At 28.0% G+C, this 57,671-nt stretch carries 54 protein-coding genes (2 of these 54 running past the window's edge); 20 read left to right on the top strand and 34 right to left on the bottom strand.

Annotated elements, in window-relative coordinates; all coding sequences use genetic code 11:
- Together BLS00_RS08325 and BLS00_RS08320 are read right to left on the bottom strand one after the other, a co-directional pair.
- On the bottom strand, nt 1-1,472 hold the 5' end (the start) of the coding sequence (locus tag BLS00_RS08325; RefSeq protein ID WP_091404764.1) for an Eco57I restriction-modification methylase domain-containing protein. Its footprint begins 2,299 nt before the window's first position; the window shows 1,472 of its 3,771 coding nt (coding positions 1-1,472); it begins with the start codon at nt 1,470-1,472; its stop codon lies beyond the left edge, outside the window.
- Nucleotides 1,465-4,761 (bottom strand): helicase-related protein, encoded by a 3,297-nt coding sequence (locus BLS00_RS08320; RefSeq protein ID WP_091404762.1) that lies wholly within the window; start codon nt 4,759-4,761, stop codon nt 1,465-1,467. The genes BLS00_RS08325 and BLS00_RS08320 overlap by 8 nt, the downstream gene beginning before the upstream one ends.
- A gap of 133 nt (nt 4,762-4,894) precedes the next feature.
- On the opposite strand from BLS00_RS08320, the gene BLS00_RS08315 reads away from it, so the two are divergent.
- Complete coding sequence (locus BLS00_RS08315; protein WP_091404759.1) at nt 4,895-5,089, top strand: DUF2281 domain-containing protein; 195 nt, start codon at nt 4,895-4,897, stop codon at nt 5,087-5,089.
- A 403-nt stretch (nt 5,090-5,492) separates the two neighbouring features.
- Here BLS00_RS08315 and BLS00_RS08310 read toward each other — a convergent pair whose 3' ends face one another.
- The 4 genes from BLS00_RS08310 to purH form a co-directional block, all read right to left on the bottom strand.
- A complete protein-coding gene (locus BLS00_RS08310; protein ID WP_091404756.1) occupies nt 5,493-6,092 on the bottom strand; it encodes a nitroreductase family protein in 600 nt (199 codons plus the stop codon).
- A gap of 5 nt (nt 6,093-6,097) precedes the next feature.
- The gene (locus BLS00_RS08305; protein ID WP_091404753.1) at nt 6,098-6,532 is read right to left on the bottom strand and encodes a MarR family winged helix-turn-helix transcriptional regulator; all 435 of its coding nucleotides are present in this window, start codon (nt 6,530-6,532) and stop codon (nt 6,098-6,100) included.
- 184 nt (nt 6,533-6,716) lie between these two features.
- Nucleotides 6,717-7,952, bottom strand: a complete 1,236-nt coding sequence (gene purD / locus BLS00_RS08300; RefSeq protein ID WP_091404750.1) for a phosphoribosylamine--glycine ligase — start codon at nt 7,950-7,952, stop codon at nt 6,717-6,719.
- Between the two features lie 11 nt (nt 7,953-7,963).
- Nucleotides 7,964-9,463: a bifunctional phosphoribosylaminoimidazolecarboxamide formyltransferase/IMP cyclohydrolase gene (gene purH / locus BLS00_RS08295; protein WP_091404746.1), complete on the bottom strand. Its 1,500-nt coding sequence runs from the start codon at nt 9,461-9,463 to the stop codon at nt 7,964-7,966.
- 324 nt (nt 9,464-9,787) lie between these two features.
- On the opposite strand from purH, the gene BLS00_RS08290 reads away from it, so the two are divergent.
- Complete coding sequence (locus BLS00_RS08290; RefSeq protein WP_244885746.1) at nt 9,788-10,819, top strand: DUF362 domain-containing protein; 1,032 nt, start codon at nt 9,788-9,790, stop codon at nt 10,817-10,819.
- A gap of 143 nt (nt 10,820-10,962) precedes the next feature.
- On the opposite strand, the gene BLS00_RS08285 is transcribed toward BLS00_RS08290, so the two are convergent.
- The 7 genes from BLS00_RS08285 to BLS00_RS08255 are packed head-to-tail and all read right to left on the bottom strand — an operon-like array spanning nt 10,963 to nt 16,220.
- Nucleotides 10,963-11,670 carry an adenosylcobinamide-GDP ribazoletransferase gene (locus tag BLS00_RS08285; RefSeq protein ID WP_091404743.1) on the bottom strand — a complete coding sequence of 236 codons (708 nt, stop codon included), beginning with the start codon at nt 11,668-11,670 and terminating at the stop codon, nt 10,963-10,965.
- Complete coding sequence (gene cbiR / locus BLS00_RS08280) at nt 11,667-12,320, bottom strand: cobamide remodeling phosphodiesterase CbiR (RefSeq protein ID WP_091404740.1); 654 nt, start codon at nt 12,318-12,320, stop codon at nt 11,667-11,669. The genes BLS00_RS08285 and cbiR overlap by 4 nt, the downstream gene beginning before the upstream one ends.
- Nucleotides 12,317-12,850: a bifunctional adenosylcobinamide kinase/adenosylcobinamide-phosphate guanylyltransferase gene (gene cobU, locus BLS00_RS08275; protein WP_218119804.1), complete on the bottom strand. Its 534-nt coding sequence runs from the start codon at nt 12,848-12,850 to the stop codon at nt 12,317-12,319. Before cobU ends, cbiR begins: the two co-directional genes overlap by 4 nt.
- Nucleotides 12,851-12,862: 12 nt before the next feature.
- Nucleotides 12,863-13,579, bottom strand: coding sequence for a hypothetical protein (locus BLS00_RS08270; RefSeq protein ID WP_091404738.1), 717 nt, complete (start codon nt 13,577-13,579; stop codon nt 12,863-12,865).
- Complete coding sequence (locus BLS00_RS08265) at nt 13,566-14,039, bottom strand: hypothetical protein (protein ID WP_091404734.1); 474 nt, start codon at nt 14,037-14,039, stop codon at nt 13,566-13,568. The genes BLS00_RS08270 and BLS00_RS08265 overlap by 14 nt, the downstream gene beginning before the upstream one ends.
- A 56-nt stretch (nt 14,040-14,095) precedes the next feature.
- On the bottom strand, nt 14,096-15,625 hold the full coding sequence (locus tag BLS00_RS08260) for a hypothetical protein (RefSeq protein ID WP_091404730.1): 1,530 nt from the start codon (nt 15,623-15,625) through the stop codon (nt 14,096-14,098).
- A gap of 37 nt (nt 15,626-15,662) precedes the next feature.
- Entirely contained in the window at nt 15,663-16,220 is a 558-nt protein-coding gene (locus BLS00_RS08255; RefSeq protein ID WP_091404727.1) for an HD domain-containing protein, read from the bottom strand.
- A 75-nt stretch (nt 16,221-16,295) separates the two neighbouring features.
- On the opposite strand from BLS00_RS08255, the gene BLS00_RS08250 reads away from it, so the two are divergent.
- Together BLS00_RS08250 and ggt are read left to right on the top strand one after the other, a co-directional pair.
- A complete protein-coding gene (locus tag BLS00_RS08250; RefSeq protein WP_091404725.1) occupies nt 16,296-17,135 on the top strand; it encodes an EamA family transporter in 840 nt (279 codons plus the stop codon).
- A 148-nt stretch (nt 17,136-17,283) separates the two neighbouring features.
- On the top strand, nt 17,284-18,894 hold the full coding sequence (ggt, locus tag BLS00_RS08245; protein ID WP_091404724.1) for a gamma-glutamyltransferase: 1,611 nt from the start codon (nt 17,284-17,286) through the stop codon (nt 18,892-18,894).
- 70 nt (nt 18,895-18,964) lie between these two features.
- On the opposite strand, the gene BLS00_RS08240 is transcribed toward ggt, so the two are convergent.
- The gene (locus BLS00_RS08240; protein ID WP_091404722.1) at nt 18,965-19,591 is read right to left on the bottom strand and encodes a phosphatase PAP2 family protein; all 627 of its coding nucleotides are present in this window, start codon (nt 19,589-19,591) and stop codon (nt 18,965-18,967) included.
- 126 nt (nt 19,592-19,717) lie between these two features.
- Between BLS00_RS08240 and BLS00_RS08235 the strand changes: the two genes are divergently transcribed.
- The 3 genes from BLS00_RS08235 (at nt 19,718) to BLS00_RS08225 (ending at nt 25,611) form a co-directional block, all read left to right on the top strand.
- On the top strand, nt 19,718-21,217 hold the full coding sequence (locus BLS00_RS08235) for a bifunctional DedA family/phosphatase PAP2 family protein (protein ID WP_091404718.1): 1,500 nt from the start codon (nt 19,718-19,720) through the stop codon (nt 21,215-21,217).
- Nucleotides 21,218-21,361: 144 nt separating this feature from the next.
- Nucleotides 21,362-22,489, top strand: a complete 1,128-nt coding sequence (locus BLS00_RS08230; protein ID WP_091404717.1) for an exonuclease SbcCD subunit D — start codon at nt 21,362-21,364, stop codon at nt 22,487-22,489.
- A complete protein-coding gene (locus BLS00_RS08225; protein ID WP_176759879.1) occupies nt 22,489-25,611 on the top strand; it encodes an AAA family ATPase in 3,123 nt (1,040 codons plus the stop codon). The genes BLS00_RS08230 and BLS00_RS08225 overlap by 1 nt, the downstream gene beginning before the upstream one ends.
- Nucleotides 25,612-25,628: 17 nt before the next feature.
- On the opposite strand, the gene BLS00_RS10615 is transcribed toward BLS00_RS08225, so the two are convergent.
- The 7 genes from BLS00_RS10615 to BLS00_RS08200 all read right to left on the bottom strand — a co-directional run bounded on the left by BLS00_RS10615 (nt 25,629) and on the right by BLS00_RS08200 (nt 28,940).
- Nucleotides 25,629-25,781 carry a hypothetical protein gene (locus BLS00_RS10615; protein ID WP_176759878.1) on the bottom strand — a complete coding sequence of 51 codons (153 nt, stop codon included), beginning with the start codon at nt 25,779-25,781 and terminating at the stop codon, nt 25,629-25,631.
- Nucleotides 25,782-25,802: 21 nt separating this feature from the next.
- Nucleotides 25,803-26,360 (bottom strand): CPBP family glutamic-type intramembrane protease, encoded by a 558-nt coding sequence (locus BLS00_RS08220; RefSeq protein WP_091404712.1) that lies wholly within the window; start codon nt 26,358-26,360, stop codon nt 25,803-25,805.
- Nucleotides 26,361-26,412: 52 nt separating this feature from the next.
- Nucleotides 26,413-26,766, bottom strand: a complete 354-nt coding sequence (locus BLS00_RS10520) for a CPBP family glutamic-type intramembrane protease (protein WP_143012950.1) — start codon at nt 26,764-26,766, stop codon at nt 26,413-26,415.
- A 63-nt stretch (nt 26,767-26,829) separates the two neighbouring features.
- The gene (locus BLS00_RS08215) at nt 26,830-27,036 is read right to left on the bottom strand and encodes a hypothetical protein (protein ID WP_091404710.1); all 207 of its coding nucleotides are present in this window, start codon (nt 27,034-27,036) and stop codon (nt 26,830-26,832) included.
- 61 nt (nt 27,037-27,097) lie between these two features.
- A complete protein-coding gene (locus tag BLS00_RS08210) occupies nt 27,098-27,787 on the bottom strand; it encodes a CPBP family intramembrane glutamic endopeptidase (protein WP_091404707.1) in 690 nt (229 codons plus the stop codon).
- Nucleotides 27,788-27,800: 13 nt separating this feature from the next.
- On the bottom strand, nt 27,801-28,412 hold the full coding sequence (locus BLS00_RS08205; protein ID WP_176759877.1) for a CPBP family intramembrane glutamic endopeptidase: 612 nt from the start codon (nt 28,410-28,412) through the stop codon (nt 27,801-27,803).
- A gap of 129 nt (nt 28,413-28,541) precedes the next feature.
- Nucleotides 28,542-28,940, bottom strand: coding sequence for a hypothetical protein (locus BLS00_RS08200; RefSeq protein ID WP_091404702.1), 399 nt, complete (start codon nt 28,938-28,940; stop codon nt 28,542-28,544).
- A 413-nt stretch (nt 28,941-29,353) separates the two neighbouring features.
- Here BLS00_RS08200 and BLS00_RS08195 point away from each other — a divergent pair, with 413 nt between their 5' ends.
- The gene (locus BLS00_RS08195) at nt 29,354-30,964 is read left to right on the top strand and encodes a hypothetical protein (protein WP_091404697.1); all 1,611 of its coding nucleotides are present in this window, start codon (nt 29,354-29,356) and stop codon (nt 30,962-30,964) included.
- 203 nt (nt 30,965-31,167) lie between these two features.
- Here the strand turns inward: BLS00_RS08195 and BLS00_RS08190 are convergent, their stop codons facing one another.
- From BLS00_RS08190 to BLS00_RS08160, 8 genes are all read right to left on the bottom strand, one after another.
- Nucleotides 31,168-32,943, bottom strand: coding sequence for an ABC transporter ATP-binding protein (locus tag BLS00_RS08190; protein ID WP_091404693.1), 1,776 nt, complete (start codon nt 32,941-32,943; stop codon nt 31,168-31,170).
- Nucleotides 32,927-34,672 carry an ATP-binding cassette domain-containing protein gene (locus BLS00_RS08185; RefSeq protein ID WP_091404690.1) on the bottom strand — a complete coding sequence of 582 codons (1,746 nt, stop codon included), beginning with the start codon at nt 34,670-34,672 and terminating at the stop codon, nt 32,927-32,929. Before BLS00_RS08185 ends, BLS00_RS08190 begins: the two co-directional genes overlap by 17 nt.
- A gap of 56 nt (nt 34,673-34,728) precedes the next feature.
- Nucleotides 34,729-35,535, bottom strand: coding sequence for an ABC transporter permease (locus tag BLS00_RS08180; protein WP_091404687.1), 807 nt, complete (start codon nt 35,533-35,535; stop codon nt 34,729-34,731).
- Nucleotides 35,529-36,290, bottom strand: a complete 762-nt coding sequence (locus BLS00_RS08175; RefSeq protein ID WP_240724371.1) for an ABC transporter permease — start codon at nt 36,288-36,290, stop codon at nt 35,529-35,531. Before BLS00_RS08175 ends, BLS00_RS08180 begins: the two co-directional genes overlap by 7 nt.
- Nucleotides 36,287-37,009 carry an ABC transporter ATP-binding protein gene (locus BLS00_RS08170; protein ID WP_240724370.1) on the bottom strand — a complete coding sequence of 241 codons (723 nt, stop codon included), beginning with the start codon at nt 37,007-37,009 and terminating at the stop codon, nt 36,287-36,289. Before BLS00_RS08170 ends, BLS00_RS08175 begins: the two co-directional genes overlap by 4 nt.
- A gap of 404 nt (nt 37,010-37,413) precedes the next feature.
- Nucleotides 37,414-38,094, bottom strand: coding sequence for a hypothetical protein (locus BLS00_RS08165; RefSeq protein WP_091404684.1), 681 nt, complete (start codon nt 38,092-38,094; stop codon nt 37,414-37,416).
- A complete protein-coding gene (locus BLS00_RS10610) occupies nt 38,091-38,240 on the bottom strand; it encodes a hypothetical protein (RefSeq protein WP_167849062.1) in 150 nt (49 codons plus the stop codon). Before BLS00_RS10610 ends, BLS00_RS08165 begins: the two co-directional genes overlap by 4 nt.
- A 32-nt stretch (nt 38,241-38,272) precedes the next feature.
- On the bottom strand, nt 38,273-38,569 hold the full coding sequence (locus tag BLS00_RS08160) for a hypothetical protein (protein ID WP_091404681.1): 297 nt from the start codon (nt 38,567-38,569) through the stop codon (nt 38,273-38,275).
- 334 nt (nt 38,570-38,903) lie between these two features.
- Here BLS00_RS08160 and BLS00_RS08155 point away from each other — a divergent pair, with 334 nt between their 5' ends.
- Entirely contained in the window at nt 38,904-39,446 is a 543-nt protein-coding gene (locus BLS00_RS08155; RefSeq protein WP_091404679.1) for a hypothetical protein, read from the top strand.
- A 4-nt stretch (nt 39,447-39,450) separates the two neighbouring features.
- On the opposite strand, the gene BLS00_RS08150 is transcribed toward BLS00_RS08155, so the two are convergent.
- The 5 genes from BLS00_RS08150 to BLS00_RS10835 form a co-directional block, all read right to left on the bottom strand.
- On the bottom strand, nt 39,451-40,674 hold the full coding sequence (locus BLS00_RS08150; protein ID WP_091404677.1) for an MFS transporter: 1,224 nt from the start codon (nt 40,672-40,674) through the stop codon (nt 39,451-39,453).
- A gap of 22 nt (nt 40,675-40,696) precedes the next feature.
- Nucleotides 40,697-41,917 carry an MFS transporter gene (locus BLS00_RS08145; protein WP_091404674.1) on the bottom strand — a complete coding sequence of 407 codons (1,221 nt, stop codon included), beginning with the start codon at nt 41,915-41,917 and terminating at the stop codon, nt 40,697-40,699.
- Nucleotides 41,918-42,243: 326 nt separating this feature from the next.
- Nucleotides 42,244-43,899 (bottom strand): ATP-binding cassette domain-containing protein, encoded by a 1,656-nt coding sequence (locus tag BLS00_RS08140; RefSeq protein WP_091404673.1) that lies wholly within the window; start codon nt 43,897-43,899, stop codon nt 42,244-42,246.
- A gap of 12 nt (nt 43,900-43,911) precedes the next feature.
- Nucleotides 43,912-45,132 carry a radical SAM/SPASM domain-containing protein gene (locus tag BLS00_RS08135; protein ID WP_176759876.1) on the bottom strand — a complete coding sequence of 407 codons (1,221 nt, stop codon included), beginning with the start codon at nt 45,130-45,132 and terminating at the stop codon, nt 43,912-43,914.
- 156 nt (nt 45,133-45,288) lie between these two features.
- Nucleotides 45,289-45,420 carry a hypothetical protein gene (locus BLS00_RS10835; protein ID WP_259699996.1) on the bottom strand — a complete coding sequence of 44 codons (132 nt, stop codon included), beginning with the start codon at nt 45,418-45,420 and terminating at the stop codon, nt 45,289-45,291.
- Between the two features lie 365 nt (nt 45,421-45,785).
- On the opposite strand from BLS00_RS10835, the gene BLS00_RS08130 reads away from it, so the two are divergent.
- The 11 genes from BLS00_RS08130 to BLS00_RS08075 all read left to right on the top strand — a co-directional run.
- A complete protein-coding gene (locus tag BLS00_RS08130) occupies nt 45,786-47,153 on the top strand; it encodes a hypothetical protein (RefSeq protein WP_091404668.1) in 1,368 nt (455 codons plus the stop codon).
- Between the two features lie 387 nt (nt 47,154-47,540).
- Nucleotides 47,541-47,759: a heavy-metal-associated domain-containing protein gene (locus BLS00_RS08125; protein ID WP_010731340.1), complete on the top strand. Its 219-nt coding sequence runs from the start codon at nt 47,541-47,543 to the stop codon at nt 47,757-47,759.
- 203 nt (nt 47,760-47,962) lie between these two features.
- A complete protein-coding gene (locus tag BLS00_RS08120) occupies nt 47,963-48,715 on the top strand; it encodes a helix-turn-helix domain-containing protein (RefSeq protein ID WP_091404665.1) in 753 nt (250 codons plus the stop codon).
- Nucleotides 48,610-49,515, top strand: a complete 906-nt coding sequence (locus tag BLS00_RS08115; RefSeq protein ID WP_109606641.1) for an IS3 family transposase — start codon at nt 48,610-48,612, stop codon at nt 49,513-49,515. The genes BLS00_RS08120 and BLS00_RS08115 overlap by 106 nt, the downstream gene beginning before the upstream one ends.
- 245 nt (nt 49,516-49,760) lie before the next feature.
- Nucleotides 49,761-51,707, top strand: a complete 1,947-nt coding sequence (locus BLS00_RS08110) for a heavy metal translocating P-type ATPase (RefSeq protein WP_091404662.1) — start codon at nt 49,761-49,763, stop codon at nt 51,705-51,707.
- A gap of 125 nt (nt 51,708-51,832) precedes the next feature.
- Entirely contained in the window at nt 51,833-53,233 is a 1,401-nt protein-coding gene (locus BLS00_RS08105; RefSeq protein ID WP_091404659.1) for an ISLre2 family transposase, read from the top strand.
- A gap of 170 nt (nt 53,234-53,403) precedes the next feature.
- A complete protein-coding gene (locus BLS00_RS08100) occupies nt 53,404-53,982 on the top strand; it encodes a TetR/AcrR family transcriptional regulator (protein WP_032490934.1) in 579 nt (192 codons plus the stop codon).
- Nucleotides 53,983-54,013: 31 nt separating this feature from the next.
- Nucleotides 54,014-54,457 carry a small multi-drug export protein gene (locus BLS00_RS08095; RefSeq protein WP_032490933.1) on the top strand — a complete coding sequence of 148 codons (444 nt, stop codon included), beginning with the start codon at nt 54,014-54,016 and terminating at the stop codon, nt 54,455-54,457.
- Between the two features lie 152 nt (nt 54,458-54,609).
- On the top strand, nt 54,610-55,929 hold the full coding sequence (locus BLS00_RS08090) for an IS1380 family transposase (protein ID WP_070466885.1): 1,320 nt from the start codon (nt 54,610-54,612) through the stop codon (nt 55,927-55,929).
- 276 nt (nt 55,930-56,205) lie between these two features.
- On the top strand, nt 56,206-56,550 hold the full coding sequence (locus BLS00_RS08085) for an ArsR/SmtB family transcription factor (RefSeq protein ID WP_070466883.1): 345 nt from the start codon (nt 56,206-56,208) through the stop codon (nt 56,548-56,550).
- 414 nt (nt 56,551-56,964) lie between these two features.
- Nucleotides 56,965-57,671 carry the 5' portion of an ISL3 family transposase gene (locus BLS00_RS08075; protein ID WP_009384779.1) on the top strand. It continues 616 nt past the right edge of the window, so the window shows 707 of its 1,323 coding nt (coding positions 1-707); its start codon is at nt 56,965-56,967; the stop codon falls past the right edge of the window.

The following is a 57,671-nucleotide window of genomic DNA, read 5'->3' as shown; positions in this document are numbered from 1 at the left end:
TAGTGGACTATTTCTCTTGGTGTGTAATAACTACCAGTTAATTTTCTCGCTGTGTCTCTTGTTTCTGGGTTATAACTTGCAAGAAGGTTTTCGAATATTCTTCCAAGTAATTCTGGGTCTAAAGCTACATCTTCTTCCACTGGTGTGTTTTCTTCAAGAGTAAATTTATATTTGTTGAGTATGTTAAAAAGACCTGTTATACTGTCTTTTTCTTTTTTGTTTTTATTAGAGAAAAGTAATTCATCTGGAAATATCAATTTGCTTTCATTTTTCGGATTATCTGAAAACATATCAATTCTTTTTTCATGATGCCTATTGTTGCCTACTTCATCTAAACATTCGAAAAGTCCTCCATTTAAAAAAGGAATTTCGTCAAAAAGATCAATTATGAGATCAGGATTTTTATCTTTCACAAACCTTAAATATCTGTATTTGTTATGAACTCCGTAATAGCTACTTTTATTTTGAAATGAGCTAATAAAATTTCTATTATTAGGTTTGTCCCTGTTCATCTCTGTATTTAAGGTTGCAAAGAATAAATTCTGTAGTATTGCTTTATAGTAAGTGCTGTTATTTACTTCAACATCTTTTACTAAAATATTGTCATAAATATACTTATCATCGAAAATCTTCTTATCTATAAGTCCTTTTTCTTTTAAAAACCAAACAAAAATAATTCTTGTTAAAAATCTTATTAAACTTTGAGTGTTATTTTCTCTAACTTTTTCTGGATTAGCAGTTATTTTATCTGCATTTTTTGTATCATCAGGAGAAGGGAATTTTACTTTATCTATAGAACTAAAAAACCAATTAGATAGTTCTTTGTAAAACTCTTTATTAAGTTCTCTTACACTTAATTTTGCTTTCCATTTTTTGTGAAAATCTTTAAAGTTCCTTGCATTCGCATCTAAATCTCTAAAATTTATGTCTTCAAGTATTCTTATATGCGCTGCATGCGTGTCTTTTAAGGCAATATCTTTTATTAAAGTTGTTTTTTCTATAACATCTTTTTCATGATATCTTTTGTTAATTCTTCTATCTGTTATTGTCAAAGTAATTTTTTCATCATAATTGAATATAATAAATGCTGGTGAATTCAAAAGTCTATTTATCTTTTTAGATATGCTTACTATTTTTGTTTTTGAATATTCTTGATCTTTGAGTTTTATAGATAAAAATATATAACCGGCAATAATTTCTTTTTCCGATTCGTATTTTACAAAATTATCTTTTTTTTCGTCATCTTCGCTGAAAGCAAAAAGCAAAGATATTTTTTCTATACAACTTTTTTCTTCTTCATTAAATTGAGATTTTTCTATACCAACAACATTTAAAAATTCTTCTAAATCATATTCATTTTTTGGAAAAGTATTGTTTTTTAAAGGATAATCTAAAATTTTAAATAGTTCGATCCCTGAATCGTAAATATCACTGAAATTATTTAATGTTTTTTGAATTAAGTTTCTATCCATCGTAATTCTCCTTTTCTTTTATTATTAAAAAACTAATCAATTCAAATTCTTCTTCATCGGTTATTTGGTTTTCTTTTGAAATTAGATTTATTTGCCCTCTGCCGGCTCCCATTCCTAATGTTCTCATGGATTGATGATTCAACTTTTTGTTTATTTGTTTAACTATCGTTCTTAATAAATTAGAATATTTTTCCATATTTTCCCCATCATTTGTTTCTTTTGTAAATATTTTTTCTAATTCTTCATAAGGTTGTTTTCCCCCAGAGGCTAATAATTTGTATATTTCTAATAATTGTTTTAAGTTTGTGTAATTGAATTTAATTTCGCCGTTATCATATATATAGACCAAGAAGTATGGAGCTACTGGATTAAACTTTTCTAATCTTTTTTCAACTTTTTCTTTTTTTGAGGACTTTAGTTTTAAACAGAAAATTACTCCAGGCTTTATAAATTCTTTTATATTTTTTGGTAATGAATCTTCAGAATATTCTATATCTTTTGGTAACGGAACTATAGAATATATTCCTTCTGGAAGATGCTTTAAGTTTTTGTTTTTTTCTAAATAGTTAGTCAAATCCATTTTGTAATTATCTAAAGTGAAATCTGTGAGTGATATTGTATCATCCATATCTTCTAAATCTATAATTTCATTTTGTAATTTTTTTAGCTGTTTTTCTCTAAAATCTAAATAGTTATCTTCGTCTTCTCTTACTTCAATTATGTTTTCTTGGCCTGTTCCACTCATATCAGAAAGTGCCATTCTATTTTTTACTCTTTTTTCCAAATTTATATATTTTTCAAGATCTTTTTCAGGCCAAAAATTAACTAATTGTATCTTTTGGTTTTTTGAACCAATTCTGTCAATCCTTCCAAATCTTTGGGTTATTCTAACTGGATTCCAATGTATATCGTAATTTATTAAATAATCACAATCTTGTAGATTTTGACCCTCTGATATACAATCAGTTGCAACGAGTATGTCTATTTCTTTTTCACAATTTATTTTTCCTTTTGATTTTGGGGAAAAACTCTGTAATATTTCTTCAAAATTTTTAAGCCCAATTGTTGAATTATTTGGCCCTGTTCCAGTTACCAACCCAAACTCTAAATTCTTTTTGGATAATTCTTCTTTCAAATTTAAGTATAGATAATTAGCAGTATCTGCATAAGCTGTGAAAATCAATATTTTTTTGTTGTCTTTATTTATAGGATTTTTAATTTTATCTTCAATTAATTTAATTAATGTTTTTAGCTTTGCATCTTTTTCTCTGTTAATCTTGTTAGCTTCTTTTAGTAATTCTTTGATAACTTTATAGTCTCTTTTTATTTTTTCAAGCCACTCAGAAGCTCTCATTTCTTTTAGATTGAAGTTTATTTTACCCTCAATCAATAAATCCATTTCTTCTTCAGAATATTCTTCTTTATTCAAATCTAAATCTATTTCTTTATATTCTTCTCTATTTTCCTTGTAATTTTCAATCTTGTTTATTAGATTTTCATGCTTTTTCGCCAACCTTTCAAAGGTTAGCCTAAAAGAATGTACTGAACTTTCTAATCTTTTTAAATAATTAGTTTTAAGCATCAGTATTAAATTTTGCTCTCTATCTGCTTGACTTAGTATACCTGTACCCCCTTTTACTATGGTATCATGTTTTTCTGCATATTCTTCTTGGCTTAGTTTTCTAACAAAATTTGAAGGATAATAAATGCTTAAATCCATTTCTAATATTTTATTATTAAGTTGTTCGTAGTTCATAACTTGATTAGACGTATCCAATTCAGAGTATATTGATATAGGTTTTAATCTTTTTGGGAATTTACCTATTTTTTTGATGTCATAATACTTTTTTATATGTTTTCTTGACCTAGATATGGTGTATTCATCTAATAATTTGAAAAAGTCGGAATCCATTTCTTCAACAAGATCTATTTTTGAGCCCTTATTTTTTTCATCCGCCCATTTGTCAAAGTTTCTCTGGGCTTTTTTTACAACTGAAGATATTCTCTCAATATTCTGATTTTTTAAAGCTTGATCATTTTCTTTTGTAATAAAGTTGATTTGATTATGCAAATCACTGAGGTCGTTGTTTATTGGAGTGGCTGTTAACATTAACACTTTTGTGTTTTGTCCAGCTTTTATTATATTATTCATTAGTTTTTCATATCTTGTAACTCTGTTTTTCACTGCTCTCTTGTTTCTAAAATTATGCGATTCATCTATTACCACTAAATCATATCTTTCCCAATTAATTTCTTCTAAAAGATACCCATTAGCAGCCCTTCCTTTATCTCTAGACAAGTCTGTATGAAAGAATATATCATAATAAAATTTATCTTCCAACAAAATATTATCTTTTACTGTTCCTTTATATGTATTCCAGTTTTCATATAATCTTTTTGGACAGAGTACTAAAACTCTGTCATTTTTCATTTCATAATATTTTATAACTGCTAAAGCTTCGAATGTTTTCCCTAATCCTACACTATCTGCAAGAATACATCCATTATGCTTTTCTATTTTACTTATGGCTGCTTTAACTCCATCTTTTTGAAAATCATATAGCATATTCCAGATTTTTGTTTCTTGAAAATCTTCTTGTTGAGTATATTTTTCCTGATTTTCAACATATTCTTCAAAAATTTTGTATAGTGTGAATAAATAAACTATTTCAGGACTGTTATCTTTATATAATTTATTTAAATATTCTAGTACCTGGTATTTTACATCTTCGACTAATCCTGTGTTATCATTCCAAATGGAATCAAACCACTTTTTAGATTCATTAACGTCTCTTTGATCTGAAAGATATACATTTAATTCTATGTTGTGACTATTTTTAAAACCCAAACCACTGTAAGTGAAATTTGAACTGCCTGTAATTGCTCTTGGGTCTCTTCCTGGTTTTTCGATATGATACATTTTCCCATGTAAAAAATTGGGTTTTACCATTGATTTTATATTTACTTTCTCTTCTATCCATTTTGCACATTCTTTTGCAACCTTTTTTTGTTTTAGTCTGTTTTTTATTGTTATATTAGTAGAATTATCTTCAATAGTAAATTCTTTTGATTGCATTTGGTCCAAATCCATGTTTTTTATAAAACTTGGCTCTCCAAATAAAAAGTTTAAACTTTCTATATCATCAAATTTTTCTTTCAACTCATAATAAGCATAAATCGTAAAATATGCTGATACTATGGACAATTTTGATCCCTCTTCAATATTATCTTTTAAATACTCCCACATCTTTTGATTTTTGTTATCGATTATATTGCTGGTGTTATTCATCTGACCACCTCATAGACATATTATTTACTTTGATTATACAACAAATTGATGTAAATAAATTAATCAATTGATATATGAATAATTTATAATACTATTTATTAAAAAATGATATAATTTTGATGGAGGTGGCATTATGGTTGATAAAAAAGAATTAAAAGAAAAAATAGATAAATTACCAGAAAATACGTTAGAAGAAATCTCCGATTATATAGATTTTATAATGTTTAAAAAACACAATAAAATTCAAGATATTACAAAAGCAAGCGAAAAAAGCCTTGCAAAAGATTGGCTAACAAAGGAAGAAGATGAAGCTTGGAAAAATTTATAAATTAATTCTATAACGCCCTTAGTGGGCGTTATTTTTTTATGTTACAAAATAATTAGTGGAGTGCACCCCATATTTAATTGAAGCTTTACATAAATTACTATGTTTTTACTGTTGACATAAGGTTTACTTCACGAACTATAATAGTAGTGAAAATATAAATACTTACTTCTAAGGAGGAGTTATTATGACTAAAAGAGATAACAAAATACCTAGTGCAAATGAAAACATCATGAACCAATATTCTAACGTTGCTGCTGAATTAATGAGAAACTTTTAATCACCCCAAATTCCCTGAGTAATTTTCGATAAATTATAAGTGCCTGCTTTCGCAGGCACTTTTTTTATGAAATTCAATACATATTATTTGGTTTTTAAATTAAAAACTATCATTTTATAGAGCTATTTAATCATATAATTTAAAAAATTTATCAATATCAGCAAATTCTTTTTCAGGTGGTTCGTTGGCTGGTTTTCCAAAAGGCATCTGTGCAATCATTTTCCAATTAGAAGGAATTTCCCATTCTTTTTTTACTCTATTTTCTATAACTTCACTATAGTGTTGAAGAGATGCCCCAAGTCCTTCTATTGATAAGGATGTCCAAACATTATATTGGAGCATTCCAGATGATTGTAATGACCAAACAGGGAAATTATCTTTGTACAAAGGGAAGTCTTTTTGAAGTGATTTTACTACTTTTGTATCTTCAAAAAATAATATAGTCCCATATCCATTTTTAAACGAATCTATTTTATCGCTAGTGTCTTGGAAGTTTTCCTCTGGAACTATCTTTCTTAATTCTTCTTTTGTGATATCCCATAACTTGTCATGATTTTCACCTAATAACAAAATTGCTCTTCCATTATGAGCATTAAATGCAAAAGGGGTATGTTTCAAAGCGTATTCTATAATATTTTTTATTTTTTCATCTGAAATCGTTGATTCATTTGTTATAGAATATCTGCTTCTTCTCTCTTCAATAGCTGTATAAAAATCTTTTACCACAATTATCACTCCTTGTATTGTTTAGCAACATTTTCAAATAAATTTAATTTTTTAATTAAATCTTTTTTATCATTGTTATCTATTTCCTGAAAAAGTTTTGATAAATATTTTTCGTGTTCTTTAAAAACTTTTTCTATAAAAATTCTACCTTCTTCAGTTAAATCAACATAATATATTCTTTTATCTTCATTGCATCTTTCTCTTTTTATATAACCTTTTTTAATAAGTTTATTAATAACATAAGTAATAGTTCCACTAGTAACTAAAATCCTTTCAGCAATTTTTTGAACAGGTTGCTTCCCTTTATGGAGCAAAAGCTCCATAACTCCAAATTCACTAACTGTCAAGCCATTTTTATTCATGCTTTTTTCTATTTTTTTTAAAATCGCTTGATTAGCTCGAGAAAGAGCTATGATTATTTTAAGATCTATTTTACTCATTTTTTAACCCCTTTTTATCTCGATGTCAAGATAATTATAACAAAAATAATGTCTTGATGTCAAGATATATATCAACTCCCTAACGATCATTTAAAAAGGATTAATTTTTTTATAGGTTTATATCTTTTGATTTGTTACTTTGTGAGCTGCTTAGGGAGACATTATAGAAATCATGAAATGATTTCTATATATCTTTTCTATAATATAATTCAGGGTTTTTGAGGCTTTTTAGTTGAGAATATATTTTTTCTCTTGTTTTTGAAAGAGTTTCTGCCTTTTCCACTATAGAAAAAATCCTTCCTCCACAAGATAATAATTTGTTTTTTTCTATTTTTGTCCCGGCGTGAAAAATTTTTGAATTAAAATTATCTAAGTTTAGTTCTATGTTTTTGTTGTATTTTTTTGGATATCCTTTTGCTGCTACAACAACACATTGAGATATTTTGTTTTCGAGTTTTATTTCTATTTTGTTCAAAGATTTGTTTAAAATACTTTCAAATATCTCGACAAGGTCTGTTTCTAAAATGTACATAATACTTTGGGTTTCAGGGTCTCCAAATCTAACGTTATATTCGAGAAGGTATGGTTCATCTTTTTTAAATTTAACTCCAAAAAATATTACCCCTTTATAATTCATCTTTTCTTTTTTTATTCCTTTTATTGTTGGATTAATTATCTTGTTAATTATATTTTCTTTTTGTTTTTCTGTTATCAGGGGATGAGGAGTGATAGAACCCATACCCCCTGTGTTTGGGCCTTTTTCTCCTTCGTACAATTTTTTATGGTCTTGGGAATAGGCGAATGTTTTTGCGTTTTCTCCATCAAAAAAGGTGAAAACAGAACATTCAAAGTCAGGTATAGCGTCTTCTATTATTATTTTTTCAGAAGCTTTTCCAAGAATTTCTTTTTCAAATAAATCTTTTAAAACTTTTTTTGCATTTTCCTTATTTTCAGATATAAAAACGCCTTTTCCAGCTGCCAATCCATCCGCTTTTATTACCGCAGGGTAATTAATAAGGTTTGTAATTTCATCTATGTTATTTTTTTTGCTAAATTCTTTGTAATTAGCTGTTTGGACATTGTATTTATTCATAAATTTTTTGGCAAATGATTTACTACTTTCAAGCTGAGAAGAGAATTTATCTGGGCCTATTATTTTTAACCCGTTACTTTCAAATAAATCAACAATCCCATCTGCCAAAGGTTGTTCTGGCCCAACAAAAGTAAAATCTATTGAGTTGTTTTTTGCAAAATCCAAGAGCTCATCATGATTTTTTATGTCAATATTCTTACATTTATTTTCTACATAAGTCCCACCATTTCCAGGAGCGACAAATATTTTTTCTACTTTTTGTGATAAAGATAGTTTATAAGCTATTGCGTGTTCCCTTGCTCCAGAACCGATTAATAGAATTTTCATATCATCACACCTCAATGTTTAAAATGTCTCATGCCAGTAAATACCATCGTTATTCCATTTTCATCGCATGCTTTTATGGAGTCTTTATCTCTTATAGATCCACCTGGTTGAATTATTGCTTTTATATTGTATTTAGCAGCAAGCTTCACTACATCATCAAAAGGGAAGAAAGCGTCAGATGCGAGAACTGCGCCTTTGCCTTTTGCTCTTTCAAGTGCTTGTTCTGCAGCCCAAATCCTGTTTGCTTCTCCATTTCCAACCCCAAGTAATTTTTTATTTGCAGTTACTGCTATAGCATTTGATTTTGAATATTTCACTACTTTATAGGCGAATTCCAACTCTTTTTTCATTTTTTCAGATATATTTTTGTTTTTTGTCACCACTTCAAATTTATTTATAAACTCTTTATCAGTATTTTGAACTAATATTCCACCATCTATTGTTATGGATTCAAAATCGTCAAAATTATTTTTAGTCATTTTTAACAATCTTAAATTTTTCTTTTTCTTCAACAATTCCAGAGCATCATCATCAAAATCTGGAGCTATGATAATTTCAAGAAATATTTCTTTTAGTTTCAATGCAGTTGATTTATCCACAGTTCTGTTAAAAGATACTATACCACCAAATATTGATATCTGGTCACCTTCATAAGCTTTTTGATAAGCTTCTTCAACTGTTTCACCAATTCCAACTCCACAAGGAGTGTTGTGTTTCAACCCACAACAAGCAGTATCTTCAAATTCATTAACTACTTTCCAGGCTATGTCTGCATCTCTTAAATTGTTATAAGATAGCGCTTTTCCGTGTAATTGTTCAAAATCATTGTAAGAGTATTTACCATTATTTTTCACGTAGAAGGCTGCTTTTTGATGGGGATTTTCTCCATATCTAAGGTCAGAATATTTTTTATAAGAAACAGTATGATACTCTGGAAAATCTGTTCCCGTTTCCCTTGCAAGATATTCTGAAATAGAAGCATCATAAGCAGATGTCAGGTTAAAAGCCTTTAAAGCCAATTTTTTTCTCGTTTCAAAATCTATATTCAATTTTTTCTCTTTTAATAAATCAATGTCTTTATTGTCTGTTAGTATAACTACGTCTTTAAGATTTTTTGCAGCTGACCTTATCATTGTTGGTCCACCAATGTCTATAAACTCTACCAGTTTTTCAAAATCTAATCCCTCATTAACTTTCTCAAAAAATGGATATAAATTAACAAAAACAAGATCTATTTTCTCTATTTCGTTAGCTTTCATTTCTTCTTCGTCTTTTCCCTCTCTTGCAAGTATCCCACCGTGTATTTTGGGGTGTAGTGTTTTCACCCGTCCGTTAAAAATTTCTGGAAATTTTGTCACATCTGAAACTTTGGTTACTTTTATTCCATTTTCTGATAATAGTTTCGCAGTTCCACCTGAAGAAATTATTTCTACGTTATTTTCTTCTAAATATTTAGCAAACTCAACAACACCAGTTTTGTCATAAGTACTTATTAATGCTCTTTTTATCATATTTAAACCTCCGAAAAATTTTTAGTAGGTGATCATTTTACAACGGCTATACTAAAATTGTCAATCAAAAGAGAGTTTTAGTGTTTAATTACAAGTTATTATTGTGTTAATTCTAAAATAAAAGAGACCTTTTCAAATGCCTCTCATTATAATTATATTTTTTTGTTTGTTTTAAAATATTGCTTAATATTGTGTATTATGTGGTTTTTAATATAAATTTTATAAATTTTTGTTAAAATATAAAAAAGATTATATAAGAGATTTTATAAGTAATATACAATGGTTTATATATAAGATTATGGGAGGGAAATTATTTTGATAGACGTGTATTTAAACAAATGTGATAATTATGAAAAATCTGTTGAAAAATTAGTAAAAATGTTGGAACCATACAAAGGAAAATTTGAAAAAGGTGACAAGGTTCTCTTAAAACCAAACCTCCTTTCACCAAAAGAAGTTGAAAAAGCGGTTACTACACACCCGAAAATAGTTGAAGCTATTATTTTATTTTTACTTGATTTAGATGTAGAAATATATCTTGGAGATAGCCCTGCTACAGGAACAGCCCTTCAAGGGGTAAAGGCTAATGGCATTTACGATGTTTGCCAGAAATATGATATTCCAATTGTTGAATTAGATGATCCTGTTGAAGTTGATGGAGAAAATTACAAAAAAATAAAAATATCCAGAAAAGTTTTAGATGCAGACAAAATAATTAATATAGCAAAATTAAAAACCCATTCTCAAATGATATTAACAATGGGTATTAAAAATACTTTTGGTTGTGTTGTTGGAAAAGAAAAGTCATCATGGCATTTAAAAGCAAGAACAAACACAAATTTTGCAAATGTTATTATCGATATCCACAACATAGTAAAACCAACCATAACTGTTTTAGATGGAATAGAAGGTATGGAAGGAAATGGCCCTGCAAACGGAAAGCAAAAACATTTTGGGGTTATTGGAATTTCTGAAAACGCCTATGCTTTAGATCACGCTGTGGCAAAAAAATTAAACGTTAAAGAAAAATACGCTTATATTTTAAATGAATCGATGAGAAGAAAACTCATACCTGAATATAAAATAAATGGAGACTGGGAAGGTGGCAAGATAAAACTTCCTATTACAGCGCCAATATTTGAAACCTTTACCAACTTATCTAGAGCGGTACAAAGAGTCCCAGAAATAAACGTGGATAAGTGTATTTCTTGTAGAATATGTGAAAACAGCTGTCCAGCTGGTGCCATAACAATAGACAACCACAGCATAGATTATGATAAATGTATAAGATGTTATGTGTGTCATGAAGTGTGCCCAGAAGACGCCATAGATTTAAAAAGAAAGATTTTTAAATGACATCAAAAAATGACCTGAGAATAATCTCGGGTCATTTTATTTCCATCCCTTCTTTTTCGACCTTTTTATAAAAAGGAACATATTTTATATAGTTATTATAATCATAAACATTAACTTCATGGGTAGAAATAATATCTATTATACTATAAAAACAGATTCAGAATGAAAAGATATACCACTTCAGATATTATTGCTGATGCCCCTATTACGTCACCAGTTACTCCTTCTATTTTTTTATTGGATATTATATTCATGATTACAGCAGAGATTATAGAAGATGCAATACCTATTAAAAATATTTGTAGATTGAAATACGCTATAGGTAAAATGAATATCAAAGATAATAAAAAATAGAATTTTGGATATGGGAAATACATTTTTCCTAGTCCATCTTTTCTTGCTGGTTTAGAAATCGTTAGTAATAGGTTCATTGTATATCTGGAAAACACCGGAGCCAACAAAAATCCTTCTGGGATGTTGTTCATTAGGTTAAAAAGAAACAGTATATACAAAACTCCTCCAAGTAAAGCAAAAGCCCCAACTCTTGAGTCTTTTAATATCTTCAATCTTTCTTCTTTTGTTTTTATCTGAGCTCCAAATCCATCTATCAAATCAACGAAACCATCAAAATGAAAGTATTGAAAAAGATAAAAATAAACTATCATTATCAAAGATATTAAAATGTTAGTTGGTATATAATCTTTCAATAAGTAGTATATACCAAAATTTATCAAAGAAGCCACATATCCCACAACAGGGAAAAATATCGTGCTTCTTTTTATATTTATTTTTTTTACAGTTGGAACTGGTATTTTGCTTATTGTCCCAAATGCAACAAAAAGATTTTTCATCTTTTTTTCAACCTCTCAAAAACTTTTTTTGTATCTTCCAATTCGAATAATTCTATGCAAACGGGTACGTCTTTTTCAAAATTTTGATCGTAAAAATTTATGAATTCCTCCAATTGATTTTCTTCTGGAAAAACATGCCCTTTTTCAGAATCAACTCCATGGTAATGAATTTCTTTTATCTGTCCAGAATACTTTTCATAAAATTCTTGTGGGTTTTGATTTATTATTAAAAGATGGCCATAATCCATTGTTATTGAAACTTCCAAGTCTTTCACAAATTCATAGTAATCGTAAAAAGCATCATTTTCAAGATTTTCAAGACAAAGTTTTTCCCCAACCAACTCAATACCTTCTTTTATTACTTTTCTAAACTCTTCTTTATCACCAAATGGATGAATAGTTAATCTATAAGCGTTTTTATCGCTAAAATATTGTATTGCTTTTTTACAGTTTTCAAGATTATCTGTGGGTAAATGAACAGAATATTTTACCTTGTTTCGAATTCCACCGATTTCTTTTTCAAGAGTTCCCTTTGTTGTCTCATCCCATGTATAGACAAGTAGCTCAACAAAATCTGCAAAACCTTTCAGTAATTCTACATTTTCCAGGTAAGTTCCTGGTTTTTGCCATGATGTCACCCCCACAATCATTTTATTTTCACCTCGATTCCTGAAACCATCATATACACTTCGTCAGAAATTTTGGCTATTTTTTTGTTTACAGTTCCCAAAAGCCTTGCAAAAATTCTGGAAAGTTTATTTCCAGGAATTATTCCCCATCCAACTTCATTTGTAACTATTATGAGTTTTTGTATGTTAGAATGATTTTTTAATTTCTCTATTGATTTTAGAAAATTGTTTAGATATTTTTCAACAGCCGCCTCTTCATTATTTTCATTGTTCAATATAATGTTAGAAGTCCACATAGTTAAACAATCAAGTAATACAACGTCATACTCTTTTGTTTTTAAAATGGCTTGGTCTAGCTCCAATGGTTCTTCTATAGTATCGAATTTATCTTCTCTTTCTTCTATATGTTTTTGTATTTTGATTTCCATTTCTTGATCAAATGCTTGAGCAGTAGCAACATATACTCTTTTACCAGAAATATTTTCAGCAGTTTTTTGAGCAAAAGTTGATTTTCCACAACTCTGCCCTCCGGTAACCATTACTATTTTCAAGAAAACCAACTCCTAAATGTATTTGCCTATCAAAGTTAAAGGATAATCTCCCATAGATTCAATTTTTTCTTTTGTAGTAAAAACACCACATGTTGCAGGGCCTGCAGATTTTTCCAGATCTATTTTAGTATCAAATAATTCAAAATCAAGAGAATTTTCTTTAGATAATATATTCAATTCTTTTAATATCCCACCAGAACCACAAGGTATTAAATCTCCTATTTCATAATTATTTATAATGAATTTTATTATTTTTGGTGTTAACAAAATATCTTGATTATTCACAACTTCTTGCCCCACAAAAGGTTCCCCAACTAAATAAATAAAATAATCAGATTTTGTGTTTTTCATTTTTAATTTCTTCGCTGTCGAAAAAACGTTTATGCCAAAAGCTGTCATTTTTGTTTCAAAATTTTCTTCACTGCTACCATTTATTTCAATGTCTTTTAGCTCATTATCTTCTAATTCATCTTTTATAGCTTTTAGAATTGTCCCCGCAGTGGGGTCAAACTCGTTAGCCACTAAAGAAAAAACAGCTTTTGGTGTCGCTCCTACAGAAAATAGTTCATTCAAACAAACTCTCAAAGTCATTTTTGCTGTATTGTATATATCAAAATTCAATACGTCGTATTCTTTTTCCCCAATAGCTCCACAACTATCCATTGCAAATACTATATATTCATTATCTTTAAATATAGTTAAATCTCTTTTTGTGTTAATTTTTTTCATTTTTAATTACCTCATATTTTTTGATAAATATATAAACCAGTGAAGCAATTAAAATGTTCACAAAACTTGCAAGAGATAATATCGGCATCGTACCAAATACTCCTTTAACACTTAAAATTGGTGTCACTATAAAAGGCATTATTGCTCCATTTAAAATTGTAGCAGTTATTACAGCTATTATCTTATTTCTTTTATACATTTTCCCAAAAATAAAAGCTATAGCAAACATAGAAATAGCCAATAAAATATGGTAAAACTGAAAATAAAATCCAGAATTCCAAGATGTAAATATATGCCCTAAAAATGCAGTTATTCCTCCGTAAACAGGATTTATTATGGCGAGTAAAAATCCTGGCATGGAATCAAGAGCTATACTCCCAATTGGTGATGGGAATTTCACAAAAGACAAAACAAATGAAAGTGCTGTAAAAATACCTATCCATGAAATTCTTTTAGACATTTACTTCCCCCTTATAAAAAAAGCCCGATAATAATCGGGCTCTATTTTTTTGTTTTTTAATTTCCTTGTGTTCCTTGTGATTGTGGTGGTTGATTTAATGACTGAATAAGATTTTCAATTATTTGAATATCTAAAATACCTTTAACTCTCAATGATCCAAAGTAATCATCTTCACCCATTTTCACAACCAAATCTCTGTCTTCGTTGTATAAAAATCCTATATCGTCTATAACTGTGTTGAGCGTTGTCATTAACTGTTCTGAAGGAGCACTTCCTAAGCTACTAATCAAGGTTAAAGCGTTCATCACTACATCCGGTCTTAATTTTATGTTCAAGTCTTTTAAGTTGATTCCGTCTTTAACTGCATCAAAGTCTACCCCTACCTCAAGTTCAACTTTAAGTTCTTCCATTCCTAACTCTTGTAACATTGGTGCCCAAGTTCTTAGAGACATATTCATGTTGAAATTCCCGTAAGGAAGTGTTTCATAAAGACCTTCTAAAATAGAAATTATAGTATAAACTTCTTCACCGTTAATATAAATTGTTGTGGTTACATCTTCTTGACTAAGTTCTTCTGAAAGATTCCCTCTCATAAAGTCTGTTGCAATTCTTGTTTTTAATTCATATTCCGATTCATCGTCTATCTTGTCTCTAAGTTCTGAAAAAATTATATCCATTAAGTTCAAATACTCTCTGTCTTCATTATAGGTCTCTTCAAAATCGCTTATATCCAGAACATATCCTAAAATATCTTTAATGTTGACGAAAATTTCTGAATTGTATTCAAAAAATAGTTTTTCATCAGCAAATAAGTCTGAAAGATTTGCCCATTGAATTTCTCCATCTATATCCGCTATATCTTGTAATACTGTGTCAAATTCCATCAAATTTGGCGATGTTTGTGACCATTTTTCTTGGTATTTCTCCACAACTTTTGTTGCTTCTGGCTTCAAAGAAGATGCAGGATCTTCTATCAAATTTTCTAATTCTCCAAGTGTTGAAAAATACGTATCAGAATTAGCATCCATCATCAACACAGCTTCGGCCAAAATTTTCATAGCTAAAAAATCTCTGTAATCCGATTCAACATATTCTGGATAATTATTCTGAGATTGAATATTGTCCACGTCTTTTTGATCCAATCCAAAGTTTAAAAGAAGCTGTCTAACTACGTCTTCTGAAAGACTAACTCTTGTTTCGTATTTCCCCATTACATGTTCGAGATTATTTGAGATATCATTCATAGCTTGAATTCCACCAGAATCTCTCATATAATTAATAAATTCTTCCATCTCTTCAGTTTGGTAAACTCCTTCTAAATCTTCTTGTGTAATGGGTTCATTTAAAGCCTCTTCGTCTAATCCATAAATTAATATTTCAACTTGATTGTATAAGGCTTCAAATTTATATTCAGACATTATAGCTAAAGACATGGCAGCGTATTCAGCTGCAGAAGCATTTCCACTATTTATAGATCTTTCTAAATCATTTTTTGTATTATCATCAAAATCATCGATAACCAAGTTAACAGAAAAAATAGATAAAACCATTGTTAAAACAAGTAATATCCCCAATAATTTCTTCACAAAAACCACTCTCCTTGAATTTAGTATCCATTATATATCACTCAGACTGCCCATCCAGTCCTAAAATCTCTTTTTCTTTTTTCATCCCATCAATTGCAATTTGAAAAAATTCGTTCAATTCAATACCCAACTCCTCAATCACTTTTATTCTTTCTCTGTCTGCTCCTGCTGCAAAAGATTTATCTTTAAATTTTTTCTTTAAAGATTTAACTTTCAGAGTTTCTATATCTTTACCTGGTCTAACCAATACGGACGCTGTTATCAATCCAGAAATTTGGTCAGCAGCATATAAAGCAATCTCTATATCTTTTTCTAAATTCTTTTGGTCATTATGGGCTAAAATGGCATCTTTTATATCTTGGTCAACTCTATCTCCGAGCATTTCAACAGTTTTTTTAGCATGCATTTCTACTTCATCTTTTGTCATTTCGTAATCTAAATCATGTATTATACCAGCTATTTCCCATTCATCCGGGTCTTTATCCAACTTCAAAGCCAATTCTCTCATAATAGCTCCAACAGCGTAACAATGTTTTCTTAAATTGCTTTCTGATAAATTGCGCTCAATTTCTTTAATAGCTTCATTTTTATTCATAAATAATCTCCCCTTTTACAGATTTCTGTTATAATAAATTATAACATATCATTATTGAAAAAATTGGGGGATAAAATGGCTTTTTTATGGATAAGTATAAGAATACTACTACTTGGCTACGAAAGAATAGCCGGGAAAAAGATTTCCCAAGGGAATGATGAACTACTATCTTCTTGGGGGTTTTTTACAACCTCGTTTTTAATGATGGCTCCATTTTTTTATACTTTAAATTTTGAAATATTTAAAATAGCGCTCATCGCTGGAACTATATACACTATCTCATTTTTCTTATATGTTTATGCGTTATCCAATGAAGATGCCTCTATCATTGCACCCCTATACAACATGAATGTAATATTTCTAATAATAACAACTGCAATTTTTTTAGATGAAAAGATAACTATTTTCAAAATTGTTGGAAGTTTACTTATGCTTTATGGTGTTTCTTATTTAAAAAAAGACAGATCACTTCTCGAATCATATAAAAACATTGGCAGGAGTAAAGGTGCTGTTGCCATGCTTATTTCGTCTGGATTAATGGCGATTGGAAGAACTATTGATGGACATTTCGTAGAAGATATTTCACCAGTCGGTTATTCTGTTGGTATATATCTTGTTGTCAGCTTAAACTTTACAATACTAACCTTAATAAAATTTAAAAGCATAAAACCCCATTTAAACCTAATAAAAACTAAAAAATATGACATGTTGGCTGGCGGGTTTACAAATGCTTATTCTTATATAGCACTCTTAAATGCTTTTAAATATATAGATGTAAGCATCGCTGAACCAGTATCAATGGTATCTTCTTTAGTTACAGCTTTTTTTGCAAAATACATATTCAAAGAAAAGGTCTCTTTAAGAGTAATAGGCACCATAATACTAATAGCCGGTGCATTTGTGATATATATATAAAAAGTGAAAGACTCTAACAAAAATACTTTGCAGAAATATGTAAATTAAACATTTTTATATTTCCATAATATTCAATTAAGGGGCTGATTTTTTCGGCTTCTTTTTTAATGATATAATAGAGTAAATATAATAAGGGGGGCGAATTAATATGGACTTTGATTTTTTATACAACCCATACAAATCAAAAAGAATGAATGTTTTTGGAGAAAACGGCATGGTAGCTACTTCCCAACCTTTAGCTTCACAAGCAGGGCTTCACATCTTGAGAAAAGGTGGTAATGCCATAGATGCTGCAGTAGCCACAGCTGCCGCATTAACAGTTGTAGAACCAACTTCAAATGGAATTGGATCTGATTCTTTTGCAATATTTTCAACTGCTGATGGAGAAATCCACGGGATGAATTCTTCTGGAAGATCTCCAATGGATATTTCTTCACCAAAACTAAAAGAAATGGGATACGAACAAATGCCAAAGGTGGGAGCTATTCCCGTAACAACGCCTGGTGCTGTTAAATCCTGGGCAGAAATGACAGAAAAATTTGGGAATCTCACATTAAAAGAAAACTTAGAACCAGCCATAGAGTATGCTGAATACGGATATCCTGTTTCGCCTGTTTTGGGAAACAGCTGGGAAAGAGCTTTTTCTGGTTATAAAAAAATATTAAAGGGAAATGAGTTTGAAGAGTTTTTTAAAACTTTTTCATTAAATGGAAAAGCCCCAAAAATAGGTGAAAAAATAACTTTAAAAAATCATGCAAAAACCTTAAAAATGATAGCAGAAAGTAATGCAAAAGAATTTTATGAGGGTGAAATAGCATATAAAATAGATAAATTTATGAAAGAAAATGGTGGTTTTTTAAGAAAAGAAGACCTTAAAAACCATAAAGTTGAATGGGTAAGACCTTTAAACGTAGACTATAGAGACCATGAAATATGGGAACTCCCTCCAAATGGACAGGGAATAATAACTTTAATGGCTTTAAATATACTAAATGAAATCAATATGAAAGATGAAAACGAAATCTATTTTTACCATAATGCCATAGAGGCTTTAAAATTAGCTTTTTCAGATGGCAAAGAATATATAACTGATATAGACCATATGAAAGTTGACCTTGATGAACTTCTATCTCTTGAATACGCTAAAAAAAGAAGAGGATTAATTGACCATTACGCCAATCTTCCTAAGCCTGGAAAACTTCCTAAAGGCGGTACTGTTTACCTTGCTACAGCAGATAAATGGGGAAATATGGTTTCATTCATACAATCAAATTATATGGGTTTTGGTTCGGGAATTGTAATACCAGAAACTGGTATTGCCATGCAAAATAGGGGACATACATTTTCTTTAAACCCTGAACACTCAAATTATTTAAAACCAAACAAAAAAACATACCACACAATAATTCCTGGATTCATCACAAAAAATGGAAAACCAGTTGGGCCTTTTGGGGTTATGGGTGGTTATATGCAACCTCAAGGTCATTTACAGGTGATTTTAAATATGTTGGATAAAGGTTTAAACCCACAAGCTGCTTTAGATGCACCAAGATGGCAATGGATAGAAAACAACACCGTATATGTAGAAAAAAACTTTCCAGAACATTTAGCTCAAATGCTTTCAAACAAAGGCCATGATGTAAAAGTGATGCTCAATTCGGGTTCTTTTGGAAGAGGTCAAATTATTTGGAGAATGGATAACAACGTTTATTGTGGAGGGACCGAACCAAGAACAGATAGTCAAATAGCTGTATATTAAATAAAAAGGCAGTTTATCCATTTTGGATAAATTGCCTTTGTTTTTATAATCAAATTATTGTGCAAAAACATTAAAAGCTTATATAAAACTCTTTTTCATATGCCATCTTTCCAGTTAAAAACCCTATTAAACTCCCAAAAACTACGTCTGAAGTCCAATGTTTATCTTCGATAACTCTAAATCCAGAAATAATCGTTGGAATAATATACAACCATTTCGAATACCTTTCTGCATATGGAGTTGTTATTGCCCAGGATAACCCCGAATGCGCTGAAGGAAAAGAACGATAATCGTCTGAATCTATACCTCTAAAAAGCTCGAAACTATCTTTCCCTTGATTCATATATGGTCTTGCTCTTCCTACCAATAATTTCAAGGCGAGTATTGTTCCCCCGGTTATAAACGAGGAAGATAAACTCTGAAATGATGTTTTTGAAAAATATTCATCATTAATAAAATATGACGAAACATACAAAGCCGTACTTGTTCCAATCATAACTTTAGTATCTATAATCTCACCAAATTCAAAGCCAAAATCACTTGTCATATTTCTAATTTGTTCATCAAAAAAATAGCTCCCCATAGAAAGCGAGACTCCTGCTAAACTTTTTTTAAATAAATCTTTCTTCAAATTATTTTCAGCAAAAGAAACTAAAAATGTTATTACAAAAAAAATAATTAAAAAAATTTTTTTCATATATGCACCTCGCTTACGTCATTTACTACAGTTTATAATAATTCTATTAAAATTACATAACAATTACTATCTTACTTTTTTTAAGAAAATTAAGAAAATATAGTAGAATTATATTAGGAGGGCATTATGGATTATATACAATCTTTTCTTAATTCGATAAATGATTATAATACATTTGGATATTTAATTGCTCTTATTGTTGCACTTGCTGAAACCGCTATAGGAATAGGATTATTAATACCTGGTTCAACAATATTATTATTTATGGGAGGAATGGCTGCAGAAGGATATTTCAACTTGTTTTATCTAATAATATTTGCCATTGCAGGAGCTGTTCTTGGTGACAATTTTAATTATTTCATTGGGGAAAAGTATGGAACAAAGATATTTGAAAAAGGATTTTGGTTTGTAAAACCTGCTCATTTTAAAAAAGGTCAAAAATTCTTCGATGAACATGGGTCAATGAGTGTTTTTATTGGAAGATTTATACCAAGTATTAAAGAAATTGCTCCTTTAATAGCGGGAACTTTTAAAATGAAAAGATCTTCTTTCATGCTTTGGAACTTTTTAGGAGCAATAGGTTGGGGAATATCTTGGACTTTGCCTGGTTATTTTTTCTCACAATCTATCGATGTAGCAAAAATATGGTTAACACGTACTGGATTTTTCTTAGCCATTATATTTGTAATCTTTGTTATATTCTACATAATAAAAACCGTAGCTGCAAATAGAGGAGAAAGTTTTCTTGATTTGCTGATATCATTTTTAAAATCAACAAGACAAGCCATCGTTGATAATCCAAATATAAAAAAATATGTTGCAAAACATAAAAAGTTTTTTTCTTTTTTGAAGAGAAGATTTGATAAAAATAATTTTTATGGATTACCCTTGACTCTATTAACAATAGCTTTGATTTACGCTTTGGGAATGTTTGGTGGAATAGTTGAAGACGTGATAAATTCAGATAGCATTGTTACTGCAGATATAAGATTAGAAAATTTAATAGCAGTTTTTAGAAGTGCAACACTCACAAAATTCTTTTTTTGGATAACTTTACTTGGTAAATGGGAAACAATTACAATATTCACAGTTTCTACTATAACTATTTTATGGATAAAAAATAAAAGAAATTACATAACTCCTTTGTTATTGAGTATTATAGGAAGTGAAATTTTCACTTCTTTGGGAAAAATAATATTACACCGCTCAAGACCTGACACTGCTCTTTATATCGAAAACACATTTTCTTTTCCAAGTGGGCATGCAACAATTGCAATGTCTTTTTATGGATTTTTAACTTATTTATTAATAAGAAACTTTTCAAAATGGAAACGTAAAACAAATATATTTTTCAGTGGATTTGCCATAATAATTTTGATAGGATTCAGCAGACTTTACCTTGGAGTACATTATTTAAGCGATGTTTTGGGGGGATATTTATCTGGTGCAATTTGGCTGATTATAGCAATAAGTCTTTCTGAATATTTCATGTCAAAAAAACCAGAAATAAATTACACAAAACCTGTTTTCAAGGAAAAAGTAATTACATCAATAATAGTAATTTCTGCTCTAATTGGCTATATAATAATTGGGTTTAACTACTCAATTCCTTTGGGTGATAATTAATCAGTCAAATCACCACATTAAATAACCTTTTAATTGTTTTCAAAGCAAACTAATAAGAAAAAATATTTAACGGAGATTTGTTCTTTACAGATGGACAAGCTTATATTTTATATATAAATTAATATTCAAGAAAAGAGGGATAGAATGAAAATTATACACACAGCCGACTGGCATCTTGGAAAAATAATCTATTCTAACTATATGACAGAAGACCAAAAATATATTTTGAACAACTTTATAACTTACCTAAAACAAAACAAACCAGATGTTTTAATAATAGCTGGAGATTTGTACGACAGAGCTGTACCTCCTTCAGAAGCTGTAAACCTTTTGAACAAAACACTATCTAAAATAGTTCTTGAAATGAAGATACCAACTCTCATAATATCTGGAAACCACGACAGCTCGGAAAGGCTGGAATTCTTAAACGGAATCCTATCTGGAATGGATCTTCACATCGAAGGAACATTGAAAAAAGAAATTAAAAAAGTTACTTTTAACGATTCTTTTGGTCCTGTAAATTTTTATTTACTGCCTTATGTTGAATTTCAAAAGGCAAGGGATATTTTTGAAATTGACTTTGAAAACAAAACACAAGCTTTAAAACATTACATAGATAACATAAATATAAACGAAAAAGAAAGAAACATTCTAATATCCCACGAGTACATAATGGGAGGAGAAGAAAGTGAATCTGAAAGACCACTTTCAATTGGAGGAAGTGAATTCGTAGATTTTTCTGTTTTTGAAATTTTCGATTATGTAGCCCTTGGCCATCTTCACAGACCACAAAAATTCAAAAATGAAAAGATAAATTATTCAGGTTCTCTCTTAAAATATTCATTCAGCGAATCAAACAATAAAAAAGGGATGAACTTAGTTAAAATAAAAGAAAAAGGAAATATAGATGTTCAAAAAATATCTTTTGAAACAGAAAGAGACATGAGAGTAATGAAAGGGCTGTTCGATGAAATCATGAAAGAAGAATCAACAGATGATTACTTACAAATAATTTTGGAAAACGAAAAACCTGTTTATGACGCTATAAACAAGCTACGTTCAAAGTTTCCGAACGTTCTGTCTTTAGATTTCCCAAACTTAAAAACCAATGACGATATAAAAACATCTGACAAAAACATAAAAGATATTTCGCCAGTTGAACTTTTTGAATCATTCTATGAAGAGGTAAAACAAACCCAAATAAAAAAAGAAGAAAAAGAAATTGTTGAAAACATATTCAACGAAATATTGACAAAAAGAAGTGATAAATGATGAAACCTTTAAAACTAAAATTTAAGGCTTTTGGCCCATTTTTAGAAGAACAGGAAATAGATTTTGAGAAATTAAAAAACGATAGATTATTCTTAATTACCGGCCCAACAGGGGCTGGAAAAACAACCATTTTCGATGCTATATGTTTTGCCCTATACGGAAATGGATCTATGGGAGAAAGGGGAAATGCAAATTCAAGGTCTGATTTTGCAGACGAAAACACGGATACTTTTGTTGAATTTGAATTTATGCTAAAAGATAAAAAAATAAAAATAAACAGAACTCCTACATATATGAGGGCAAAAAAAAGAGGAGACGGATTAACAGAAAACCGAACAACAGCTGACATAAAAATATACAAAAACGAAGAGCTAATAAGCGAGGGATATGGAGCAGATGAAGTTACTGAAATAGTAAAAAAATACTTGAACTTGGATTACAATCAATTCAGACAAATAATGATGATTCCACAAGGAGAATTCAGAAAATTAATATTGGCCGGTTCAGACGAAAGAGCAGAAATTTTCAAAAAAATATTCGATATAAGCATATACGAACAGTTCGAAAACAAAATAGTTGAAAAATACATCGAATTAGAAAAAATATTAAAAGATTTCAAACTAAAAACCAAAACAATCGCAGAAAAAGTTTCAATAGACTCAGAAAAATACCAGGAACTAATAAATTCAGAATACATAAACACTGAAGAACTTATTTCTCAAATAACTATAGAAATAGAAAAAAATGAAAAAACAAAAAACAAGGTAAATGAAGAAAAATCAAAAAAACAGCAAAAACAAAAAGAATTGAATTCACATCTTGAAAGAATAAAAAAAGATAACGAACTACTGAATAAAAAAGAAGAGATTCAAAAAGAATTACAAGATCTGTTGAAAAATGAAGAAACTATAAAAACCAAAGAAAAACAGCTTGAAAAGATAAAAAAGGCTGAAAAAATAATACCTTACGAAGAAAAATATAAAGAATACAAACAACAACTATCTGAAAAACAAAATCAACATGAAAAACAAAACTTAATTTTAGAAGAAAGTTTGAAAAAACAAGAAATAATAAACAAAAAACTTCCAAAAATAGAAGGGGATTATCAGAAGATATCGGCGGTTAAAAAAGAAGTAGAAGACTTAAATAAAAAATTTGAAAAAATAAAAACTCTAAACAAAACAAAATCAAACCACGAAAAAACACTGATAGAAATAAAAAAAGAAGAAGAAAAATTAAAAAATATAGAAACCAAAATCTCTGAAAACAAAAAAGAATTTGAAAAAAACGAAGAATTCATAAATAAAAATGAAGACATAAACATGGAAATACTGGAAAATAAAATAAAAGAATTAAACAAAATATACAACTCCACAAAATTATTAAAGCAAAAATACACTGAATTTGAAAACATATATTCCAATTTCAAAAAGGTAAAAACAGAAAAAGAGAACAACGAAGCGATTTTAAAAAAATTAAGATCTGAATATCATGAAAAAACTCAAAAACTAATTGATTCTCAATCCTATTTTCTTGCTTCCAAATTGGTAGAAGGAGAACCTTGCCCGGTCTGCGGATCTACACACCACCCTTCACCGGCAGAGAAAAACGAGGATATGATAACTGAAGAAGAACTCAAAGAATTAAACAAAAAACTCCAAAAACAAGAAAAACAAAATTCAGAAACACAAAAAAAATTCGAAGAAATATCAAAAGAATACAACGAAACCGCTTCTTTTGTGATATCTGAATACAAAAGAATTTGCAGCGAACTTGAATTGTTACCAAAAGACAAAAAAGAAATAAAATCTCATTTAGAAGAGATTATTAATTCTTTGGAAGATTCTCTGAAAAAACAAAAAGAAGAGTTTGATAAAAAATCAAAAATATCTCAAGAAATAAAAAATAAAAAACTACAAAACAAACAAATAAAAGAACAGCTGAAAACTCTGGAAGAACAAAAAGAAACACAAAACAAACAAATAAACAGTTTAAAAACACAGGAAATCAGTCTAAAAAAGGACATACAAAATTTATCTGAACAAATTGAAAACAAAACTGAAGAACAAATTAAAAAATCAATAGAAGAAAACAACGATTTTATACAAAAAACAGAAAAAAACTACCATCAAATAAAAAAAGAATCAGAAGAAACTTCAAAAACCGTAAACTCTGTAAAAGGTACCATAAAAACTCTGAAACAAGATATAGAAAATTTAACTGCAAAAGTATCCCAAGAAAAGAAAAATTTTGAAGCCATGATTCAAAAAATGCAATTTCAAACCTTGGAAGAATATGAAACTTTTAAAAAACAAATAGACAACATAACCCATATAGAAAAAGAAATAAAAGAATACAGAGAAAACATACAAAACAAAAAAAGTTTGCTAAATGATCTTGAAAAATCAACAAAAAATATCAGAAAAATAAACGAAGTACCTCTTTCAGAAATGATAGAAAAACTAACTGAAGAAATAGAAACAATAATAAAACAAGAATCAAATCTCGAATACAAAATAAAAGATTTGAAAAAAACTATAGAATCCATCGAAACTATAAAAAAAGAAACGGCAGAAAAAGAAAAAGAATTCGAAACCATAAAAAGCATTAAAGACGTAAGCACGGGTAATAATAATTCAAAAATTAGTTTGAGCAAATATGTACTTGCTTATTACTTTGAAGAAATATTATCCAGAGCAAATCAGAGGTTAAAAAAACTAACAGAAAACAGATACAGACTTTACAGAGCTTCAAAAGTAATAGATGGGAGAAAAAAAGAAGGACTTGAAATAATGGTCTTCGACAACTACACTGCAAAAAAAAGAGAAATAAAAACTCTATCCGGCGGAGAAAGTTTTAAAGCTGCTTTATCCCTTGCCTTAGGACTCGCAGACGTTGTTCAAAGTCATTCTGGCGGTGTCGCCCTTGACACAATCTTTATAGACGAAGGATTTGGGAGCCTGGACACAAATTCTTTAGACAACGCAATAGAAGTGTTAACTGAGCTGCACAATTCGGGAAGAATGGTTGGAATTATATCCCATGTAAGTGAATTAAAAGAAAGAATAAATTCAAAAATTGAAATTATCCCAAGCAAACAAGGGAGTACCATAAAAAAATAAAGGATGCTGAGCATCCTTTATTTTAATTTTTGAAACATAACCAGAAAAGTCCAAATATATAGTTGCTTATAATATCCACCCAAATTATCTTTGATTTTTCCAAAATCTGCTATTAAAAAACCAAATATTTTTATCCCAATAACTATTACCATTTTATTATAGTTATCCATTCATGGTAATCCTCCTAAATCTTATAGATAATTTAGTAATAAAATTCCAAAACTAATAGCCATATCCAAAAAGAATATTTTATAAAAACTTTTATCTTCTTTATAAACCCATCCTGCTATAAATGCCAATAAAAATGTTAAAAAATAATCTTTGTTATAAAAATCAAGGTTTATCAACGAAAATACAAACACCAAAGATTGTATTATATTGAATACCCAAAAGTATTTTTCTTTTTCTATAATGTTTATTACCATTACCCTGAATATCATTTCATTTATAAATGGAAATATTATTAACCATATAAAAATATCTTTTGAATTTATTTCAGACACATTATCTGTTTGAACAAAAAAATATCCTATCGTAACTACAAGAAGAATAAGACCTATTAAAAACCTTTTACCCCATCTTTTGCTGTTGAAACTCATAATTTTTTTGAAACTTTTGTTTTTTATAAAATAAGAAATAATAACTATAAGCAAAGCTGGTATTAAAACATACAAGTTCGATACAAAAACCATAAGCAATACTGACAATGTGTATAACAATATCTCAAATCCGTTCTTTTTTATGTCCATATTCTTCCTCCTGCTAAATGCCAAAAAGGCTTTCGCCTTTTTTTACTTTTTATTATAAAGGTAATGAAAATATCAGAGTTAAAAATGTAAAAGTTATAGAGCTAACCAAACCTTTTTCTGAATAACAATATGTTGCCACAAGTGACACAAAAAATGTACTTATAATGAATACTGGAGATGAAGGCATGATAAAAAATGTCATATATATTAAAGAAACTAAAATAGCTGATGTTATTACTTTAACCCCTTTATTTTTTAATTCTTCAAAAATTACTGATCTTGACAATAATTCCAGAAATATTAATTGAATGAAAATAATTAAAATACTCAATATAAAATCTAAAACTAAATTAATTTGAGTATTGTAGGTTTCTAAATTCAATACAGATTCATATTTAAATAGCATAAATAAAAGTGATGAGGTAATGTCAAAAATAACGAAAATTATAAATCCATGAAAAAAAGATTTCTACACACTACCATATCCCGTATAATCCAAATAAACATTATACTTTTCTATATAAAATTTCTTTAATAAAAAAATATAAGAAAGATTAATAGTTATAATCAAAATCATAGACAACAAAAAGTTATTATCTATAAAATTTTCTGAAAATAAATAATTAATCAATAAATAACTTGCAATAAAAATAGTAATTCTTGTTAGTTTATTCATCTAACCCCCCCAATATATTTCTTCTTTTTTTAATAATAATTTGAAAATAAAAATAAATAAGCTAAATATATAAAAAGATCAATATTAATGAATTATATACAAAATGAATCATTATTGGATATAAAATATTTTCTTTTTTTATATATATATAGTTAAGAAACATACCCAAGATGAAAATATTCAAAAAATCTATAATATTAATACTATTAGAATGCATAAACGAAAATAGTATAGAAGTTATAAATATAGATATTAATGTATTAAATTTCAAATATTTTTTTAAAAAACCGTATATTACCCCTCTAAATAATATTTCTTCATATATAATAGCTATTGGGATATAAATTATAGACAAAATAATATCTATATTTTTTATAATAATATTGGTTTTATCAAATATTTGCATTTCTATTTTTTGAAGGTTCAAAGTCGAAATATTGTTTATAATATCCCAGTTGAAGTTAAAAAAATAAAATAAATTATCGTTTAAACTCAATAACCACTGATAAACAAAAATAATTAAATATAAAATAACAGTGTATAAAATAACTTCAAATACAAACTTAAATATTCTGTTTTTTTCTACCCAAGAAAATGAAATCATTTTTAGGTATTTTTTGCTTTTATATAAAAAATAAAAAAAAGCTCCTATTAAAACATACATAAACAAATTATATGGTACAATTACAGATATTATTTTTTGTATGACCAAAAATAATACAATTAAAAACAAAAATATTTTTTTATCCATAAATACTCCTTTACTAATTTAAGATACTTAAAGCTACCACAAATAATCCGAAAATATTATATAAAAGATGAACTATTATTGGGTATAATAAATTTTGTTTTCTTATATATATATAATTAAAAAAAGCACTTACAATTATCAAATCTATAATCCCCATATAAGTAAATCTCAAATGAAAAAGTGTAAATAATATTGAAGTAATTAATACAGAAATGATAATATTTATCTTAAAATGTTTTTTCAAAAGCCCATATATTACCCCTCTAAAAAGAACTTCTTCATAAATAGCCATTATTGGTAAAATAAGTAGAGATAAAATATAATCCATAGTGTTTATAAAAGTATTATCCATTTCAAAAAAAGGAATCTCAATAGATTTAATATTAAAAGATGTAATAACTCTAATAAACTCTCTTTCTTTTGATAATATGTCAAAAACATTATTGTTCAAACCTGCTAAATATTCAAGAAAAAACGAAATAAAAAGTGCTATGAATGTATAAATAATTATTTCAAATGTTGCTTTTACTATTTTACTTTTTTCTATCCAAGAAAATGAAATCATTTTTAGATATTTTTTGTTCTTATATAAAAAATAAAATAATATAAATATAAAAAAAATCATAATAATTTTGTAAGGGAAAAATAAATTGATAATCTTCACTGAAACCAAAAATAATATTATTAACAAGAAAATTTTTTTATCCATAAGTTCTCCTTTTTAAAAAGCCTTACAAAATATAAGGCTTAATTTTTATTTTATTTTACGTGTAGTATAATAATCATCACCAATTTTTTCTATAACAGTTCTTGGATTTGTTGGATCAATAATATCATCATCTATATTTCCTGCGATCCAGACCTCTCTAAAAGTTTCTCTATGCCATTCAGTAACTTCATAATAAATAGTTTTTGTTGTTCCGGCTTCAGCTTCTAATTCTATTACTATAAATCCTAAATTCACACTTATTCTACCAGTTACACTAAAATAAACATCTTTATGTTTAGTTTCTTGACTTACTATAGTATTTTCTTCCCATACTCTTAAAACAGCTGCAGCGTTTGGCGCTGGAGTTGGTTCATAGGATTTATCAATACTGAAAATACTAATACTAATAACCATTATTGCCACTATCAAAATTACTTTTTTCATAAATATCTCTCCTTTATTTTTTTATTTTATCTGGCCAGATATTTTTATTACTATAATTATACAGAAATCTATATGACATCAAAATTGAAAATGACCTTCTGAAAACCTTATCTATAAAGGGTCACAAATGTTACAAAATGAAATGTTGATCAATTAATTTTTTTGAACTTTGTGAAATCTCTGTAATTGCTATGATATATAGATTAGCTGTTTTGTTTCGAATCCGTGTTGAGAGTAAACTACTCTGAATATTGAGTTTCTGATTATTTATTTTGATTAACTTTTTTGTAAATATTTTCTATAATATAGTTTATAATAAATAATAAACATATAAAATCAATTGAATTTTATTCGGTAACCATTTCAATATGCTAAAATAAATATAGATATAAATATATTGTGGGTGTATATTAATGATTTTAAATACAAACAGTTTACTTGAGATAATTTCATACGGGAGATATTCAAAACCTTTTTTGAATTTTCTTATTGAAAATGACGATAGAGAAGATTTTGTTTATTTCTATAAAAGCAGAAAGCTTTCTTGGCTGAGAAAACATGAAGATACTTTTATTTTTTTAGAAAAAATAATAGATTCAACAGATAATAATTCTTTGAGGTTTTTATCTATTTCTTCCTTACTACAAAGTTATATTAATATAAAAGACTTAGATAATATTAAAAAATACTATAACTATCTAGTGGATAATTTTAAAAATATACCTGAACTTCTTAGAGGTAATATTTCAACTATCCTTATTAGTGTTAAAAACTCAATATATGATAGGAATTACAAGACTTTGAGAGCTTGGAGTCACAACCACAAAAAAGATTTAGCAAACAAACCTTTTAAATATTTTGCTCAAGCAAGAAAGAAAACGAAAGCAGGAGAACATGAAGAAGCATTTGAAATATATGACAGAGCTTTTGAAATAGCTTTATCATACCCTCATCCAACTGCTATATCAGTAGCGTTGAACGATTCAACCTGGAATATTAGAAATCATAATTTCAAACTTGCTAAAAAACAATGCAAAAAACTTGAATATTATGATGGTTATTATATCGGGGGATTAAACTTTTTGGATCAAGATTTTGATACAATCTGTCACATCAAAAGAGAAGAAAAAGATGTAAATTATCTTGAATATTACTATCTTTATCTATATTCAATTAATAAAATAAAACATTTTAACAAGTTTTATGAAAAATTAGATAACATGGTTTATAAAAATTCAAAAAACCTTAGATATCATTTAAAAAAACACTATTATAATTTAGACTCAAAAAATAGCTTTAATTATAATGATATTTATAATGAAATTATAAGAAACAAAAAGTCAGAAATAAAATCTGAAGAAATACAAAGTTTAATAACATCTCTTAAAATCTCATTCGACGCCAATCAACCAGACGCAATAAATTATGAATTACTTAAAAATCATATAAACATAAAATTTGATTCACTAAAAAAGAAATATTCAAGACTGCCTTTTATTAAAAGAAAAATATTTATTCTTTCAACATACATGGCTTATATAGAAACTCCAAACTTCATTAATTTAAAATATTTGTTTGATTACATAAAAGATGATTCCACCTGTTTTGATTACTATAACACCAACAACAAAAGAAAGAAGTTTTTTATTGATATTTTTAAACCTGTTGGCTTTTTAGGGGGAAGAAAAGATCTCATAATAAACGCTCTTAATGAAATGAGAAATAAAGAAAAAATAAATAATTTCTTTAACTTTTATTTGGATCTAAATTCTGAACAACAAAGTTTATTCAATATTTTTTTAAGAAATTACTCAAGATACCATATCGATTTCAGATTTTCTCTTAGAGAATATTTACCAGATATATTCTATTCAGACAATTCTGTTGAATGGAAGAGAATAATTAAAAACTTCTGTATGGATAATGGGTTGTTTTTCAGAACTGCTTTTATTGCTTTTTGGTGTTTTGATAAAGATAAAAGAAAGTTGTTTCTTGACATAATTAAAAGGACAAGCTATCATTAGCTCGTCCTGTTTTTATACTAACCTTACTATTGAATATATAACCAGTGTGTTTATTACTACATTTATTAATTTTATAACGTTTATTCTGTCATCTCGGAATATACTTACGCTAATTAGAATTAATATTATTAAATAATATATTATATACATTAAATCAATGTTTTTATAAAATGCATAGCTTATCAACGATTTTTTATAAATCATTAACTATCATAGTTTAAATCATACCATTTTGTTTGAGAACTCCATAATTTGTTATAATATCCATTTCTATTTATCAATTCTTCATGTGTTCCAGTTTCTATTATTTTTCCATCATTTAGTACTATTATTTTATCTACCAATTTAATCGCACCTAATCTGTGAGTTACCAAAAGCATAGTTTTTTTGCTGAATAATTCAAAGAATTTTTCATAAAGTTTTGATTCTTGAAAAGGGTCTATTGCACTTGTAGGTTCATCAAAAACTATCATTTCTGATCTTTTGAAAAAACCTCTTGCTATTGATAATTTTTGCCATTCTCCTCCAGATAATTCAATACCTCCAAAATCTCTACCTAAGTTATCTTCCAAAGAAAATTTATTTAATGGAAAACCACTTTTTATTAGAGATTGAACTATTTCTTGTTTATTTTTTTCACAATAATTTCCCATCAAAACATTCTCATAAACAGACATAAAATATCTATTAAAATCTTGAAACACAACAGATTTATCACTATACAAATCTTTTTTATCTATACCTTTGCTTTTTTCCCCATTGTATAAAACATTACCTTCTGTTGGAGTATATAATCCAAGTATGAGCTTAATCAAAGTACTTTTTCCTGAACCATTTTCTCCAACTAAAGCTATTTTATCCCCTTTATTTATTTCAATGTTTATGTTATTAACAGCCTTTTTAGTTGTATTCGGATATATAAAACTAACGTTATTAAGCTTTATGTTTTTAAATTTTTTATCTTTAATTTCGTTTCTTTTATTGTGTCTTATGTTCATAAAATTAAAAAATGGTTTTACCAAAAACACAAATCTATTTAGAAAACTGGTTAGTTCAAAAAACTCGTTTGTAAAATTTACAAGACTTGAAAAAGCAACTAAACTTGCAGTAAATTCACCCAAACTAATTTTTTGATTTATAAATAAATAACCGCTTAAAAAGTATGCTCCAAATTGAGATATAAATTTAATAATCTCAGAAAATATAACCAAAAAAATTTGACTCCTATTAAGGAGTTTTTCTTCCTCAATAAGATAGTTTATTTTTTCATTCCATTTATTCTTGACAAAGGTCATAATGTTAAATACTTTCAATTCCCTATTTGAGTTATATTTAATAAATAAATCATTTATACCTTCAAACTCTCTATTTTTTTGTGCATTCTTTATTTTAAATTGACTTATCTTTTTTCCAGTTATATAATTTTCAAAAAATATCGCAAAACTATTTAATAAAACGAATATCAACAAATATGGATTAAAAGATTTAATATTTAAAAATATAAATACACTCCCAAAACTTAATCCAATTATATATATAAATATTTCGATTATCCTATAAACATTTTGAGAAGCATTTCTTGCCTTTAAAATTTCTCTATACAATGAAGAATCTTCATATTTTTCGCCATTTATTTCGTCACATTTTTCATGAAGTTTGATTTTTGAAAGTTTTTCAAACTTAAGCATATTACCGTATTGAAGCAAGTATCTTGTATAATAAATTAAATGAAATCTATTGATCAATAAATATAAAAAATACATAGTTATTAAGAATATCAAAGGAAGTAATTTATTGGTATTATCAGGAAGAATATTTACAGAATCAAAAATATTTTTATTTAATATTATCCCAACAACGGGAAATGAATAAAACAGCAAACTAACCACTTGCATAATAATGAATTGTTTTTTTAGTAAAGGAAATCCAAATTTTAGAGATTCAAAAATTGTGTTATAAAAATTATATTCTTTTTTCATATAATCTCCTTTGCTCTTTATACATTAAACTGTACTCTCCATTAATTCCCATCAAATAATTATGATTCCCTTCTTCAATTATCTTTCCATCTTTTAAAACTAATATTTTATTTACAAATTTAGTTGAAGCTAATCTATGAGTTATAAAAAGGGTCATTTTACCTTTTAGCTCTTTATTGTAGACCTCATATATGATTGATTCAGAAATTGGATCTATGCTTGAAGTTGGTTCGTCTAAAACATTAAAAGATTTATCAGCGAACAATAATCTTGCCAACAATAATTTTTGCCATTCTCCACCCGATAAATCAATACCTTTTTCGTTAATTACAGTCAACAAAGTTTTTTCTTTTTTATCATAATTATTAAGAAAATTTCGAGAATTTATTTTATTCATTATCTCTTCAATTTTTTCAAGTTTTATTTCTTTTTCTATATTACCAATTTTAATATTTTCTTCAATATTGAATGGGAATTTAGTATGATCTTGAAATATTATCCCCATTAATTTTCTATAACAGTCTAAATTCAAATCGCGAATATTATAGATATCATTAACAACAATATCTCCTTTTGAAGGATTATAAAGTCCTAAAATCAGTTTAATAATTGTGGACTTCCCTTCTCCATTCAGCCCAACTAATGCATAATGTTTATCTTGTTCAATTCTAAAATTACAATCTTTAAGTATAAAATTATCTGTTTCAGGATATTTAAACCATACATTTTTAAAATCAATACTTTTTATATTTTTTACTCTTTTTTTATACTCATTTTTTTCTTCTTCTTTTTTCATGAAAATATCAAAATCTTTTATAAACGATTTATACTCAGAAACTTCTGGTAATTTATAAAACAATGATTTTACAGTGTTAAATAAATTATTCAAAGCTTCTACAATAGAAATGTAATATCCAACAGTAATAGTTTTACTCATTAATGGAAAAAGTAATAAAATAAAACACAAAAAAGTATAAGATAAAGATATAATTTCTGTTAATGCTTGAATTTTAAATCTTTTTAATCCATTCTTCTTATTGTTTTCTCTTGCTTTATCAAATTCTTTTCTAAATTTTTGATTCACAAATTTAGAATATTGAAAAATATTTTTTTCTAAAGCATAATCTCTTTCTGTTAGAATTTCCGAATAGTAATTTGATTTCCTAACATTACGCATGTATTTAGACCAAAATCCATAAAGATTTTTACCTTCTTTTAGATTGAGATAAACTCCAAAAATCAAAAAAAATAATATAGGCATGATCAAAAATATATTTAAATCTTTCAAAAGGTATATTGTTCCTGCTATTTGTATGATGCTCATAATAAAACCATTGATAATATTTATAAAATCAATGGCTTTTTCATCTGCTTTTTCTAATCTTTTTACTAAATCTTGTGTTTTTTGATTTTCTAATACCTCATATTTAATATTACTCATTTTTTTCATCAACAGAGATTTAGTTTCTTTTTTATATATAACTTTCATTTTTTTATCAAATATTTTATTGATAATATTTGATAAATAAGATATTAAATAACATACCCCTATTAAAGAAAGCAAAATAAAACTATTTTTTCCATTATCATATACAATGGAATTTATAAAATCTTTTTTCAATATAATATTGTAAATAATGAAAAAAGAAGATAGTGAACTTATAATAATTTTTATAGTTGTAAAAAGGTATATTTTTTTGTTTTTTATGATTAAAATCGGTTTATTCATTTTTTATCCTTTATAAAATTTAGTTTTTAACCATGAAAAAATAATGATTTATTTAACTAAAATCCCTGCAGTCCATTTTTTCGAGATTTCTTTTCTAAAACAACAAAAGATACGATCCCTAAAAATAAATAAAATAATGTTAAAGCAATTAATACTATGAACTGATTTTTAATATCCAAAATTGTTTCTGTACCTATTAAAAAATGTCTTACTAAATCAAGTCCCCAAGTGAAAGGAAAAATATATGATATTATTCTTAAACCAAATGGCAAAATAGTTACAGAAAAAAACATTCCACCAATTAAAGGCGATGCATTTCCTAATAAACTAACCAACTCATCTCCATCTTTTAATTTTAATGTCAACCCAAAAAATAAGAATACAAAACCAAAAGATGCTATTATAGAAATTATCAAAACTAAAATAGACATTAAAAAATTATAAATAGTAAAATCAGTAATACTAAAAATGATAGATAATATCAAAATAGGTATTGATTCAACAGTTACTTTTAAAAAACCCATAACAGACCAGGAAAATATATATCCAAAAGAACTAATTGGCATTATAAATATTTCTTCTAATTGTCCAACTTTCATAAGATATCTAAGATGAAAAATAACATTCCATAAAACTTCTACATAATTCCAGTAAGCTGCTCCCAAGATAATAAACCCCATCATTTCTATAAAACTTTTTTCTTTTGAAAAAAAACCTATCATTCCAGACTTAGTTCCAAAATAAAGCATGAAAGCAACTGGCAAAATTGTAAGTAAAGGGGTTAGAAATTGCCCGTACCAATCAATTTTATATTTTTTAGCATTTAAAATATTTGCTTTTGTTAGAAATAAACTGTTTACCATGATTCCCACCCACCAGATTTTCGAGTTTGATTTTCCACTTTTTTTAATAAATATAAACCCAAAAATAGATATGTGAAACTAACTATATTTAGAATTAAAAATGAAATTATATTATTAGAAAAATTGCTATTAATAATGTTTCTTCCAATCGATATAAGATAACTTAAAGGAATTATATATGAAATTGCTTTTAGATATATCGGAAACAGGCCTATATCTGTCGTCATACCTGAAAAAACTCCTAAAAAGTATTGAATGGTTGTATTTATACTATTTATTCTTCTTTTCCACAAAGCTAACGCGGCATAAAAAAATGAAAAAAATGTTATGTATAAACCACTTATCAGCAACAATACAAAAATTGGAACAATGTTATTAATTTTTATTCCATTAAATATAAAAAATAAAAATGTGAAAAATGATAAATATAAGTTCATTATCAAAGTGTCAAACCCTTTAGCAAATAAAAAGGTAGATAATTTCACTGGAGATATAATAATAGTTACTAATGTGCCTTCCATTCTTTCTTCTCCAAAACCATCACCAACTCCAAAAAAGTATTGAGTCAACCAATACCAAAGAAGTGTTCCAATTAATACTTCCTGAGATAATGACTCTGTACCAATTAACTTTGTTGAAAAAACGTATGGAGATATCATAAAAAAAGGAGTTAAAGCCATATTTAACCAAATAGATTTATATTTGCTTCTTATTTTTAGATCTTTTTTCACAAGATAAAAAATTTCTATCATCATTTTTCACCTTCACTTAAAATATTGGAGTAATAGCTATAAATATCGCCATTTGAATTATTTTTTATTTCTTTCATTCTTTTTATGAAATCAATTTTCCCATCTTTTAAATGCATTATTTTTATGTCATCATTAAAACCATGAAGAATATGACTTATCATGATTATAGTCAAACCATTTTCATTTAGTTTATTCAAATAAAAAATCATTTCTTCAGTTGCTTTTGGGTCTAACCCGTTTAAAGCTTCATCAATAAATAATGTCTTTGGTTCATGAATCAATGCCTTACAAAGCATTAATTTTTTTCTCATCCCTGTAGAATAATTTTCTACTGGTTTGTCTATATGATCGATTAAATTAAAATATCTCAATAGTTCAATTATTTTTTCTTTCTTTTTATTTCTTTTAACACCATAAATCCCACCAAATATATCTAAATTTTCTCTTCCAGAAAGCTTCCAATACAAACTTCTTTCATTAGACATTACCACTCCTATTTCTTTTGATATCTTTTTCCAATCTTTTTTTACATTAAAATTATCAATTTGAACATCTCCAGAATCTGGTATTAAAAGACCTATTAATATTTTCAAAAGTGTACTTTTTCCAGCACCATTTTCACCTGTGATCAATACAAAATCTCCATCTTTAATCTCATAAGAAATTCCATTTAATACTTTACTATTATTAAATGATTTACTAACTTCATTAACTTTAATCATATATATCCTCCCCATCCTTTAAAAGAATTACGTATTATTCTTTTAAATTATACAGAAATCTATATGACATCAAAATTGAAAACGACCTTCGGAAAACCTTATCTGTAAAGGGCTACAAATGTTACAAAACGAAATGTTGATCAATTAATTTTTTTGAACTTTGTGAAATCTATGTAATCACCCTGATATATAGATTAGCTGTTTTGTTGCGATTCTGTGTCGAGAGTAAACTATTCTGAATATTGGGTTTCTGATTATTTATTTTAATTAACTTTTTTGTAAATATTTGCTATAATATGGTCTATAATAAATAATATACATATAAAATAAATTGAATTTGAAACAAAAACAATTCAATACGCTTAAATAATAAACAGAACAAGCTATCATTAGCTCGTCCTGTTCTATATTAGACTTACTATTGAATATATAACCAGTGTGTTTATTACTACATTTATTAATTTTATAACGTTTATTTTTTTATCTCGGAATATACTTACGCTAATTAGAATTAATATTATTAAATAATATATTATATACATTAAATCAATGTTTTTATAAAACGCATAGGTTATCAACAATATTTTTATTAATTGCACTAGTATTTCTGTTGGTAATTTTAGTTGTTTACCAAAGTTGTTTTTTGAAAAAGTCTTCATCATTTTTTCGTATTTTTCGTTTATTTTTTCATATGTTATTTCTGATTTTATTATCTGTATTTTTATTACTCTATAATAAAATATTGGATCAAATAATACGAATAACGCTATATATATTAATGCCATTATAAACTTTCCAGATAATATTGGAATGATTAATAATAGAAAAACATTCCCCATAAGTAACATAGTTCCCATTAAAGAAATAATTCCAAATTCTTTTTTTACTTGATCACTAAAAGTATATATGACTGTAAAAACAGAAAATAGAAATAAAAAACTATAAGCTATATCATTATCCACAGCATATTTTAATACATGTTTTTTGTCATAAAAATAAAAAAATAACACTATTAATGTCTGTGTAATTAATGATAATACTCTATCATTAGTATTTTGCTCAACTAAGGGTTTTATTATTTTCACAAATATGCTCCTTTTCTTATTTTGTTTGTATATATACTATTATTTTTAAAAATTATCTCTTTTCTAAATATTAATTTGCCTAATATATAAAAATCAACATAGTAATTTCCATTATTATCATGTATTTTTTCTAAATTTCTATACATTTTTAGAACTCCTTTTATAATACTTATTTATTCTAATCTTTTATCATTTGTAACCCCGCCCATATACCAACAGCAGTTCCACCAATAGTAATTAATGGGTTAGATATCCCTATTCCTAAACTAATCAATTTTCCTACAGTATTTCCCAAAGAAGCTGCACCCGCTACAGTAGAAGTTTTAGCAAAAACATTATTTTCAGCTTGATGTCTATATTCTTGATATTTTTTATCATTTTCTTTTTGTTCTACTTTCATTGAATTTTCAAAACCTTTTACAGATGTATAATCACCATTAGAATTATAAGTATTATCACTTATAGCGTTATTCATTTTTAAACCTCCATTATTTATTTTATCTGGCCAGATATTTTTATTACTATAATTATACAGAAATCTATATGACATCAAAATTGAAAATGACCTTCGGAAAACCTTATCTATAAAAGGTTACGGATGTTACAAAATGAAATGTTGATCAATTAATTTTTTTGAACTTTGTGAAATCTATGTAATTACCTTGATATATAGATTAGCCATTTTGTTTCAAATCTGTGTCGAGAGTAAACTATTCTGAATATTGAGTTTCTGATTATTTATTTCAATTAACTTTTTTTTCAAACACTTGCTATAATATATGTAGTATTTTATTTGAAAGGAGAAGATTATGATTAATTTTTATACTGAATCAATTGATAAAAATTTGATTGAAGATTTTATATCTTTATACAAAGATTCTTTAATAGCGCCTATGGATGATATGTGGGAAAGTTTAACAGTAGAAAATTCAAAATTTTATTTGGTTTATTTAGAGAATAATAAGGTTGGTTATTATTCTCTTGATGATAATAACTATATTACACAGTTTTTTGTTTTGGATGAATTCATTGAATTTAACTATGATATTTTAGTTTATATCTTAAAAAAACATGGTATTAAAAATGGGTTTATTAGCACTTCTGATATTAAATCGTTGCCAGTTTTTTTAGATTTATCTAAAAATGTTAATGTGGATACTTATTTATATACAGATAATAAAAATATTGTTTTAAAAAAAACTTTTGATGATTTAGTGGTTAAAGTTGCAGATGATAATGACTTAAAGAGAGCTTTTGATTATGTTGAAAACTCTGTCAATCTAAAAGGTGATTGGCAATGGGATTATTTAAGAAATCTGGGTTTTATGCTTACCATAGAATTTTGGAAATAGAGTTTTAATCTTTTTGAATGTACTTTTTGTATCCAGGAAAAACATATGTCAATAAAAGAACCAAGTTTATAGCACAAACTAATATTATATAAGTTCTTGATGATATTCTGTCTAATAATATGCTTCCCATTAATATAGAAAATATAGAGGATATTTCTATTGCCATTACATTAAAATCTCCAATACGAGCCCTAACTTTATTATCTACATTCCTTTGATAATTAGAACTTATCAATACGCTGGAGGATATTACAAAGAATCCTATCATCAATATAAAAGGAGCTATTATTATAAAATGTAGTATTTTATTTTCTATATTCATGGATATTGTTATCCCTATCATAAACATACTTAAATTTATCAATAGATATGAAGAAACAAAGAATTTGAAACTCCCTAAATGTTTTCTGAAAAACAACAATAAAGTAGCCCCGATTAATGTTCCAAGAGTTGAAACACTTTTAAAAAAACCTATGTAAGAGTTATTAAATCCACCATCTCTTTGCAACATCAATGGTAAGAAAGTCGCTGTTATTGGTATTGAAAAACTAAATAAAATGACATTTGTAAGAGAAAAATACACTAATTTTTTTCTTTTGATTAAATAAGTTAAACCTTCTTTCAGCTCTTTATAAAAATTTATTTCTTTTAATTTTATTTTTTTATTTTTGAATTCATAATTTATAAAAAGCTCACTTATTCCGGATATTATAAAACTGATTCCATTTATAAAAAGTAAGTATTCTATTCCAAAAAAAGCAAATAACATAGCCCCTAAAGCGGGTCCAGAGATACTGGATAAATTATCTGAAATTGACATTAAAGAGTATGCCTTTTCATAATTATTTTCTTTGACTATTTCTGGAACCATAGCTCTACTCGCAGAAAGAAACAGAGAACTTATAAAAGATTGTATTATTAGATATATTATAATCAATGGTAATGATAAAATATCTTTTAAGGCAAGAAATCCAACTAATAAACACAACACTCCACTTAAAAGGTCTATAGATACCATTATATTTTTCTTATTATATTTATCTGCAATAACTGACACAAAAGGTTTTACAACAATATCGCTTATAGCTATAAATATCGTTGTAGAACCAAGCGCTGCTGCAGTTCCATACATTTTTAATATTAATAAAGGAAATCCTATTTCCTGTATTGAATCCCCCAATCTGGAAACAAATCTTCCGCTTAAATAAAGATAAAAGTTCTTGTTCATCTAATCCCTCCGAAAGAACCTGTTAGCTTTGTAAAACCTTGTATCTCGGAAATATAAAAAATAATATAATAAATAAGTATATAAAACCAAAAGAAAGAATATATACTACACTCCCTTTTGAATCGAGTAAAAATCCACCCACTATAACACTTAAAAGCATAGCTATTTGCATTGTTAAATATCTGAAAGATCCTATTCTCGCTCTCATTTCATTTGGTAAACTCCTTTGAAAAGCTGAATTCACTATAACGTTTGAAGAAAGCATAAAAAAACTATTTATAAATAAACATATAGATAATATAATGAATTTAAACAATTCATTTTGCATATTTATTCCAAGGGTTATTCCAAACAATATAAAAGAGATGGAGAAGATTATGAAAGAGACAACAAAACTTTTTTTGTTGTTAAAATTCTTTTTAATAAATATTATCATTGTGGCCCCTATTAAAGAGCCTGCTGTCATTACACTACTTGCAATACCTACATAATAATTTTCGAATCCATTTTCCTTGAAAAAAAATGCAAAATACTGGGAAATTGGTATGATTATAAAAAATGAATTTATCATTGATACAGATACAACGTATTTTATTTTTTTACTTTTTAACATATACACAAATCCATCTTTTATATTTTTTATATATTTAATTTTTAATATATTTTTTGTTTTTCCATTTTTATTGTAAGTATATTTTATAAGTATTTCAGTTACAGCTGATATTAAAAACGATATACCATTTATTAATAATAGTATTTTTATGCCTAAAAAACTATAAAGCATAGTTCCTATTATAGGGCCACTTATAGAAGAAATATTATTTATTAATGTCATATAAGAATATGCTTTTTCAAGTTTTTTGTCTTCTACTAACTCTGGCATTAAAGCATAACTTGCAGAATCAAATAATGTGCTCACAAATGACTGTATAACAAGATATATTATTATTATTGGCAAACTCAACATATCTTTATAAGCAACAAAAGCCATAATTAAGCAAAGTAATCCACTTACTATGTCTGTATTTATCATTAATTTTTTTCTATTTAAATTATCTGCTATAACTCCGAGAAAAGGTCTTATCATTATTTCTGTTATCATAATCACTGTTGTAGCCAAAGCCATTATTTTTGCTGAACCATATAAATCCAAGATCAACAAGGGGAAACCAATTATTTGAATAGAATCTCCAAATCCTGATGTGAATCTTCCCGCTATGTATATATAAAAATTTTTATTCATCTTTTCACCACCATAATCAAAATTAATTTTTAGGTATTGAATACCTATTTTATTTTTATTTCATAATTAACTTTGATTTATACCATGCTGGTTTATGTTAATCAATAAAACCCATTTGGTTTCCTCCTAAAATAATAATATTTTGGTTCATTTTTTCAGAAAATAAAATTCTTTATTAATCACATTTTTTAATTACTTTTATATTTTCTTTTTATCAAAATCTATTTTTTTTGCTTCACTTAAAGTTGCTTCTCTTACTATATTGAGCCCCAATTTCTTTTATTATTTTTAAGGTATTATAAGGCTCTTCATCTTTATACCTTGAATTATAATTCATTTAAAATCAACTCTTTTTCTTTAGAATTTTTCAATATATTTTTAACCTTGCCATCTTCTAATATGATTATTTCATCATATAAATCTATTAATTCTCGATTCAGTTTATGCTGAATATTCAAAAGAGTTAGATTTTTGTTATCTAATAATGATTTTTCTAATTCATATGCACTCTTAACATCAAATGCGGAAGTTATTTCATCAATAATCAAAAATTTTGATTTCTTTAAAAGAACTCTTGAAATATTTATCTTTTGTATTTCTCCTCCAGATAAATTACCTTCACTATCTTTAAAATCTTTGTCATTATATATATCATTTTCTATTCTTTGAAGATTCATTAATTCTATCATTTGGTTTAATCTATTTTGTTCATAATTTGAATATAAAAAAATATTTTCTTTTAATGTATCATTAAACATAAAAGGTTTTTGAAAAATAATTCCTATTTTTTCATAATAAGATTTATCTTCTATTTTTTTTAAAGGTCTTTTATTTACCAAAATATCCCCTGAGTAATTTCCATATATTTTAGATATTAACTTAAATAAAGTAGATTTACCACTTCCATTTTTACCGTAAATAAGATATTTTTTATTTTTCTCAAATTTAAGATTTATGTCTTTCAAAGCATGATTTTCATCATATTTAAAATTTAAGTTTTTTATTTCTATTTCTTCTATATCTTCATTCATATAAATTTTTGGTTCTTCATTCTCTATAATTTTAAATTCTTCAAATAAAGATGTTTTTACTTTTTTTATACTATTGAATATATTCAATTGATAGGAGATACTTATTACAGGGCCAACAAGCATTTCCGAAACCCCTACAGCTGCAAGAAGTCCTCCTGCAGTCATGAGATTTTTTGTTATTAAATAAACTCCAACTATTATTATAGATATGTAGTTGAAATAAGAAAAAAATCCTATAATTATTTGAGATTTCGAATTAGTATTTTCATATTTTTGCATTTTTTTATTTGAATCATTAGATAATTTTTTAGAATTATTTTTGAATTTTTCTTCTACATTGTTTGTTTTTATATTCAAAAAACCATTTATTATATCTCCAAGAGATATATTGTACCTTCTTAAACTATCTAAATATTCTTGTTTTTCATTATTAAGTTTATTTTTGAAAATTATAGGTATTAATAATGGAATTGCATTTGTAATTAATACCACTAATGCTATTAATGGATGTAGCCCAAATAGAGAAGTTGAATATATTATTATTGAGAATAAATTGAATAATATATCTATAAACTGTATATAATAATTATTTACTATTTCGTTTATATCGTTATTATATATTGAAATATACTCTTGATTTTTTCTTTTATGAAAAATATTAAAAGGTTTATATAGTAATCCTTCTGTTATTTTTTCTCTAATTGTATTAATTAGATCTTTTTTGTACGACGTCATGCTAAATTTCCTTAATAATTCTGCTATTAATATTCCTGCTATGGTTAAAACTAAACTAATTGTACTTTTTTTGATACTTTTAAAATCTAAATCAATTGCATGATTAAGCATATTTTTTGCTATAAATGGAATTCTTACATTTAATACCGCTACTGATATTGATACTGTGAGTATAAAAACGAATTTCATTTTCATTTTTTTATTCAATATTTTCATCTATTCACCTACTTATTTTTTTAAAATACTTCCACAAATATTATTTATATTTTCTCCTTTTTTTTTATATTTATTTTTAATTTTTTCAAAGTTATTGATATAAATGTTGTTGTATTTTTCAAATCCTAAATTAATTAATTTTTTATAATCCTCTAAATAAATATTTCCTAAATAAAATATTTCATCTATTAAAAGAGTACAGGGAGTAATATCACCAGTTTCAAGAACTGACCAACTCAAAGTACCTGCTTTGCAATTAAAAAAATTTTTTTTACTCAAATTTTTAGGACTATCAATATATGAAATGTTTATTATTCCTTTATATTTTTCTCTTAAAGAGAATAAATTATTTCTAATTAAATTAAAATCATAATTATTAAAGTTATCTTTATTGCTTTTTGCCCTGCCTATCATTAAAACTTCACCAAAAACTATATTTTTTATGCCAATCTTTATAGACAATTTAATAAAATTCTCTATTTCTTCAATATCATTGCTCTTTACTTGAGTTTGTATTGTAAGATTTTTATTATATCTTTGAATATATTGTATATTTTTTATAACTTTTTTAAAAGAATTTTTATTTCCAACAAAATAATTATGAGTTTTTTTAGAATAACCATATAATGTTAATTTTATATTATCAAATTTTTCGACCAATTTTGGACTTGGGTTATTTTTCCAATTTCCTGATGTTATTATAGAAAAATAAAAGTCATTATAATAATTATTAATTATTTCATCTAATTCTTCATACAAAAAAGGTTCTCCTCCAGAAAATTCGATTTCAGGAGTTTTATTTTTGATATAATTAAAAAAAGAAAATAATTTATTAATATCTATCTTTTTATTTTTTATACTATTAGAATATTTATAGCAATGTAAACAATTATGTAAACATTTATTTGTTAATGAAATTTGTATATTATAAGGAAAATATTTATTTTTTATACCAGAATATATAAGTTTTTTCCTTTTATTTTTTTTAAAAGAAATTTCTAATATTTCTTTCATTTCATCAATTACAATTTTTGAAAAAGTAAAATAATTAATGTTAAAATTATTTTTAGATACTTTATCTATAAGATCATCAAAATTATTATTCCCTTTTAAAATTTCGATAAAAATTAATGACTTTAATTCATTAAGCTTTAACCAACTATTTGCTTTGTTTATATACAAGAATTTACCATAAAAATGAATTTTATTTATATTTTTTAGATAGATATACATAAACCCCTTCATGAAAAAGGCAGTAATTATAATTACTGCCTTGAAATTTTTAAGGAATTACAGTTTGTTGGGTTTTTCTAGTTCCACAACCTCTGATTTCATAATTAGAACTCTTTTCGCTTTCAATAATTAGAATTTTCATAAATTCACCTACTTTCATTTTATTAGAGTATTAACTAAAATATCATCACCATTAATTTTTGAATTTTCATCATCATCTCCAGCGAATAATAAAATACCATTTAAAATTAAAATAATTATTATTAAAATAGATAGTGTTTTTTTCATTTTTTATCCTCCTCAATAACTATTTTTATGTCATTTATATTATTTTTTATTACATTTATATTTTAATAATACTCTTTTTTATATGATTTTCAACTCAGATAACAATAGATATAAATACTATTAATAAAGGATTTTTATTTTTTGAATTAAAAAATTTTTATTAGGTTTTTCAAGATATTTTTTATCAACATTAATTTATAAAGCCTTTGTTTAATTGATTAATAAATAATTATGTTATAATTGAATATAAATATTTTCATAATAATTTTGTAATTTATGAATAATTAATTTATTTTATTGTTTGTTAATTTTTAGTTTCTTTTTATTTTCTTTAATTTTAATAAAAGTTTCATAAAGGAGTCAAAATGTACATAAAAAAATTATTAAGAGTTTTGGATTATGGTCAATTTATAAAACCTTTTATTGATTATTTCCTCAATTTTTCAAACACAAATATATATGATGATGAAATAAAATACTTAAAAGCAATAAAATTAAAATGGAGTGGAAATTATAATGAAGCTTTGTTAAAAATTAATGATTCTTTATCAACAGTAAACAAAAAAAATATTTATTATCTTTTATTAATAGAAAAAATGGATGTTCTAACTAAATTATCTAAAAAAAATGAGATTAAAGATGTTTTTATTGAATTAAAAAAAGGAATCTCAAGAACTCCCAATTATGTTAGACCATTGATTATAGGGTCGTTAAATATCACAAGAGAGGTTTATTATGATTATATATCTTTAGAAGAGGTTAGAACCTGGAGTTATGAATATGATAAATTTCCAGTGGATAAAGCCTATATGTTTATGGCTGAAGCAAGAAAAAAGAGAAATGAAAAAAACTATATAGAATCTAAAAACCTTAATCTTGATGCTTTTTATATTTTAAAAGATGTTCCAAACCCTTCTGGAATAACTAAAGCTTTGAATAACATTTGTTGGTGGTTAAGATATGAAAACATTGAATTATCTTTAAAATTTACTTTCCCTTTATTATTTTATCTTGGTTATTATTTTGAAGATTTTCAAAGTAAGATTTTTAATACTTTTGATACCGTTTTAACCGTACAAAAAAGATCTAACTTGAACATTTTTTATGATAATATTTTTATTATTTCAAAAATTTACTCTAATCTAAATAATGATAAAAAAATTTATATAAAAAATAAATTCCCAGAATTAATAAAATATATAGATAATTATTATTTGTGTGATTCCCCTAAATACTACAAAAATACTAAAAATTTGAGAAACTTTCTAAAAGAATTTATTTTTGAAAAGAATTTTTCTATTGAAAATATGAACGTTTCTTCAAGAGCGATAAAAGATTTTTTATTAGAAAAAAGAGATAATATTCAATCGATAACTTTGAATAAAATTTTAAAAAATTTAGAGTTTGATTTTGATATTGATCTCCCGATAGAAGTAATTACTGAAATAAAAAAAGACTTTATAGACAATAAATTTAGAAAAAATGCCAAAAGATTTTTTTCTTTATCTAAAGAAAAACAATTTTTAGAACTTTTCATTTCTTACTTGAGTAATTATTATAGAAACGAAATCAATCTATTGCAGATAATAAAATATATAAATAAAGATAAATTGATAAAAGTAAACATCACTTATCCATTGAAACAATTGATCAATTTTATTTTTTATAAGTATAAAAATCCCATTCTATATTTAGAAAATGATTTTAAAATTAAGGGTCTTCGGATTTTATAGTGGAATTATCTTTTTAAAGTTTAAAAATAATTAGTGTTCAAATCGGAATATCTGGTGGAATACTAAGTGTCATAAATGTATCAATTAAATACGAGAGATACGTGAGAAAGTTAAAATAGTCTAACGAACAAGAGCTAAGAAAATTTATGGCACAATACATGGAAAAAGTGTGTGACATACTGGAAAACAGACCTTATTGTTATGACTTATACTGTATCGAGGTATTCGAATTATTGTATTTGTACCTATGTAGCAGATTAATTAAAGGACAGTCATTAATATAAGATATAGGAATTGACAACAATACTATTACACTATACAATGTAATTGTGAAATTGGTAATAAAAAGTATTATCGTTTTACTTAAATAAAAGGGAGGAATTTAAAATGAATTCAGCAAAAACTGATGTTCTAAAAGTGGAAGGTTTGGATTGCCCTTCATGTGCAACAACAGTTGAAAAAGCTTTGAAAAAATTAAAGGGAATTCAAAGTACAGAGGCTAACTTTTTTGCGGAAAAATTAACTGTAACTTATGATGATTCCAGAGTAACTCTTGACGACATTGCTGATAAATTAAAAAAAGTAGGTCACCCTGTAGTTAAATAACTCCAGTTTTTCCACTTAATGTTATCCCTTTAATTAACTTTTGAGTGGGGTTTAGTATTTAATTTATCTTTTCCTATCAAATGAATAAAAACATATCAATTTTTTTGATTACATTTTAAAAATGGAACATAAATAAGGGGGTGATATGCTCCCCCTAAAGTAGACACTTAATAAAATAAGTCTACTTTAGAGGGGATTTTTTTATGAATAGAAAAGTATATTCTGCAGATGTGTTAGAAAAATATATTCTGATGTTCATCAAAGATGGTATAAATTATCCAACTTTGGTAAAAGAGTATGGGTTATCGATACATAATACAATATTCTATCAATATGTTAATAAATATCGAAAGTATGGTTTAGAGGCCTTGAAACCTAGAAAATTAAATAATATATATTCTGAAGAATTTAAACAAAAGGTAGTTAATGCTTATTTAAATGATGAGGGATCTCTTCGAGATCTAACACTAAGATTCAATGTTCCTGCTGTATCAACTGTAAGTTATTGGATAATGAAGTATACTGAGGGTAAAAGTAGTAAGAGTTACAGTACGAAACCCGAGGTGTACACTATGAAAATGAGAAAAACAACGACCAGTGAGCGAATAGAAATTGTCAAGGATTGTTTATCCAATAACTTATCATATGTGCAAACAGCCAAAAAATATCAAGTATCTTATAATAACGTTTACTCATGGGTTCAAAAATATAAAAAACATGGAAGTGAAGGCCTAATAGATGGGCGAGGACGCCGAAAACCTTCTACGATTCAAACTGAAACTGAACAGTTACGTACAGAAATAGCTGCTTTAAAAGCTAAAAATGAGTACTTAAAAACAGAGAATGCGGTATTAAAAAAGCTCGAGGAGATAGAAAGAGGGTCGATATTAAAAGAGCACGATATGAAGCGGAATTTCAAACCATCTCCTGCCTCAAAGAAAAAGGATTCAAAATAACTCTTTTATGTCAGGTATTAGGGGTTAGTCGTGCTGGATATTATAAGTGGTTAAAACGAAAGCCGACGGCTGAGGAAATACGCTTAAATAATATCATGAAGACAATTATTGACGTGAATGAAGAAGTTAATGGTATATATGGATATAGGAGAATGACGATTTATTTAAATCACTATTGTGAGGAGAAAGCTAATCATAAATGTGTATACAGAGTAATGACTCATTTAGGTATAAAATCAGTTATTCGTAAGAAACGATACCACTATAAACCGCATAAACCACAAAATGTAGCTGAAAATGTGTTAAATCGCGAATTCAAAAAAATGTATAAAGCAAATGAAGTCCTGTTAACTGATGTAACAGAATTAAAATACAATAACCACTCTAAAGCCTATTTGAGTGCAGTTTTGGATTATGGTGAGAAGAAAATTATTGCGTGGAAATTAGGAATTTCCAATAACAACCACCTCGTAGCTGAAACATTTAAGCAAATTGAAGGTCAACTGTTACCAAATAAGACCTTGATACATAGTGATCGTGGTTATCAGTATACTTCCCATTGGTTCAAAGAATATATAAAGAGAAATGAGGTTATACAAAGTATGTCGAGACCAGGCTATTGTATTGATAACGGGCCTATGGAAAGTTTCTGGGGCATCCTTAAGGATGAATGTTATAGAAGAAAGCACTTTGAAACTTTTGAAGACCTAGAGGATGCTATTAATACTTACATTGAATTCTATAACTCAAAACGGGTTTCTTTGTCTATGGGGTTAAAGATACCAGTGAATACTAAATAGATAGTTTATTAGATTTTAAAATGACTAAAGTTGTTGCAGTTCGTTAAGTGATGACACTTTTGCCTTAGGATATATAATCGGGATGAATCCCGATTATATATCCTAAGGCAAAGAGACAAAAAATAGCTAACTGTAAAAAAATATTTGTATTTTGTAATTAAAAAAAGACTAGATAATTCTAGTCTCAAAAAAACTTATTTTTTTATCTGTCTACTTGACAGGGGTCAGTTCAGGGGAACACAGAAATGAATACAAGGTGGTATAAACACCCAAGGACAATACTGTTGATTATTGCCGCAACCGTCACAGCATTTACACTGATTGCAGAAATTGGATTCGGTCTACCTGAAATGTGGGCGATTATTTTATATAGTATTGCAATTGTTGTTGGAGGGATCTATCCAGCAAGAAGTGCATGGGTTGAATTAAGAAATGGAAGTCCCTCCATTAATACATTGCATATTGCGGCAGTAATTGGAGCTATTTATCTAGGATTATGGGGAGAAGCTGCGGGGCTTGTCGTTATTTTCTCTTTAGGTGAATTAATGGAATCATACGCATCAGATAAAGCCAGAAATGCAATTAGAGCATTAGTTGAATTAGCCCCTAGTGAAGCAACAGTCATTCGAAATGGTCGTCAAATGCGTATATTGACAGAACAAGTGGAAATCAGAGATATCGTTCTGGTACGTCCCGGAGAAAAAATACCAGTTGATGGTGTAGTCACTAAAGGTTCAACTACAGTTGATCAAGCTTCCATTACTGGAGAGTCAATACCTGTATCAAAACAATTAGGAGATGAGGTATTTGCTTCAACATTAAATGAACGTGGTGCATTGGAAATAGAAGTGACTAAACTTGCTCAAGATACAACCCTAGCCCAAATTATTAAATTAGTAGAGGGCGCACAAATGAAAAAAGGGAAAGGACAGCGGTTCAGTGAGAAATTTGGTGCCATTTACACGCCAGCCATGTTTGTATTAGCGATCATTGTGGCTATTGTACCTCCCCTTTTCTTTGGTCAACCTTTTGATGAATGGTTATATAGAGCTTTAGTGGTACTAGTCGTTTCTTGTTCTTGTGGATTAGTACTGTCTGTGCCAGTCGCAGTCGTTACTGGCATTGGAACGGCAGCTCGAAGTGGAGTAATGGTTAAAGGCGGTATTTATATAGAATCAGCTGGTAGTACTCAAGTTGTGGCATTTGATAAAACAGGAACCTTGACAGTTGGAAAGCCTTCGGTCACGGATCTTGTAACGGTATCAGACCTTTCAAATAAGCAATTATTGGAGATTGCTGGTGCGCTTGAAAAACAATCCGAACATCCTTTAGCTGATGCGATTATGGAAGAAACATTAAACAAAAAGATTACAATTCCAGATGTAGAAGAATTCGATTCACTTACAGGTCGTGGGGCAAAAGGTAAGATTAACGGAAATAATTACTACATTGGAAATCCACGCTTGTTTAACGAATTAAAAGTAAACATAAATAAAGACCACGTCATGCAAATTGAAAAGCTGCAAGGACAAGGGAAAACTGTCATGCTCTTAGGAACTGCCAATGAAGTACTTGGGATGATTGCAGTAGCTGATAGACCCAAAGAAAATGCAAAACAAGCTATTCAAAGTTTGAAAGAAGCTGGTGTGAAAAAGGTTGTTATGCTAACAGGTGATAATAGACTAACAGGTGAAGCAATTGGTAAAGAACTTGGCGTTGATGAAGTAAGAGCAGAACTCCTTCCAGAAGATAAGATTAACGCAGTGAAAGAATTGCAAAAACAGTATGGGCAGGTAGCGATGGTAGGAGATGGTGTAAATGATGCACCAGCACTGGCTCAGGCTGATGTAGGTATTGCAATGGGAGTTCAAGGAACAGACGTTGCACTAGAGACAGCAGATATTGCTTTAATGCAGGATAATTTAGATCAACTAGTATATACACTAAAATTAAGTAAAAAGACAGTTTCTAAAATAGACCAAAATATTGCTATTTCGTTAGCGATAGTTGCGTTCCTTGTTGTGACTGCCTTGATCGGAGTCATGCCTCTTACATTAGGTTTAATTATAAATGAAGGAAGTGCCTTGATTATCATTGCAAACGCAATGTTCCTTCGTAGATATCAATGGAAAAAAGAAGGTATAAGAACTAAAAACAATGCAAGTGATATTCCATTGACTAATGTAGAATAATCCAAAGAACTATGTGTAAAATAGTTGTCGGAAAGTAAAATAGTAGGGTAAGAAATTAAAGTAGACAAAAAGGAAGAAGACCCTTAATCTAGAGATAACCACAAATCCAGAAAAGAGGTCTTCTTATGAATCAAATTATAGCAGAAATTGCCAGTATATTAAAGGATTCTGAAACATTATTAGACAGTGAAATACGATTAGATCAATACCTTCCAAAAGTCATGTGTGAGCTGGTTTCCAAAGCAATCGAGATGATTGATTTGGAATTAATTCATACTTATAAAGAAAAAGGATACGATATACAGAAAACAATGAAACGTACCGTTCAGTTCTCATACGGGGCTGTTGAGATTAGGCGACGACGCATGAGAAAAGATGGCGAAAAAAGCATTGTACCATTAGATGAAGCCATCGGCTTAGAAGAGTATATTCGCTATTCACCTTTAGTTGAAATGAAAGCCGCTAAGGTTGCCTCCGATGGTGTGTATCGCAAGGCGGCTGATGCCATTAACCTCTTAACTCCGCTTCAAGTAAGTCATACAACCGTTCATAAAATGGTTCAAAAAACAGGTGAGAAAGTTCAAAAATGGACGGATGAAGCTCCGAGTCATATTGAAACACCCCAAAAAGAAAAAAGGAAAGTGCCTGTGCTGTTTATTGAAGGCGACGGGTTATTACTAAAAGGAAGAGGCGAGAAAAATCCTGAGCTTCATCGTGTTCAATTTCATGAAGGTGTGACGTACGTAGGAAAACAAAAGCGACCAGTCCTTATTGGATCCCAAGTTTTTGAAAGTACAGTATCTAGTAAAGAAGCCTTTAAACGAGCTGGGCAGTGGTTAGAAGCGATGTATGATATTCGGGAAACAATCATCGTATCCAACAGTGATGGCGGCAGCGGGTATGAAAAAGATAAATTTGAGCAGATTATTGGAAAATGCAAAAAGCATGAACACTTTAGAGATCCCTACCATGTGAATGAAAAAATAAACCAACGGTTAAGTTTTGATAAGCCTATGATTATTGAAATGAGAAAAGCTGTGAGTGCCTATGATAAAGAACGTGTTCTTAGCGTATTGGCGACGACAGAAAGTCGCATAGAAGATGAAGAAACAAGAACTGAGAAAGAAGAGCATCTCCGTCTATTAGGGGCTTATTTAGAACGCAATTGGGAAAGTATTTGTCCCTTGAAAATGCGAGACTTACCTGTCCAAAATGGAATAGGTATTTGTGAAAGTAATCATCGTCCCTACAGTTACCGTATGAAACGCCAAGGGCGTGGATTTTCAGCCAAAGGAGCTGGAAACTTAGCTTCCATTATTTCAGCTCGTAAAAACGGAACTCTTTTAGAAGCTTTGAGAGCGGAACTACCTGCATTTGAACAAACCATTGTCCCTGAATTTAAAGGGGCTGTTAGAGCTGTTTTGAAAAAGATTCATCGTCCTTCTATAGGGGTTAAAATGGGTGAAATAGCTAATTATAGTTCCACATCAAGTCCAATGGGACAACTGAAGAAAATGTTTGGGTAACGAAACACACAGAATGAGCAATTTTAATATTAAAATTGAAGAGTTACCATCTCTAGAGAAAAGTTTCCGCCAAAGTATTGACACATACAAATCACCACTATTACTTGACAAATGGAATCACCTAGTATAAAATACTAACTACCGGTAGTTAGTATTAAGGATGGTGAATTATGAAAACAAAAGATTTAATTATTGAAGAATTTATAAAATCCTTTGGTGAAAATGGATTTGAAGGAACTTCTGTTGACTATCTAGCAAAGCAAGTTGGCATAAAGAAAGGTTCTATTTATACCCACTATAGTGGAAAAAATGAAATATTTACTATTGCCTGTGAAAAAATACTAGATAAATGTATCGTTGCTATAAAACAATTGCTTGAAGTAGAGAGGGATAAACCATTAGATGAACAACTTTTTATTTTGCTTAAAACTGTCTGTCTAGAAAGTGATTTTTTAACCGCTGATGAGATAGCTTTCAGCAAGCGCGTTGCAATTTTATCTAGCAGTGAATTGTTGTCGCTTGTAGATAAATTATTAGCAAAATATGATAATTTTATTGACGACACAGTATCACGAATTTTTATTGATTGTGCTAAACAAAAAATGTTGGCAGAAGAAGAGATAACGTCTGCCATAAGTGTATATCGTATGTTGTTGGAAAACTTATATATTGATTCATTAGCAAATCAAAATTGTAATGAAAAATTGAATCATTTATGGAGATATTTTTGGAAAGGTGTTTGCAGTTAAAAATTAAATAAACTTGATTGGAGGTTTAATTTTGGAAATTATTAAGTATATTGGAGCAGCATTTTCAACTTGGTTCATAGGTTTTTTTCCTTATTTTGAAATTTATATTGCAATACCTGCAGGTTTTGCAGCCGGGCTAAATTGGTTTGACGCTTTTTTATGGGCTTCACTAGGAAATTGGATGGTTATTCCGTTTGTGGATATATGCTATGAATGGTTAATGAAATTTAATTTCATGAAAAAAATCATGGAAAAAAGTCTAAATGGAAAATGGGAGAATCGCATAGAAAAGCATGGTGCATGGGTTATACTTTTGTTAACTCCTTTAGCAGGTGTTTGGACAATAGGTGTTATTGCTAAAGCACTAAAGTTTAATCGAGCAAAACTTTGGATATATAGTGCAACTAGTGTTGGGATTACTGGATTAATTATTACGATATTAATTATAAATGGAATTACCCTGAATAATTCATAGTACCTTGTCAGAACAGGCATTTATCCCGCTTTGATAAGGTTTATCACTCTATTCCTTCTTCACCCGTTGGGTGAAGAAAAAAATATACAAAAAGAGCACACTCTATGTTATTGTAAAGTCGATCAAAACAACAAAAACAAGAGGTGTGCTCAATGTCAACTTTACAAGAAAAGCAACTACAATTCAATCCCCATTTGGTTATGTCAAACGATGGCGGTCAATTATCCAATGATTCCGGTCTCCTTTTACTCTTTGAATTTTTTCATAAGATCAAGTTCAAAGAGCTGGTTAACGAGTTATTGCATATTGACGATTCAAGAAACTATTGTACACATGACTATATTGATTTATTTATGCAGGTTCTTGTGCAGTTAATAGCCGGTTACTCAACGGATTCTTCAGCCAATTGGCTACGTCACGATCCAGTTTTTCAGCAGGGGCTAAATAAAACGACCTTAGGTTCACAGTCGATGGTTTCTCGTTTTATTCATCAACTGTCGGAGGAGAATATCGTTCAACTTCAATCAATTGCCAAGGCATTGACCACTATCTATATCGGCCAAAAAAATACACAGCATATGATCATTGACGTGGATTCTACTCACTCAGACACCTTCGGAAAACAAGAACAGACTGATTTCAATACTCACTACGGAACAACGGGTTATCATCCCTTAGTGGCTTTTGATGGACTGACTGGTCTGTTTCTGGGTGCCGAACTTCGTCCGGGCAATGTGTACACGTCTAACAATGCAGAAGTCTTTTTAGCAGACATCATCTCTCAACACAAACAGCACTCATGCGATATGTTTTTAACTGTCCGAGGGGACAGTGGCTTTGCCAAACCTGAGATCTATGAGTTATGCGAGCAAGAAAAAGTGAAGTATATTATTCGTTTAAAAGTCAATGCACGACTGAAGAACATGGCTCAACAAAAGGTCCTTTACGGACCAGATACAGACTTTACACATAAAGAATCACAGTATTTCAAGATTGATTATCAAGCTAAATCTTGGGAAACGGTTCGTAAAGTAGCTGTAAAGGCCACTCGAGAAGCTGGCGAACTCTTATTTACGACGTTTGAGTTTATCGTATCAAATTTCGTTGATATACCTGCCCAAACAGTGTACAAGCTCTACCAAAAGAGAGGGACAATGGAAAATTATATCAAAGAAATCAAACATGGTTTTTCCTTCGACAAGACCGATAGTTCAACGTTTCTTGCGAATCAGGCTCGCATGATGATGAGTTGTATTGCCTATACAGTCATTCATTTGATGAAAGAGCTAACATTCCCAGATAAAGAGAAAAAATCAACGGTGGCGACTATTCGGTTTAAAGTTTTCCACATTGCTGGAAGGCTGACACGACATGCGCGTAAAATAAAAGTCCGCTTGTCCACAGGTTACGTTTTCTCTTCACTGTTCTGGACAATATTGGAGAATATTCAACAGCTGGTTCTGTTGCATTAGCTACTCCAGAAGATCATATTAATTTTTTGACGATTGTAAGACCAAGGGGTCTTTATACTCTTTTTTCCATCTTTTTGTTTTCGATCTAATCGAGAAGGATATAAAGTGGCATGATAGACAGTTAATACTTAAAAATGTCTAAAAAAGCAGTGAGTTTAATAGAAATAGTTATCCACATTTAGAGGTATGAATAATTCAGGATTACTCCAAAGAAATGCAATTTGACATATGAATAATTACACTATATATTGTAATTGTGAAATGGAGGAGGAAATAATGGAAGAAAATTGTTATACACCTAAACCTCAGCTAACGGATCGTCCTTTGTTGGATATAGATTATGCGGAGGGATTGAGCGAAACGTTTAAAATCCTTTCAAACGGCACGAGGCTTCGGATATTACACGCAGTGAATCGAACACCAAACATATCCGTTACTGAGTTGGCTGAACAACTCGAAATGAAACCTCAAGCCATCTCTAACCAACTTCAACGATTAGATGATAAGGGCATTGTTCGTTCGTCTCGTGAGGGAAATTTTATTCGGTATCGAGTTGTTGATCTTTGTGTAACCAGCCTTTTACACGAAGGATGGTGCCTAACAGAAGATTTACCAAAATAGGAGGAGATTCAAAGTGGAAAAATGTGCACGCTCTAACTGTAATTGTCTTATTGGTGAGAACAAAGTAGAGGTTGATGGAAAAGTTTATTGTAATCAAGAATGTGCAGATCATTGTACTGATGAAGTTTGCGAGTGCAAAGATTGTAGCTGTGCAACTGCATAATTGAATAATAATGAAGGTTATCCTGTGCAACTATAGGATAACCTTTTTTGTACATAGGCTATCCAACGATAGGGTGCATTATTTAATGCAAACTCTACAAAAGGAATTTTCCAAACTATTTTCCTATCACCTATTGTATATGCTTTATGGGATGTTCTAAGAGCATTTGTGGTCACAAAAAATATTTAACAATTTTAATTTTGATATCAAATCTATACTTGAAAAACACGGAGTAGTAAAGGATGAACAATATGTCAGACTTATTATTACTACCAGATCTTAAAACAATAGAACCACCACAAGAAAATGAATCCGACATGATGTTTAAAGTGGAAGCAACTTTTCCACCAGTACGTTGCCCTCAATGTGGCTTTGACAGGCTATATAAACATACATCAAGAAAGCAACTAATCATGGATCTGCCTATTCGTTTAAAGCGAGTAGGATTACAATTAAACCGCAGACGTTATAAATGTCGTGAATGTGGCACAACTTTTTGGGAACGCCTTATATCCATTGACGAAAAGCGTAGTATGACTAAAAGGCTTATAAGGTCTATTGAAGAACAATCTCTGTCTAAGACCTTCGTAGACGTAGCTGAAAGTGTTGGTGTAGACGAGAAAACTGTTAGGAACATCTTTAAAGACTATGTGGCATTAAAAGAACGTGAATATCAGTTTGAAACTCCTAAATGGCTTGGTATTGACGAAATACACATTATCAAGAAACCTCGTCTTGTATTGACCAATGTAGAACGTAGAACTATATATGACATAAAACCCAATCGTAACAAAGATACGGTCATTCAACGCCTTTCTGAAATTAAAGACAATACATATATCGAATATGTCACAATGGATATGTGGAAGCCCTACAAAGACGCAGTTAATACAGTTATACCTCACGCTAAAGTAGTTGTAGATAAGTTTCATGTAGTCCGAATGGCTAATCAAGCCTT

This window comes from Geotoga petraea, from assembly GCF_900102615.1.
GTDB lineage: Bacteria > Thermotogota > Thermotogae > Petrotogales > Petrotogaceae > Geotoga > Geotoga petraea.
Note: the sequence above shows the minus strand (reverse complement) of the source record. Positions and strands in the feature narration are given on the sequence as shown.

What these genes read in the sequence shown, in the direction of transcription:
- BLS00_RS08320 (WP_091404762.1), bottom strand. Translation starts at nt 4,761, where the DNA reads ATGAATAACACCAGCAATATAATCGATAACAAAAATCAAAAGATGTGG.
- BLS00_RS08315 (WP_091404759.1), top strand. Translation starts at nt 4,895, where the DNA reads ATGGTTGATAAAAAAGAATTAAAAGAAAAAATAGATAAATTACCAGAA.
- BLS00_RS08305 (WP_091404753.1), bottom strand. Translation starts at nt 6,532, where the DNA reads ATGAGTAAAATAGATCTTAAAATAATCATAGCTCTTTCTCGAGCTAAT.
- purD (WP_091404750.1), bottom strand. Translation starts at nt 7,952, where the DNA reads ATGAAAATTCTATTAATCGGTTCTGGAGCAAGGGAACACGCAATAGCT.
- purH (WP_091404746.1), bottom strand. Translation starts at nt 9,463, where the DNA reads ATGATAAAAAGAGCATTAATAAGTACTTATGACAAAACTGGTGTTGTT.
- BLS00_RS08285 (WP_091404743.1), bottom strand. Translation starts at nt 11,670, where the DNA reads ATGAAAAATCTTTTTGTTGCATTTGGGACAATAAGCAAAATACCAGTT.
- cbiR (WP_091404740.1), bottom strand. Translation starts at nt 12,320, where the DNA reads ATGATTGTGGGGGTGACATCATGGCAAAAACCAGGAACTTACCTGGAA.
- BLS00_RS08270 (WP_091404738.1), bottom strand. Translation starts at nt 13,579, where the DNA reads ATGAAAAAAATTAACACAAAAAGAGATTTAACTATATTTAAAGATAAT.
- BLS00_RS08265 (WP_091404734.1), bottom strand. Translation starts at nt 14,039, where the DNA reads ATGTCTAAAAGAATTTCATGGATAGGTATTTTTACAGCACTTTCATTT.
- BLS00_RS08255 (WP_091404727.1), bottom strand. Translation starts at nt 16,220, where the DNA reads ATGAATAAAAATGAAGCTATTAAAGAAATTGAGCGCAATTTATCAGAA.
- BLS00_RS08250 (WP_091404725.1), top strand. Translation starts at nt 16,296, where the DNA reads ATGGCTTTTTTATGGATAAGTATAAGAATACTACTACTTGGCTACGAA.
- ggt (WP_091404724.1), top strand. Translation starts at nt 17,284, where the DNA reads ATGGACTTTGATTTTTTATACAACCCATACAAATCAAAAAGAATGAAT.
- BLS00_RS08240 (WP_091404722.1), bottom strand. Translation starts at nt 19,591, where the DNA reads ATGAAAAAAATTTTTTTAATTATTTTTTTTGTAATAACATTTTTAGTT.
- BLS00_RS08235 (WP_091404718.1), top strand. Translation starts at nt 19,718, where the DNA reads ATGGATTATATACAATCTTTTCTTAATTCGATAAATGATTATAATACA.
- BLS00_RS08230 (WP_091404717.1), top strand. Translation starts at nt 21,362, where the DNA reads ATGAAAATTATACACACAGCCGACTGGCATCTTGGAAAAATAATCTAT.
- BLS00_RS08225 (WP_176759879.1), top strand. Translation starts at nt 22,489, where the DNA reads ATGAAACCTTTAAAACTAAAATTTAAGGCTTTTGGCCCATTTTTAGAA.
- BLS00_RS10615 (WP_176759878.1), bottom strand. Translation starts at nt 25,781, where the DNA reads ATGGATAACTATAATAAAATGGTAATAGTTATTGGGATAAAAATATTT.
- BLS00_RS08220 (WP_091404712.1), bottom strand. Translation starts at nt 26,360, where the DNA reads ATGGACATAAAAAAGAACGGATTTGAGATATTGTTATACACATTGTCA.
- BLS00_RS10520 (WP_143012950.1), bottom strand. Translation starts at nt 26,766, where the DNA reads ATGCTATTTAAATATGAATCTGTATTGAATTTAGAAACCTACAATACT.
- BLS00_RS08215 (WP_091404710.1), bottom strand. Translation starts at nt 27,036, where the DNA reads ATGAATAAACTAACAAGAATTACTATTTTTATTGCAAGTTATTTATTG.
- BLS00_RS08210 (WP_091404707.1), bottom strand. Translation starts at nt 27,787, where the DNA reads ATGGATAAAAAAATATTTTTGTTTTTAATTGTATTATTTTTGGTCATA.
- BLS00_RS08205 (WP_176759877.1), bottom strand. Translation starts at nt 28,412, where the DNA reads ATGATTTTTTTTATATTTATATTATTTTATTTTTTATATAAGAACAAA.
- BLS00_RS08200 (WP_091404702.1), bottom strand. Translation starts at nt 28,940, where the DNA reads ATGAAAAAAGTAATTTTGATAGTGGCAATAATGGTTATTAGTATTAGT.
- BLS00_RS08195 (WP_091404697.1), top strand. Translation starts at nt 29,354, where the DNA reads ATGATTTTAAATACAAACAGTTTACTTGAGATAATTTCATACGGGAGA.
- BLS00_RS08190 (WP_091404693.1), bottom strand. Translation starts at nt 32,943, where the DNA reads ATGAAAAAAGAATATAATTTTTATAACACAATTTTTGAATCTCTAAAA.
- BLS00_RS08185 (WP_091404690.1), bottom strand. Translation starts at nt 34,672, where the DNA reads ATGAATAAACCGATTTTAATCATAAAAAACAAAAAAATATACCTTTTT.
- BLS00_RS08180 (WP_091404687.1), bottom strand. Translation starts at nt 35,535, where the DNA reads ATGGTAAACAGTTTATTTCTAACAAAAGCAAATATTTTAAATGCTAAA.
- BLS00_RS08175 (WP_240724371.1), bottom strand. Translation starts at nt 36,290, where the DNA reads ATGATGATAGAAATTTTTTATCTTGTGAAAAAAGATCTAAAAATAAGA.
- BLS00_RS08170 (WP_240724370.1), bottom strand. Translation starts at nt 37,009, where the DNA reads ATGATTAAAGTTAATGAAGTTAGTAAATCATTTAATAATAGTAAAGTA.
- BLS00_RS10610 (WP_167849062.1), bottom strand. Translation starts at nt 38,240, where the DNA reads ATGTATAGAAATTTAGAAAAAATACATGATAATAATGGAAATTACTAT.
- BLS00_RS08160 (WP_091404681.1), bottom strand. Translation starts at nt 38,569, where the DNA reads ATGAATAACGCTATAAGTGATAATACTTATAATTCTAATGGTGATTAT.
- BLS00_RS08155 (WP_091404679.1), top strand. Translation starts at nt 38,904, where the DNA reads ATGATTAATTTTTATACTGAATCAATTGATAAAAATTTGATTGAAGAT.
- BLS00_RS08150 (WP_091404677.1), bottom strand. Translation starts at nt 40,674, where the DNA reads ATGAACAAGAACTTTTATCTTTATTTAAGCGGAAGATTTGTTTCCAGA.
- BLS00_RS08145 (WP_091404674.1), bottom strand. Translation starts at nt 41,917, where the DNA reads ATGAATAAAAATTTTTATATATACATAGCGGGAAGATTCACATCAGGA.
- BLS00_RS08140 (WP_091404673.1), bottom strand. Translation starts at nt 43,899, where the DNA reads ATGAAAATATTGAATAAAAAAATGAAAATGAAATTCGTTTTTATACTC.
- BLS00_RS08135 (WP_176759876.1), bottom strand. Translation starts at nt 45,132, where the DNA reads ATGTATATCTATCTAAAAAATATAAATAAAATTCATTTTTATGGTAAA.
- BLS00_RS10835 (WP_259699996.1), bottom strand. Translation starts at nt 45,420, where the DNA reads ATGAAAAAAACACTATCTATTTTAATAATAATTATTTTAATTTTAAAT.
- BLS00_RS08130 (WP_091404668.1), top strand. Translation starts at nt 45,786, where the DNA reads ATGTACATAAAAAAATTATTAAGAGTTTTGGATTATGGTCAATTTATA.
- BLS00_RS08125 (WP_010731340.1), top strand. Translation starts at nt 47,541, where the DNA reads ATGAATTCAGCAAAAACTGATGTTCTAAAAGTGGAAGGTTTGGATTGC.
- BLS00_RS08120 (WP_091404665.1), top strand. Translation starts at nt 47,963, where the DNA reads ATGAATAGAAAAGTATATTCTGCAGATGTGTTAGAAAAATATATTCTG.
- BLS00_RS08110 (WP_091404662.1), top strand. Translation starts at nt 49,761, where the DNA reads ATGAATACAAGGTGGTATAAACACCCAAGGACAATACTGTTGATTATT.
- BLS00_RS08105 (WP_091404659.1), top strand. Translation starts at nt 51,833, where the DNA reads ATGAATCAAATTATAGCAGAAATTGCCAGTATATTAAAGGATTCTGAA.
- BLS00_RS08100 (WP_032490934.1), top strand. Translation starts at nt 53,404, where the DNA reads ATGAAAACAAAAGATTTAATTATTGAAGAATTTATAAAATCCTTTGGT.
- BLS00_RS08090 (WP_070466885.1), top strand. Translation starts at nt 54,610, where the DNA reads ATGTCAACTTTACAAGAAAAGCAACTACAATTCAATCCCCATTTGGTT.
- BLS00_RS08085 (WP_070466883.1), top strand. Translation starts at nt 56,206, where the DNA reads ATGGAAGAAAATTGTTATACACCTAAACCTCAGCTAACGGATCGTCCT.